Origin of the sequence: Pseudomonas macauensis, assembly GCF_047902425.1 — a bacterium.
Taxonomy (GTDB): Bacteria; Pseudomonadota; Gammaproteobacteria; order Pseudomonadales; family Pseudomonadaceae; genus Pseudomonas.
Genome location: NZ_CP138377.1, coordinates 507281 through 564951 on the forward strand (window position 1 = coordinate 507281; position 57671 = coordinate 564951).

General features: G+C 65.7%; 48 protein-coding genes and 1 tRNA gene (1 of these 49 cut by a window edge). 27 read left to right on the plus strand and 22 right to left on the minus strand.

From position 1 onward, the window contains the following. Window positions 1–338: 338 nt before the first annotated feature. Entirely contained in the window at window positions 339–2516 is a 2178-nt protein-coding gene (locus tag SD196_RS02335; RefSeq protein WP_416311021.1) for a malate synthase G, read from the minus strand. A gap of 294 nt (window positions 2517–2810) precedes the next feature. Here SD196_RS02335 and SD196_RS02340 point away from each other — a divergent pair, with 294 nt between their 5' ends. Together SD196_RS02340 and SD196_RS02345 are read left to right on the plus strand one after the other, a co-directional pair. Continuing rightward, a complete protein-coding gene (locus SD196_RS02340) occupies window positions 2811–3260 on the plus strand; it encodes an N-acetyltransferase (RefSeq protein WP_343578158.1) in 450 nt (149 codons plus the stop codon). A 13-nt stretch (window positions 3261–3273) separates the two neighbouring features. Then, window positions 3274–3792 (plus strand): glycine cleavage system protein R, encoded by a 519-nt coding sequence (locus SD196_RS02345; protein WP_275609873.1) that lies wholly within the window; start codon window positions 3274–3276, stop codon window positions 3790–3792. Window positions 3793–4450: 658 nt separating this feature from the next. Here the strand turns inward: SD196_RS02345 and rarD are convergent. The 7 genes from rarD to SD196_RS02380 all read right to left on the minus strand — a co-directional run bounded on the left by rarD (window position 4451) and on the right by SD196_RS02380 (window position 10046). After that, window positions 4451–5338, minus strand: coding sequence for an EamA family transporter RarD (gene rarD, locus SD196_RS02350; RefSeq protein WP_343578159.1), 888 nt, complete (start codon window positions 5336–5338; stop codon window positions 4451–4453). Between the two features lie 264 nt (window positions 5339–5602). After that, window positions 5603–6577: a serine/threonine protein kinase gene (locus SD196_RS02355; protein ID WP_416311022.1), complete on the minus strand. Its 975-nt coding sequence runs from the start codon at window positions 6575–6577 to the stop codon at window positions 5603–5605. A 56-nt stretch (window positions 6578–6633) separates the two neighbouring features. Further along, window positions 6634–7044 carry a substrate-binding domain-containing protein gene (locus SD196_RS02360; protein ID WP_416311023.1) on the minus strand — a complete coding sequence of 137 codons (411 nt, stop codon included), beginning with the start codon at window positions 7042–7044 and terminating at the stop codon, window positions 6634–6636. A gap of 111 nt (window positions 7045–7155) precedes the next feature. After that, on the minus strand, window positions 7156–7920 hold the full coding sequence (locus tag SD196_RS02365; protein WP_275609877.1) for a TOBE domain-containing protein: 765 nt from the start codon (window positions 7918–7920) through the stop codon (window positions 7156–7158). Between the two features lie 93 nt (window positions 7921–8013). Beyond that, complete coding sequence (locus tag SD196_RS02370) at window positions 8014–8670, minus strand: ComF family protein (RefSeq protein WP_416311024.1); 657 nt, start codon at window positions 8668–8670, stop codon at window positions 8014–8016. Between the two features lie 109 nt (window positions 8671–8779). Next, window positions 8780–9073 (minus strand): hypothetical protein, encoded by a 294-nt coding sequence (locus SD196_RS02375; protein WP_275609879.1) that lies wholly within the window; start codon window positions 9071–9073, stop codon window positions 8780–8782. Between the two features lie 55 nt (window positions 9074–9128). Continuing rightward, window positions 9129–10046 (minus strand): LysR family transcriptional regulator, encoded by a 918-nt coding sequence (locus SD196_RS02380; protein WP_343578161.1) that lies wholly within the window; start codon window positions 10044–10046, stop codon window positions 9129–9131. 129 nt (window positions 10047–10175) lie between these two features. Between SD196_RS02380 and SD196_RS02385 the strand changes: the two genes are divergently transcribed. The 16 genes from SD196_RS02385 to SD196_RS02460 all read left to right on the plus strand — a co-directional run bounded on the left by SD196_RS02385 (window position 10176) and on the right by SD196_RS02460 (window position 28516). Beyond that, a complete protein-coding gene (locus SD196_RS02385) occupies window positions 10176–10934 on the plus strand; it encodes a 5-oxoprolinase subunit PxpA (RefSeq protein ID WP_416311025.1) in 759 nt (252 codons plus the stop codon). 72 nt (window positions 10935–11006) lie between these two features. Beyond that, window positions 11007–11255 (plus strand): acetyl-CoA carboxylase, encoded by a 249-nt coding sequence (locus tag SD196_RS02390; RefSeq protein ID WP_331315800.1) that lies wholly within the window; start codon window positions 11007–11009, stop codon window positions 11253–11255. Between the two features lie 10 nt (window positions 11256–11265). Continuing rightward, window positions 11266–12630 (plus strand): acetyl-CoA carboxylase biotin carboxylase subunit, encoded by a 1365-nt coding sequence (locus tag SD196_RS02395; RefSeq protein WP_416311026.1) that lies wholly within the window; start codon window positions 11266–11268, stop codon window positions 12628–12630. A 1-nt stretch (window position 12631) separates the two neighbouring features. Beyond that, a complete protein-coding gene (locus SD196_RS02400; protein ID WP_416311027.1) occupies window positions 12632–13510 on the plus strand; it encodes a 5-oxoprolinase subunit B family protein in 879 nt (292 codons plus the stop codon). After that, window positions 13500–14477 carry a biotin-dependent carboxyltransferase family protein gene (locus SD196_RS02405; RefSeq protein ID WP_343578165.1) on the plus strand — a complete coding sequence of 326 codons (978 nt, stop codon included), beginning with the start codon at window positions 13500–13502 and terminating at the stop codon, window positions 14475–14477. The genes SD196_RS02400 and SD196_RS02405 overlap by 11 nt, the downstream gene beginning before the upstream one ends. Window positions 14478–14583: 106 nt before the next feature. Then, entirely contained in the window at window positions 14584–15900 is a 1317-nt protein-coding gene (locus SD196_RS02410; RefSeq protein WP_343578167.1) for an allantoin permease, read from the plus strand. Window positions 15901–16050: 150 nt separating this feature from the next. Then, a complete protein-coding gene (bioB, locus tag SD196_RS02415) occupies window positions 16051–17109 on the plus strand; it encodes a biotin synthase BioB (protein ID WP_207888149.1) in 1059 nt (352 codons plus the stop codon). Window positions 17110–17255: 146 nt separating this feature from the next. Next, window positions 17256–18461: an 8-amino-7-oxononanoate synthase gene (bioF, locus tag SD196_RS02420; protein ID WP_343578168.1), complete on the plus strand. Its 1206-nt coding sequence runs from the start codon at window positions 17256–17258 to the stop codon at window positions 18459–18461. Next, on the plus strand, window positions 18454–19179 hold the full coding sequence (locus tag SD196_RS02425) for an alpha/beta fold hydrolase (protein WP_275609881.1): 726 nt from the start codon (window positions 18454–18456) through the stop codon (window positions 19177–19179). Before bioF ends, SD196_RS02425 begins: the two co-directional genes overlap by 8 nt. Continuing rightward, a complete protein-coding gene (bioC, locus tag SD196_RS02430; protein WP_343578169.1) occupies window positions 19172–19975 on the plus strand; it encodes a malonyl-ACP O-methyltransferase BioC in 804 nt (267 codons plus the stop codon). Before SD196_RS02425 ends, bioC begins: the two co-directional genes overlap by 8 nt. Before the next feature lie 87 nt (window positions 19976–20062). Further along, a complete protein-coding gene (bioD, locus tag SD196_RS02435) occupies window positions 20063–20746 on the plus strand; it encodes a dethiobiotin synthase (RefSeq protein WP_275609883.1) in 684 nt (227 codons plus the stop codon). Between the two features lie 74 nt (window positions 20747–20820). Continuing rightward, window positions 20821–21051, plus strand: coding sequence for a hypothetical protein (locus SD196_RS02440; protein WP_343578170.1), 231 nt, complete (start codon window positions 20821–20823; stop codon window positions 21049–21051). Between the two features lie 308 nt (window positions 21052–21359). Beyond that, a complete protein-coding gene (locus SD196_RS02445; protein WP_343578172.1) occupies window positions 21360–23165 on the plus strand; it encodes a phenylacyl-CoA dehydrogenase in 1806 nt (601 codons plus the stop codon). Between the two features lie 171 nt (window positions 23166–23336). Next, window positions 23337–24617, plus strand: coding sequence for a sensor domain-containing diguanylate cyclase (locus SD196_RS02450; protein ID WP_275609886.1), 1281 nt, complete (start codon window positions 23337–23339; stop codon window positions 24615–24617). A gap of 116 nt (window positions 24618–24733) precedes the next feature. Continuing rightward, window positions 24734–26530 carry an acyl-CoA dehydrogenase C-terminal domain-containing protein gene (locus SD196_RS02455; protein ID WP_416311028.1) on the plus strand — a complete coding sequence of 599 codons (1797 nt, stop codon included), beginning with the start codon at window positions 24734–24736 and terminating at the stop codon, window positions 26528–26530. 207 nt (window positions 26531–26737) lie between these two features. Then, window positions 26738–28516, plus strand: a complete 1779-nt coding sequence (locus tag SD196_RS02460; RefSeq protein WP_416311029.1) for an acyl-CoA dehydrogenase C-terminal domain-containing protein — start codon at window positions 26738–26740, stop codon at window positions 28514–28516. 491 nt (window positions 28517–29007) lie between these two features. On the opposite strand, the gene SD196_RS02465 is transcribed toward SD196_RS02460, so the two are convergent. Next, on the minus strand, window positions 29008–29886 hold the full coding sequence (locus SD196_RS02465; protein ID WP_331319912.1) for a LysR family transcriptional regulator: 879 nt from the start codon (window positions 29884–29886) through the stop codon (window positions 29008–29010). A 100-nt stretch (window positions 29887–29986) separates the two neighbouring features. Between SD196_RS02465 and SD196_RS02470 the strand changes: the two genes are divergently transcribed. Beyond that, window positions 29987–30694, plus strand: coding sequence for an MOSC domain-containing protein (locus tag SD196_RS02470; protein WP_343578175.1), 708 nt, complete (start codon window positions 29987–29989; stop codon window positions 30692–30694). Between the two features lie 205 nt (window positions 30695–30899). After that, window positions 30900–32873 (plus strand): PhoX family phosphatase, encoded by a 1974-nt coding sequence (locus SD196_RS02475; protein WP_343578176.1) that lies wholly within the window; start codon window positions 30900–30902, stop codon window positions 32871–32873. 204 nt (window positions 32874–33077) lie between these two features. On the opposite strand, the gene fnr is transcribed toward SD196_RS02475, so the two are convergent. After that, window positions 33078–33788: a fumarate/nitrate reduction transcriptional regulator Fnr gene (gene fnr, locus SD196_RS02480; RefSeq protein ID WP_275609892.1), complete on the minus strand. Its 711-nt coding sequence runs from the start codon at window positions 33786–33788 to the stop codon at window positions 33078–33080. Window positions 33789–34076: 288 nt separating this feature from the next. Between fnr and SD196_RS02485 the strand changes: the two genes are divergently transcribed. The 4 genes from SD196_RS02485 (at window position 34077) to SD196_RS02500 (ending at window position 38220) form a co-directional block, all read left to right on the plus strand. Next, the gene (locus SD196_RS02485; protein WP_275609893.1) at window positions 34077–34835 is read left to right on the plus strand and encodes a hypothetical protein; all 759 of its coding nucleotides are present in this window, start codon (window positions 34077–34079) and stop codon (window positions 34833–34835) included. Between the two features lie 106 nt (window positions 34836–34941). Then, complete coding sequence (locus SD196_RS02490; RefSeq protein WP_416311030.1) at window positions 34942–36231, plus strand: NAD(P)/FAD-dependent oxidoreductase; 1290 nt, start codon at window positions 34942–34944, stop codon at window positions 36229–36231. A 13-nt stretch (window positions 36232–36244) separates the two neighbouring features. Then, the gene (locus SD196_RS02495) at window positions 36245–36796 is read left to right on the plus strand and encodes a helix-turn-helix domain-containing protein (protein ID WP_275609895.1); all 552 of its coding nucleotides are present in this window, start codon (window positions 36245–36247) and stop codon (window positions 36794–36796) included. A gap of 74 nt (window positions 36797–36870) precedes the next feature. Continuing rightward, on the plus strand, window positions 36871–38220 hold the full coding sequence (locus tag SD196_RS02500) for a glutamine synthetase family protein (protein WP_343578178.1): 1350 nt from the start codon (window positions 36871–36873) through the stop codon (window positions 38218–38220). Window positions 38221–38360: 140 nt separating this feature from the next. On the opposite strand, the gene SD196_RS02505 is transcribed toward SD196_RS02500, so the two are convergent. The 8 genes from SD196_RS02505 to rpsU all read right to left on the minus strand — a co-directional run bounded on the left by SD196_RS02505 (window position 38361) and on the right by rpsU (window position 51514). Continuing rightward, on the minus strand, window positions 38361–39929 hold the full coding sequence (locus tag SD196_RS02505; RefSeq protein WP_343578179.1) for a methyl-accepting chemotaxis protein: 1569 nt from the start codon (window positions 39927–39929) through the stop codon (window positions 38361–38363). Next, the gene (locus tag SD196_RS02510) at window positions 39926–42106 is read right to left on the minus strand and encodes a putative bifunctional diguanylate cyclase/phosphodiesterase (RefSeq protein WP_343578180.1); all 2181 of its coding nucleotides are present in this window, start codon (window positions 42104–42106) and stop codon (window positions 39926–39928) included. Before SD196_RS02510 ends, SD196_RS02505 begins: the two co-directional genes overlap by 4 nt. A 161-nt stretch (window positions 42107–42267) precedes the next feature. Beyond that, the gene (locus tag SD196_RS02515; RefSeq protein ID WP_343578181.1) at window positions 42268–42591 is read right to left on the minus strand and encodes a hypothetical protein; all 324 of its coding nucleotides are present in this window, start codon (window positions 42589–42591) and stop codon (window positions 42268–42270) included. 634 nt (window positions 42592–43225) lie between these two features. Continuing rightward, window positions 43226–43302, minus strand: a tRNA-Ile gene (locus SD196_RS02520). Window positions 43303–43318: 16 nt separating this feature from the next. Beyond that, window positions 43319–47053 carry a bifunctional diguanylate cyclase/phosphodiesterase gene (locus SD196_RS02525; RefSeq protein ID WP_416311031.1) on the minus strand — a complete coding sequence of 1245 codons (3735 nt, stop codon included), beginning with the start codon at window positions 47051–47053 and terminating at the stop codon, window positions 43319–43321. Between the two features lie 106 nt (window positions 47054–47159). Next, complete coding sequence (gene rpoD, locus SD196_RS02530) at window positions 47160–49016, minus strand: RNA polymerase sigma factor RpoD (protein ID WP_275609914.1); 1857 nt, start codon at window positions 49014–49016, stop codon at window positions 47160–47162. Between the two features lie 79 nt (window positions 49017–49095). Then, on the minus strand, window positions 49096–51102 hold the full coding sequence (gene dnaG, locus SD196_RS02535) for a DNA primase (RefSeq protein ID WP_416311032.1): 2007 nt from the start codon (window positions 51100–51102) through the stop codon (window positions 49096–49098). A 196-nt stretch (window positions 51103–51298) separates the two neighbouring features. Then, window positions 51299–51514, minus strand: coding sequence for a 30S ribosomal protein S21 (gene rpsU, locus SD196_RS02540; RefSeq protein ID WP_003085057.1), 216 nt, complete (start codon window positions 51512–51514; stop codon window positions 51299–51301). Window positions 51515–51715: 201 nt separating this feature from the next. On the opposite strand from rpsU, the gene tsaD reads away from it, so the two are divergent. Beyond that, complete coding sequence (gene tsaD, locus SD196_RS02545) at window positions 51716–52741, plus strand: tRNA (adenosine(37)-N6)-threonylcarbamoyltransferase complex transferase subunit TsaD (protein WP_416311033.1); 1026 nt, start codon at window positions 51716–51718, stop codon at window positions 52739–52741. 93 nt (window positions 52742–52834) lie between these two features. Here the strand turns inward: tsaD and plsY are convergent, their stop codons facing one another. Beyond that, a complete protein-coding gene (gene plsY / locus SD196_RS02550) occupies window positions 52835–53404 on the minus strand; it encodes a glycerol-3-phosphate 1-O-acyltransferase PlsY (protein WP_416311034.1) in 570 nt (189 codons plus the stop codon). 80 nt (window positions 53405–53484) lie between these two features. On the opposite strand from plsY, the gene folB reads away from it, so the two are divergent. Beyond that, window positions 53485–53838, plus strand: coding sequence for a dihydroneopterin aldolase (folB, locus tag SD196_RS02555; protein ID WP_331319920.1), 354 nt, complete (start codon window positions 53485–53487; stop codon window positions 53836–53838). Next, window positions 53829–54365, plus strand: coding sequence for a 2-amino-4-hydroxy-6-hydroxymethyldihydropteridine diphosphokinase (gene folK, locus SD196_RS02560; RefSeq protein WP_275609918.1), 537 nt, complete (start codon window positions 53829–53831; stop codon window positions 54363–54365). Before folB ends, folK begins: the two co-directional genes overlap by 10 nt. Window positions 54366–54474: 109 nt before the next feature. On the opposite strand, the gene SD196_RS02565 is transcribed toward folK, so the two are convergent. The 3 genes from SD196_RS02565 to SD196_RS02575 all read right to left on the minus strand — a co-directional run. Continuing rightward, window positions 54475–55704: a multifunctional CCA addition/repair protein gene (locus SD196_RS02565; protein WP_343578198.1), complete on the minus strand. Its 1230-nt coding sequence runs from the start codon at window positions 55702–55704 to the stop codon at window positions 54475–54477. A gap of 167 nt (window positions 55705–55871) precedes the next feature. Then, window positions 55872–56381 (minus strand): DUF4136 domain-containing protein, encoded by a 510-nt coding sequence (locus SD196_RS02570; protein WP_416311710.1) that lies wholly within the window; start codon window positions 56379–56381, stop codon window positions 55872–55874. A gap of 59 nt (window positions 56382–56440) precedes the next feature. Then, a protein-coding gene (locus SD196_RS02575; protein WP_275609920.1) for a SpoVR family protein crosses the window boundary here: on the minus strand, window positions 56441–57671 show its 3' portion. 323 nt of this gene lie beyond the right edge of the window; only the last 1231 of its 1554 coding nucleotides appear in the window; its start codon lies off the right edge, out of view — the gene reads right to left on this strand; it ends in the stop codon at window positions 56441–56443.

Below are 57671 nucleotides of genomic sequence, written 5' to 3' on the forward strand. Positions count from 1 at the left end.
GAAGCCCCTTGCTCTTGTAGGAGCAACTGTCTTCCTCTGAGATATTTGTGCCAACGCTTGCCCTCACCCCAGCTCTCTCCCAAAGGGAGAGGGGGCAGATCGTGCCGGTTGAAGTCGTGGTTTCATCCTGCACCGAACGGTCCCCTCTCCCGCTTGCGGGAGAGGGTTAGGGTGAGGGGCCCTTGATCTCGTAGGAGCGGAGCTTCTCCGCGAAATCGGTGCACGCTGAAGGATTCGCGGACAAGGTCCGCGATGATTCCCGCCGCCCCTCGATCACCTTTCAGAAACCATAAAAAAACCGCCCCGAAGGGCGGTTCTTTCATCGCAGCGCGAAGTTCTTACAGACCGTTCCTGGCCTTGAACTCGCGGCGGCGGCGGTGCAGGACCGGCTCGGTGTAGCCGTTGGGCTGCTTGGTGCCCTCGATGACCAGTTCCAGCGCGGCCTGGAAGGCTACGTTGTCATCGAAGTTCGGCGCCATCGGGCGGTACAGCGGGTCGTTGGCGTTCTGACGGTCCACCACCGAAGCCATGCGCTTGAGGCTTTCCAGCACCTGCTCCTGGGTGACCACGCCGTGGCGCAGCCAGTTGGCCAGCAGCTGGCTGGAGATACGCAGGGTGGCGCGGTCTTCCATCAGGCCCACGTCGTTGATGTCCGGCACCTTGGAGCAGCCGACGCCCTGGTCGATCCAGCGGACCACGTAGCCGAGGATGCCCTGGGCGTTGTTGTCCAGCTCGTTCTTGATCTCTTCCGCGCTCCAGTTGGTGTTCTGAGCCAGCGGAATGGTCAGGATGTCGTCCACCGAGGCCGGTGCACGCTTGGCCAGTTCGGCCTGGCGGGCGTACACGTCGACCTTGTGGTAGTGCAGCGCGTGCAGGGTGGCGGCGGTCGGCGACGGAACCCAGGCGGTGTTGGCGCCAGCCAGCGGGTGAGCGATCTTCTGCTCGAGCATGGCGGCCATCAGGTCCGGCATGGCCCACATGCCCTTGCCGATCTGCGCCTTGCCCTGCAGGCCGGTGGCCAGACCGATGTCCACGTTATTGTTCTCGTAGGCGCCGATCCACTTCTCGTTCTTCATGGCGCCCTTGCGCACCACGGCGCCGGCTTCCATGGAGGTGTGGATCTCGTCACCGGTGCGGTCGAGGAAGCCGGTGTTGATGAACACCACGCGCTCGGCGGCCGCCTTGATGCAGGACTTCAGGTTGATGGTAGTGCGGCGCTCCTCGTCCATGATGCCAACCTTCATGGTGTTGCGCGGCATGCCCAGCACGTCTTCGACGCGGCTGAAGATTTCGGCGGCGAATGCCACTTCTTCCGGGCCGTGCATCTTCGGCTTCACCACGTACATCGAGCCGGTGCGGCTGTTCTTGCGGGTGGTGTTGCCCTTGAGGTTGTGCAGCGCGATCAGGCCGGTGAACAGGCCGTCCTGGATGCCTTCGGGCACTTCGTTGCCCTGGGCGTCAAGGATCGCCGGGTTGGTCATCAGGTGGCCGACGTTACGCACGAACAGCAGGGAGCGGCCGTGCAGAGTCAGCTCGGAGCCGTCGGCCTTGGTGTAGACGCGGTCCGGGTTCATGGTACGGGTGAAGGTGCTGCCGCCCTTGGTCACGGACTCGGCCAGGTCGCCTTTCATCAGGCCCAGCCAGTTGCGGTAGACCACGACCTTGTCGTCGGCGTCGACGGCAGCGACCGAGTCTTCGCAGTCCATGATGGTGGTCAGCGCGGACTCCATCAGCACATCTTTCACGCCAGCGGCATCGGTCTGGCCGATCGGGCTGGTGGGGTCGATCTGGATTTCGAAGTGCAGGCCGTTGTGCTTGAGCAGCACGGCTTGCGGCTTGGCGGCGTCGCCCTGGAAGCCGAGGAACTGGGCGGCGTTCTTCAGGCCGGTGTCGCTGCCGTTCTTCAGGGTCACGACCAGCGCGCCGTTCTTCACGGTGTAGGCGGTGGCGTCGACGTGGGAGCCGGATTCCAACGGTGCGGCTTCATCGAGGAAGGCGCGGGCGAAGGCGATGACCTTGTCGCCACGGACCTTGTTGTAGCCCTTGCCCTTCTCGGCGCCGTTCTCTTCGCTGATCGCGTCGGTGCCGTACAGTGCGTCGTACAGCGAGCCCCAGCGGGCATTCGAGGCGTTCAGGGCGAAGCGCGCGTTCATCACCGGCACCACCAGCTGCGGGCCGGCCATGCGGGCGATTTCTTCGTCGACATTCTGGGTACTGGCCTGGAAGTCAGCCGCTTCCGGCAGCAGGTATCCGATTTCCTGCAGGAAGGCCTTGTAGGCGACCGCATCGTGCGCTTGACCGGCGCGGGCCTGGTGCCAGCCGTCGATCTTCGCCTGGAGGTCGTCGCGCTTGGCGAGCAGGGCTTTGTTCTTGGGGGCCAGATCGTTGATTACGGTTTCCACACCTGCCCAGAACTTGCCGGCGTCGACGCCGGTGCCGGGAATGGCTTCGTTGTTTACGAAGTCGAACAGGACTTTGGCGACCTGCAGGCCACCGACTTGAACGCGTTCAGTCATTGCTTGCCTCACTCTGCTCAGGACCAGCTCAGGACACAGGCAAATCGCCTTGTAGTCCGAGCCGCGAAATACTACATGATGCCATGGGAAAAATCAGTGGGCTTGCGTCGCGGTTAGACCAAAGTACGCATCTCAGTCACGTAGCGCTTAATATGTTCGCAAAGTTTTTATGGGTTGTTCCAGATAAATCTTCAAACTGTATACGAATGACTTGATCCGGTACCTGTGGCACCCCGTCGCAGCCAGCGTCGCATGCCCTGCCTATACTGCTTTCTCCGCCCTGGAGAATCCCGCATGTCCGTGACACTTGCCACCCCCGCCGATCTCGACGACCTGGTGCCGCTGTTCTCCGGCTACCTCGACTTCTACGAAGTGCCCGCGCCCCATGCGGCGATCCGTGGCTTTCTCCAGGCGCGCATCGAGCAGGGCCAGTCCACCGTGTTCATCGCCCGCAGCATCGACGGACTGGCCGTGGGCTTCGTCCAGCTCTACCCGTTCTTCGCCTCATTGACGCTGCAGCCGGCCTGGCTGGTCAGCGATCTCTACGTGATGCCAGCCGCGCGTCGCGACGGTTATGGCGAGGCGCTGATGAACGCCGGCCGCGCCCATGCCGAGGCCACTGGTGCCTGCGGCCTGATGCTGGAAACCGCCAAGACCAACCGTGCCGGCCAGTCGCTCTACGAACGCCTTGGTTATCGGCGCGACGAGAAGTTCTACACCTACTGGCTGGATCTTTCCGCCTGACGGAGGCTGCACCATGGATCACCTCGTTCTCACGGTCATCGCCCCGGACCAGCCCGGCCTGGTGGAGCGCATCGCCCAGTGCATCGCCGCCCATGGCGGCAACTGGCTGGAAAGCCGCATGTCACGCATGGCTGGGCAATTCGCCGGCATCCTGCGGGTGGCGGTTCCCGCCGAGGGCTATGACGAACTGGTCGAGGGCCTGCAGGGGCTGTCGGCCTACGGCATCCGCGTGCTGCTGGCGGAAAGCGGCATCGAGCCGGCATGCAACTGGAAGCCGATCCACCTGGACCTGGTGGGCAACGATCGTCCCGGCATCGTCCGCGATATCACGCGTTTGCTCACCGAACATGGCGTCAACCTGGAGCGCCTGACCACCGAAGTCCTGCCGGCGCCGATGAGCAGCGAACCGCTGTTCCACGCTGAAGCGTTGCTGGCGGTGCCACTGACCTTGCCGCTGGAAACCCTGCAGACGCGTCTGGAGGAGCTGGCGGACGACCTGATGGTGGAAATGAATTTCCACAGTGGGGATTGATCCGCTGACCTTCCATCGCTGCCCTGTGCATAAGTCTGTGGGCTCTCTGTGATTGGATTCATGGAGAGCCCATTTTCATTGGGTCTCGTCCATCAGCGCTTATCCACTATCGGTTTCGCCGCTGTGCACAGATCGCGTGGATCGCTCCGTGAGCTTTCTGTTGATAACCAGCTGTACGCCACTGGTGACGAGGCTTTGGTAGCGTTGCTCGTTTTCTGAGCGGTTCTTCCGTTCCCGCCATGGGAGCAGGTGCGCAGGACGCGCCGCCCCGCCGCTGTGCACAAAACCTCTGGATGAGTCTGTGGAAAGGCCGTGGGCTGATGGCTGCAGGCCTTTATCTGCGCGGCTTGTGAAGAGTTGTCCACGATCCGGTCAGCACTCCCCGGAAGATTCACAGTGCACGGGGATTAGCCTGTGGAAAAACACTGGGAATTCCGCCGAATCGCAGAAGGGACGTGGCTTTGCGAAGATTGAATGAAAAATGATCGAAGGGTGTACCCGCGAGTCGAGGGATCAGCGTTGAGGCATCGGAGTTGGGGATAAGGGCCCGTGCCAGGCGCTTATCCCCGTTTGTGCGGGATGGTGCTGTGGATAGTCTGGTGGTGGCTTGCTGAAAGCCCCGAAAATCGGGACTTTCAGTAGGGTGGTCAAGGATTGATCAGTTGCCGCGGGATAGGCGATACCAGATGTCCACGCTGTACACCACCAGCGCCAGCCAGATGCAGCCGAAGGAGACCAGACGGGTACTGTCCAGGTGCTCGCCGAACAGGAAGATGGCCTGCAGCAGCACCAAAGTCGGCGCCAGGTATTGCAGGAAGCCCAGGGTGGCGTAGGGCAGGTGGCGGGCGGCGGCATTGAAGCAGACCAGCGGCACCAGGGTGATCGGGCCGGCAGCGGCGAGCCAGATGGCGTCCTTGGTAGTCCAGAAGTCCGCGTGCACGCTCGGTCCGTTGGCAAACAGCGCGAGGTAACCGATTGCCAGCGGCAGCAGGATCCAGGTTTCCACCACCAGCCCCGGCAGCGCGGCCACCGGCGCCTGTTTACGGATCAGTCCGTAGAAGCCGAAGGTCAGCGCCAAGGCCAGCGATACCCAGGGCACGCTGCCCAGCTGCCACAACTGCTGCGCCACGCCCAATGCGGCGAGGCCCACGGCGACCCACTGCAGCGGGCGCAGGCGTTCGCGCAGGATCACCAGGCCCAGGAGGACGTTGATCAGCGGGTTGATGTAGTAACCCAGGCTGGCCTCGATCATGTGGCCGTTGTTCACCGCCCAGACGTAGACCAGCCAGTTGCTGGCGATCAGCAGGCCGCTGGCGGTGAGCACGGCGATGCGCTTGGGATTCTCGCGCAGTTCCCGCCACCAGCCGGGGTGCTTCCACACCAGCAGGAGCAGGGCGCCGAACACCGCGGACCAGATGGCGCGATGGGTGATGATTTCCAGCGCGGGGATACGTTCGAGCAGTTTGAAGTAGATCGGGAAGAGCCCCCAGATGACATAGGCAGTCAGGCCCAGGGCATAGCCCCGGCGGGGATTGGCGGTAGCCATGGAACATCCTTGGTTAGGCAGCTAATGAGTGGCTGGCTAATTCTAGGGTGCGCGCGGGAGCTTGTCTGTGCCGGGGAAGGGGCCGATGACTGGGGAGCAGTGAATGTGCGTAACGTTGGCTTTACGGGGCGAGCTCTTCGTAGGAGCGAGCTTGCTCGCCTACAGGGGCTGGGGAGCCGCGAACGGTCGTACGCCCACTGCGGTGCAGGAGCGGACTCCGTCCGCGATCCGGCCAGCAGGCCGGTAATGAACGCCGGTGTAGGCTCAGAACAACCGCAACGGCTCCTCATCCAGCGCCGCCAGTTGCTCGCGCAGCACCAGCACCTGGTCGCCCCAGTAACGCTCGCTACCGAACCAGGGGAAGCTCGGCGGGAACGCCGGGTCGTCCCAGCGGCGCGCCAGCCAGGCGCTGTAGTGCATCAGGCGCAGGGCGCGCAGGCCTTCGATCAGCGGCAGCTCGCGCGGATCGAAGTCGTGGAATTCCTGGTAGCCGTCGACCAGTTCCGAGAGTTGTCCGAGGCGCTCCTGGCGTTCGCCGGCGAGCATCATCCACAGGTCCTGTACGGCGGGGCCCATGCGGCAGTCGTCGAGGTCCACGACGTGGAAGGTCTCGTCGCGGCACAGCAGGTTGCCGGGGTGGCAGTCGCCGTGCATGCGGATGGGTGTGTAGCTCACGCGCGCGTACAGCTCGTCGATCTTCTTCAGCAGGTCGCGGGCCACGGACTCGTAGGCCGGCAGCAGGCTCCTGGGGATGAAGTTGCCTTCCAGCAGGGTCGCCAGGGACTGGTGGCCGAAGTTATCCACCGTCAGCGCCTCGCGGTGCTTGAAGGGGCGGTTGGCGCCCACGGCGTGCAGGCGGCCCAGTAGTTGGCCGAGACGGTAGAGCTGGTCGAGGTTGCCCGGCTCCGGCGCGCGGCCGCCACGGCGGGGGAACAGGGTGAAGCGAAAACCAGCGTGCTCGAACAGGGTCTTGCCCTCGTGGACCAGCGGCGCTACCAGCGGCACTTCACATTCGGCCAGTTCCGCGGCATAGGCGTGTTCTTCGAGGATCGCTTCATTGGTCCAGCGCCCCGGACGGTAGAACTTGGCGATCAGCGGCTCGCTGTCTTCGATGCCCACCTGGTAGACGCGGTTCTCGTAACTGTTGAGCGCCAGCACGCGGGCGTCACTGAGGAAACCGATGCTTTCCACCGCATCCAGAACCAGGTCGGGCGTGAGGTCGGAGAAGGGATGGGACATGGCAACGATCCAGGCAGTGTGCAGGCCGCCTAGTGTAACCCCGTGAGCGATTTGCCTCAGTGTTCGTTGCAGTGGTGCTGTTTCAGGTAGTCGAGGAAATGTGTGGCCAGTTCGTGCCGATCGCCTCGCACCAGCGTCAGCTCCTGCATGGGCTGTGCCTTGCAGCCGACGGGGAGGGGCTTCTCGCCGTGGCCCTGGTGGTGCAGCTGGGTCAGCGGCGCGGGTTGCGCGCTGAGCAGCAGGTCATAGGGCGTTCCCTGGCGCACCTGTTCACCGAGTTCCTCGTTGGCTCCGCCGATCAGCAGCACCTTGTTGTGGGTGTCGAGCTGGTAGCGGTCCACCAGCGGCTCCAGCGTTGGCATCAGCGCCTGGCTGGCGCCTATGCGCAGCACGTCGGGGCCGGCGTGGCCAGCCAGGGGCAGGGACAGCAGCAGGGGCAGGGCGAACAGGCTGAGCAGGCGGCGCATGGTGGGGCTCCAGTGTGGCTGAACCGCAAGGCCCGCCCGGGAGGGGCGGGAGTCTCTGGCGGTCATTGGAGCGCGGCGCGCTGGCGCGGGGCTTGATGTATGGCAGGGAAACTACAGCGGCGTGCCGAGGATCACCTGGGCTGGGGAGAACTGCGCGCGGACCTGGGCGCCGGGCTTCAGGCGCAGGATTTCGATGCGCTCCGGATCGGTCAGGGCGCAGAGCATCTGCCCGCTGGGCAACTGGATGCGCACTTCGCTGGGGCCGTCGTCGGCCTCGCGGATGTCGTCGATATGCCCTTCCAGTGCGTTCAGCCCATCCGGGCAGGGAATGTGCGGCAGGTCGACGTACAGCCAGCCGGCCTTCATCAGCGCCACCACCGGCTGGCCGTCGCGCAGCTCAAGCTTCTCGGTGCTTTCGCGGGTGACCCGCGCCTGGATGCGCGCGCCGCCGGGCAGCTCGATGCACACCAGGTCGTTGAGCCCGGCGGGCTCGATGGCGCAGATATGTCCGTGCAACTGGTTGCGAGCGCTGGTGCGCATCATCAGGCGGCCGATCAGCTCCAGGTCGGCCTGGTGCTCGACATGCTCGACGATGTGTTCGCGCAGGGCTTCCAGGCGCTGGTAGAGCGCCAGCAGGCGTTCGCCGTCGGCGGTCAGGCGTGCGCCGCCGCCGCCCTTGCCGCCGACGCTGCGTTCCACCAGCGGGCGGTCGGAGAGGTTGTTCAGTTCATCGATGGCGTCCCAGGCGGTCTTGTAGCTCATGCCGGCCGCCTTGGCGGCGTGGGTGATCGAGCCGAGCTGGGCGATCTGCGCGAGCAGGGCGATGCGTTGCGGGCGGCGGGTGACGTGCTGGGTCAGCAGGCTGAGGGTGGTCATGGTTTCGCGAGTGCTTATTGGTATGCGGCGAGGCTCCGTCGCCAGCCGACAAAACGCAAGGGAAAATTGCCGGGAATGTGGACGAGCGGTCGTCTATTCCGGGGCTGGCGTGCGCGCCAGGCAGTAGACGTCGACCCGTCGGGCACCGGCTTTGCGCAGCTCGCGGGCGATGAACTGGGCGGTGGCCCCGGTGGTCAGCACGTCGTCCACCAGCGCCAGGTGCAGGCCTTCTATCCGCGCGCCATCGGCCAGGGCGAAGGCGCGGCGCAGGTTGCGTTTGCGCGCGGCGGCGTCCAGGCCCTGCTGCGCGGGAGTGTCCTGGATGCGCCGCAGCAAGCGGTTATCCACAGGCAGGCCCAGGGGGGCGGCGAGCCAGGCGGCCAGCAGGGCGGCCTGGTTGAAGCCACGCTGGCGCTCGCGTTGGCGTGACAGCGGCACGGGTACGAGAAGATCCGGACGCGGCAGTCCTTCGTCAAAGGCATGTTTCAGGTGGCGCGACAGCAACTGCGCGAGCAGCCGGCCGAAGGGCGCGTTGGCCTGGTGTTTGAAGCGGGTAATCAGGGCGTCGACCGGAAAGCCGTAGCGCAGGGGCGTTTCGACGCGCTGGAAGGCGGGCGCGCGGCGCAGGCATTGCCCACAGGTAAGGCCGGCGACCGGTAGCGGCAGGGCGCAGATCGCGCAGTGCCCGGTGAGCCAGGGCAGGTCATCGTCGCAACCCGGACACAATGGCAGCTCGGCCTGTTCCGTCATCGCACCACACAACAGGCATCGTACGCGTGGGCGCCACCAGACGGGGCGCCATTGCCAGATGGGAGACCCCTGAGAGAACCGCATTCCGCCCCTCCATGGGCGGCGGCTGTCAGTGGATCAGCCAGCTCAGGACCAGCAGCCCCAGCACCGTCCAGATCAGCCCGCCGAAGATCGAGCGCCGCAGGAAGGCGCGGATGCCACTGTAGAGCAGCAGCAGGCCGAGGAAGAGCAGGACGAAGCTGAAGATCGAGACGTCGATTCCGACGGCGCGCGCCAGGCCGTGGAAGAAATCGTCCATGGCGCGCCACAGGCCGCCGAGCACGCCCGACAGCAGATCGACGATGAAACGGATGGCCTTGCCGACCATCTGGCCGAGGCTGTCGAAGAATCCTTCGGTTCCCATCTGGGGATGACTCCTGAATGTCCTGAGGGTTTGAGTGGTGGAGGGCCTGTCGGGTTCAGCGGCGAGTGCTGCTCAACTGCGGTGCCAGGAAGGACTGCCGGAAGTATTCGCGGAAGGCCTGCATGGCGGGCGTCAGCTCGCGTTCCCGGTGCCAGGCCAGGCCCACGCTCATCGAGGGGACCAAGTCGACCAGGCTCAGCGTCTCGATGCGTTTGCCTTCCAGCGACCAGGGGCGGTAGACCAGGTCCGACAGGATAGCGACGCCGGAGCCGTTGGCGACCATGCTGCGCACCGCTTCCACCGAGCTGGTGCGCAGGATCACCCGGGGCTCCTGCCCACTGGCCTGCCAGTAACGCATCGAGGACTCACCGGCTTCGTCGACCGTGAGCATGATGTAGGGCTGATCGGCGACATCGGCCAGGCTCACCGCCGGTTGCTCGGCGAGCGGATGGCGCGCCGGCAGCCAGAGCCGGCGGGTGGAGCTGAACAGGGTTTCCGAGGCAATTTGCGGCTCGGTCAGGTTGCCGGTCAGCACCACGGCCATGTCGTAGTGGCCGTCGAGCAGCCCCTGCTCGATATCCACCCGCTCCTGTTCGTGCAGGTGCATGCGCAGGTCTGGATACCACTGCGCCAGGCGTTGCAGGTGGTGCGGCAGGAAGTAGCCCATCACGGTGTAGCTGGCGGCGACGTTCAGGCTGCCATTGAACTGGGTGTCCGGCAGCGGGCTGTTCAGCGCGTCGTCGACGCTGCGCAGGATCGAATAGGCGTGGTTGAGGAAGTGCCGGCCGTTGTCGGTCAGCGTCATGCCCTGGGCCGTGCGGGTGAACAGCGCGGCACCGAGCAGGTTTTCCAGCTCCTGGATCGCGCTGGTCACCGCCGACTGCGAGATGTGCAGGTTCACCGCCGCCTGGGATATCTGTCCGACCTCGGCGGTGGCGACGAAGTAGCGCACCTGGCGCAAGGTGAAAGCCATGGGATTGCTCCGGCGGGTATCGATTTTTCAGAAACTAGTCTATCGGATAATAAATCTACCCAATACCGCCGCTGCGACTTAACGTCACCGCACTGACCTTACAAATTCAAATACAGAGGCCACGCGGCGATGAAAACAGTCGATCTCAATTCCGACATGGGTGAAGGTTTCGGCCCCTGGACCATCGGCGATGGCGTGGATGAGGCGATCATGCCGCTGATCAGCAGCGCCAACATCGCCACCGGTTTCCACGCCGGTGACCCGAACATCATGCGCCGCACCGTCGAGCTGGCCCTCGAACACGGCGTCGGCATCGGCGCCCACCCCGGCTTCCGCGACCTGGTCGGCTTCGGCCGCCGGCACATCAACGCGCCCGCCACCGAGCTGATCAACGACATGCTCTACCAGCTAGGCGCCCTGCGCGAGTTCGCTCGCCTGCACGGCGCCAAGCTGCAGCACATCAAGCCCCACGGCGCGCTGTACATGCACCTGGCGCGCGACGAGCAGGCCGCCCGCGAATTCGTCGAGACCCTGCAGCGCATCGACCCCGAACTACTGCTGTTCTGCATGCCCAACTCGGCCACCTGGCGCGCCGCCCAGGCGCTGGGCCAACCGACGGTGCGCGAGTTCTACGCCGACCGCGACTACGACAACAGCGGCTCCATCGTCTTCATCCGCCGGGTCAAGGCGCTCGACCCGTGGGAAGTTGCCGCCAAGGTGCTGCGGGCCTGCCAGGAAGGCCGTGTGCGCACGGTCGAGGGCGACGACATCGAGATCGCCTTCGATTCGGTCTGCATCCACAGCGACACCCCCGGTGCACTGGCTCTGGTCCAGGCCACCCGCGCGGCCCTGCTGGACGCGGGCATCGCCATCAAGGCGCCGCGCTGAGCGCCGTCCCGCACGACGGGAAACCCCTTACTGCATCTGCCATCCACACATTCGAACAATAGAGGAACAGTCATGGCCGAACATAACGTGCAGTCGCCCCTGCCGGGCACCTTCTACCGCAAGCCGACGCCGGATGCCCCCGTCTATGCCGAGGTCGGACAGCGGGTCGAGCCTGGCAGCGTGATCGGGCTGGTCGAGGTGATGAAGCAGTTCTCCGAAGTGCTCGCCGAACGTGCCGGCACCTTGCAGGCCTTCCTGGTGGAAGACGGCGAGCCGATCGAGCCGGGACAGGAACTGGCGACCATCAGCGTCGACGCGTGAGGGCCGGAACATGTTGAAGAAACTGCTGATCGCCAACCGTGGCGAGATCGCCGTGCGCATCATCCGCGCGGCGCGAGCCCTGGGGATTCCCACCGTTGCAGTGTGCAGCGAGGCGGATGCCGATTCGCTGGCCGCGCGCCAGGCCGACGAAGTACGGATCATCGGCCCGGCCCGCGCCGACCGCAGCTACCTGAATGCCGAAGCCCTGTTGCAGGCGGCGCGGGAAACCGGCGCGGACTCGATCCACCCCGGCTACGGTTTCCTCTCCGAGAACACGGCCTTCGCCCACGCGGTGGTCGATGCCGGGCTGGTCTTCGTCGGCCCTGATGCGCAGACCATCCGCCGCATGGGGGACAAGGCCGAGGCGCGGCGTACCGCGATGGCCGCCGGCGTGCCGGTAGTGCCGGGCTCGCCGGGTGAGCTGGAGGACATCGAAGCGGCGCTGCGCTGTGCGCAGGAGGTCGGCTATCCGTTGCTGATCAAGGCTTCCGCCGGTGGCGGCGGTCGCGGCATCCGCATCGCTCATGATGCCGACGAGCTGAGTCGCGAGTTCCCCGTCGCCCAGCGCGAGGCGCAGGCGGCGTTCGGCTCCGGGGCGGTGTACCTGGAACGCTTCATCCGCCAGGCGCGGCACATCGAAGTGCAGATCCTCGGCGACGGCGAGCGTGCCGTGCACCTGTTCGAGCGCGAGTGTTCGCTGCAGCGCCGCCGGCAGAAGGTCTTCGAGGAAGCACCCTCGGCCGCGCTGAATGAACGCCAGCGCGAAGCCCTGTGCGCAAGTGCGGTACGCCTGGCGCAGAGCCTGGGCTATCGCGGCGCCGGTACCCTGGAATACCTGTTCGATTCTCACAGCGGCGAGTTCTTCTTCATCGAGATGAACACCCGCATCCAGGTCGAGCACCCGGTCAGCGAGATGATCACCGGCATCGACCTGGTCCAGGCCATGCTGCGCATCGCCGGCGGCGAGCCACTGGCGCTGCGCCAGGAAGACATCCGCCTGCAGGGCGCGGCGCTGGAGATGCGCATCAACGCCGAGGACCCGGCGCGCAACTTCTTCCCCTGTCCGGGCGTGGTGGAAAGCCTGGGCTGGCCGCAGGGCGAGGGCGTGCGAGTGGATAGCCACCTGTATCCCGGCTACCGCGTGCCGCCTTACTACGACTCGCTGCTGGCGAAGATCATCGTCCACGGCAAGGACCGCGCGGAAGCGTTCGCCCGTGCCCGGCAAGCCTTGCAGAACACCGAGCTGACCGGCATGGCGACCACCCTGTCGCTGCACCGCTGGCTGCTGGCCGATGCGCGTGTGCAGGCGGCGCAGTTCGATACCGGTACCCTGGAAACCTGGCTGGCCGAGCGTTCGGCCACGGCGGAGGTGTGAGATGCACGAGCAGATCCGCTACAGCTTCGGCGGCGACGAGCACCTGTTCGCCGAGGTCGCCGAATCCATGTCGCTGGAGGCGTTCTTCCGTGGCATGGCCGTTACCCGCGCCATCGAGCAGCAGGGGATTCCCGGCGTGCTGGACGTCTGCCTGGCCAACGCCTCGTTCCAGGTGCGTTTCAATCCCGACCTGATTGCCCCGCAGGCGCTGCTCGACCGCGTGCGCGAGCTGGAATCGCTGGCCACCACCGAGCGTCGCATCCAGACGCGGATCATCGAGATCCCGGTGCTGTACAACGACCCCTGGACCCACGAGACGCTGATGCGCTTCCGCGACCGCCATCAGGACCCGGATTCCACCGACCTGGAATACGCCGCGCGGATCAACGGTTACCAGGACGCCCAGGCGTTCATCGAGGCGCACAGCGGCACGCCGTGGTTCGTCTCCATGGTCGGCTTCGTCGCCGGCCTGCCGTTCATGTACCAGATGGTCGAGCGCGAGCGGCAGTTGCAGGTGCCCAAGTACCTGCGGCCCCGCACCGACACGCCGAAACTGACCCTCGGCCACGGCGGCTGCTTCGGCTGCATCTACTCGGTACGGGGCGCCGGCGGTTACCAGATGTTCGGCGTCACCCCCGCGCCGATCTACGACCCGCAACAGAGCCTGGGCTACCTGAAGGACTCCATGGTGTTCTTCCGCGCCGGCGACATCGTGCAGTTCAAGCCCATCGGGCGCGCCGAGTACGACCAGGCGATCGCCGCTGTGGAGGCCGGTAGTTTCGATCTGCGCATCCACCCGGTGGAGTTCGATCTCGACGCTTTCCTCAACGATCCGCAAGGCTGCAAGCAGCGCCTGCAGGAGGTGCTCCATGTCGCTTAAGGTGCTCAAGCCCGGTCTCGCCACCTCGGTGCAGGATGCCGGCCGTGAAGGTTACTACCACCTGGGCATCCCGCCGTCCGGGGCGCTCGACCAGTATGCGTTGCGCGCGGCCAACCTGCTGGTGGGCAACCCGGCCACGGCGGCGGTGCTCGAATGCACTCTGCTCGGCCCGCAGCTGGAGTTCCAGCGCGATGCGCTGGTGGCCATCTGTGGCGCGGCCATGACGCCTCGCCTGGATGGGGCCGAGATGCCGCTGGACACCGCCTTCCGCGTGCGCGCCGGGCAGGTGCTGGGCTTCGACTTCATCAAGGCCGGTGCCCGCGGCTACATCGCCATTGATGGCGGCATTGCGGTCCCGGAAGTGCTCGACAGTCGCTCCACCTATGGCCTGGGCGCGATCGGCGGGTACAACGGTCGGCGCCTGCAGGCCGGCGACGAGCTGCTGCTGGGCGAGCCGTCCGGACGCGGGCAGGAAGGCCTGGCGTTGCCGCGCTCGCTGCAGATCGAGGTGGGTGGCGAGGTCAGTCTGCGGGTGGTGCCCGGCCTGTATCACCACCGCCTGACGGCGCAGGCCGCCGAGCAGTTCTTTGCCGACACCTGGACCGTCGGCTCCGAGGCGGATCGCACCGGCTACCGCTTCAAGGGCGGCACGCCGCTGGCATTCGAGCCGCGCGAACAGCCGTTCGGTGCCGGCTCCGATCCGTCGAACATCGTCGACGCCTGCTACCCGATCGGCTCGATCCAGGTTCCTGGCGGGCTGGAGCCGATCATCCTGCACCGCGATGCGGTCTCCGGCGGCGGCTACGCCACCATCGGCACGGTGATCAGCCCGGACCTCAATCGCATGGCCCAGATGCAACCCAACCAGAAGGCCCGTTTCGTCGCCGTCACCCTGGAGGAGGCCCTGGCGGTGCGCCGTCGCTATAACCAGCAACTCGAAAACCTGAACCGCTTCTTTCTTGCCTAGCCAATAACAACGCCGCGGCGGCGCGATACCCGGTGGCTCCCCCTGAGGGCGCCGCCGCGGCCTCCTGCTGCCGCTCGCCAAGCCCTCATCTTGCGGAGAAACCAAGATGGCAAGTCTGTCGCAGCATCCCGAGGTCGATTCTTCCGTTTCCAGTGTTCCCAGCCATGCCCGGATGGGACGGCTTTCCCTGAGCATGGCCTGGTGGGCCGTGTGCAGTGCCATGTTCTACATCGTCGTCGGCGCCTCGCTGGCGCTGGCCTACGGCGCCCGCAACGCCATCTTCGGCATGTTGCTGTCGGTGCTCTGCTACGGGCTGATCAACGCGGTGATCAGCCGCTACGCGATGCGCACCGGACTCTCCGTGGCGCTGTTCTCGCGAGTGCTGTTCGGCTCGCTGGGCGCCTCGCTGGCGACCCTGATCTTCTTCTCCACGGCCATCTACTACGCGGTGTTCGAGGGCTCGGTGATCGCCGTGGCGCTCAATCACCTGTATCCAGAGGTCTCCTACTCCCTGGCGGCGCTGCTGGTGGTGCTCTACAGCGTGCCGCTGATCTTCGGCGGCGTGCAGCATTGGCTGGATCGCTTCAACGGCGTGCTTTTGCCGTTCTACCTGTTCGGCCTGCTGGCGGCGGTGGCGTTGTCCATCGGCGAGTATGGCTACCAGCCGCAGTGGCTGGACTTCGGCCCGGCGCACCCGCCGGCCGGAGGCTGGTGGGACTGCTTCAGCGCCTACATGGGCGTCTGGGTGCTGATGATGTTCACCTTCGATTACGCCCGCTTCGGCAAGCCGGAAGACGCTGCCTGGCACGGGCGCTGGAACTTCGGCATGCCGTTCTACCTGGTGACCTTCCTGCTCAACGGCATGGCCGGCATCTACCTGGCCAGCAGCATTCCGCAGGACGGCGCGCTCAGCGAAGTCACCGTGGTGCTGGCGATTCTCAAGCTGATGGGTCTGTGGGGGCTGCTGTTCGTCTGGGTGACGCAGACGCGGATCAACACCGCCAACTACTACCTGGCGACGGTGAACATGCAGGCGTTCTTCGCCGAGGTGTTCCGCCTGCGCGCGTCCAGCCTGGTCTGGGCCGTGGTGGTCGGGGCGGCAGTCTATGCGCTGATGCTGGCCGACGTGTTCGCCTGGCTGCTCAAGGCGCTGGCCTGGCAGGGCGTGTTCGTGGTGGCCTGGGTGGGCGTGGCCATGGCGCACATCCTGGGCAAGGCACCGCTGCCGGCCGGCGAGCCGGCGCGGCTGAATGGCGTGGGGCTTGCCGCCTGGTTGTGCGGTGCGCTGCTGGGGTTCGCGCTGATGGAGGCGGGCGGCAGCCTGCAATCCTTCTCCGCGCCGCTGACCTTCCTGGTCTCTGCCGGCGTCTATGCCGGGTTGCGCCGCCGCCGTATTCCGCAACCGACTATTGCATCGAGTTGATCATTAATTGATCACTTGTCGACCTGTGTCGCGAGAGTGGTTGACAGCGTCACAGGTCCACATATGATGCCTTGAGCCTGATTCCCCCGGTGGCGCGCCGCCGGGGCACCTTAGACAAGAGGCGCCCCCAAGCGTCGAAGGACTTTGCCGATGAGTGCCACCGCAGCCCAAGTAACCCGCCACGACTGGACCCTTGCCGAAGTCCGTGCCCTGTTCGAACAGCCGTTCAACGACCTGCTGTTCCAGGCGCAGACCGTGCACCGCGCGCACTTCGACCCGAACCGCGTACAGGTTTCCACCCTGCTGTCGATCAAGACCGGCGCCTGCCCGGAAGACTGCAAATATTGCCCGCAGTCCGGCCACTACAACACCGGCCTGGACAAGGAAAAACTGATGGAAGTGCAGAAGGTGCTGGAAGCAGCAGCCGAAGCCAAGGCCATCGGTTCCACCCGCTTCTGCATGGGCGCGGCGTGGAAGCACCCATCGGCCAAGGACATGCCCTACGTGCTGGAAATGGTGAAGGGCGTGAAGAAGCTCGGCCTGGAAACCTGCATGACCCTGGGGCGCCTGGACCAGGAGCAGACCAAGGCACTGGCCGAAGCGGGCCTGGACTACTACAACCACAACCTCGATACCTCGCCGGAGTTCTACGGCAACATCATCACCACCCGCACCTACGGCGAGCGCCTGCAGACCCTGGCGTACGTGCGCGAGGCGGGGATGAAGATCTGCTCCGGCGGCATCCTGGGCATGGGCGAGTCGGTGGACGACCGCGCCGGCCTGCTGATCCAGCTGGCCAACCTGCCCGAGCACCCGGAATCGGTGCCGATCAACATGCTGGTCAAGGTGAAAGGCACTCCGCTGGCCGAGGAGAAGGACGTCGATCCGTTCGACTTCATCCGCACCCTGGCCGTCGCCCGCATCCTGATGCCGAAATCCCACGTGCGCCTGTCCGCCGGCCGCGAGCAGATGAACGAGCAGATGCAGGCCCTGGCCTTCATGGCCGGCGCCAACTCGATCTTCTACGGCGAGAAGCTGCTGACCACCAAGAACCCGCAGGCCGAGAAGGACATGCAGCTGTTCGCGCGCCTGGGCATCAAGCCCGAGGAACGCGAGGAGCATGCTGACGAAGTGCACCAGGCCGCCATCGAGCAGGCGCTGGTGGAACAACGCGACTCCCAGCTGTTCTACAACGCGGCTTCGGCCTGATCTGCTTTTCTATGTAGGAGCGAGGGGGACGCCCAGTCCTTGATCGCGAACCGCCCAGCAGCTGAGTGCCCTGGAAGCTTGTTCGCGAGCAAGCTCGCTCCTACAGGTCCTCTTCCCGGAGGACCGTCGCCGATTCGGGGTTGCGTATGTCTTTCGATCTCGCCGCCCGTCTGGCCCAGCGCCAGGCGGAGGACCTTTACCGCCGCCGCCCGCTGCTGGAATCCCCGCAGGGGCCGGATGTGCTCATCGATGGCCAGCCGATGCTGGCCTTCTGTTCCAATGATTACCTGGGCCTGGCCAATCACCCCGAGGTAATCGCCGCCCTGCGCGCCGGCGCCGAGCGCTGGGGCGTGGGCGGTGGCGCTTCGCACCTGGTCAACGGCCATTGCGGCCCGCACCACGAGCTGGAGCTGGCGCTCGCCGAGTTCACCGGCCGCCCGCGTGCGCTGCTGTTTTCTACCGGTTACATGGCCAACCTCGGCACCGTCACCGCCCTGGTGGGCAAGGGCGACAGCGTGCTGGAAGACCGCCTCAACCACGCCTCGCTGCTGGACGCCGGCCTGCTCTCCGGCGCGCGCTTCTCGCGCTACCTGCACAACGACGCTGCCAGTCTCGCCGCGCGCCTGGACAAGGCCGAAGGCAACACCCTGGTGGTGACCGATGGCGTGTTCAGCATGGACGGCGATCTGGCCGACCTCCCGGCGCTCTGTGCGCAGGCGCGGAAGAAGAATGCCTGGATGATGGTCGACGACGCCCACGGCTTCGGCCCGCTGGGCGCGACTGGCGGCGGCATCGTCGAACATTTCGGACTGGGCATGGACGATGTGCCGGTGCTGGTCGGCACCCTCGGCAAGGCCTTTGGCACCGCGGGCGCCTTCGTCGCCGGCAGCGAGGAACTGATCGAGACGCTGATCCAGTTCGCCCGCCCCTACATCTACACTACCAGCCAGCCGCCGGCCGTGGCCTGCGCCACGCTGAAGAGCCTGGAGCTGCTGCGCGCCGAAAGCTGGCGCCGCGTCCATCTCAATGCGCTGATCGCCCGCTTCCGCAGTGGCGCCGAGGCCATCGGCCTGCGCCTGATGGACAGCCCGACGCCGATCCAGCCGATCCTCATTGGCGGCAGCCGCCAGGCCATGGCCCTGTCGGCGGAGCTGCGCGAGCACGGCATCCTGGTCGGCGCCATCCGCCCGCCGACCGTGCCGGCCGGCACTGCGCGCCTGCGCGTGACGCTTTCCGCCTCGCACAGCGAGGCGCAGGTCGACCGCCTGCTCGTGGCGCTGGCGGAAAGCTGGCAGCGCGTGTCGTCTAGCCTTCTGGCAGAGATCGATGCCGAGGAGGGCGATGATGCGTGACCAACTGATCCTGCTGCCGGGCTGGGGCCTGGGCAGCGCGCCGCTGGAGCCGCTGCGCGATGCGCTGCTGGAGCAGGCGCCGCACCTGAACGTGCAGATCGAGCCGCTGCCGACCGATGCCGACCCCAGCGTCTGGCTCGACGAACTGGACGACAACGTCCCCCATGACGCCTGGATCGCCGGCTGGTCGCTGGGCGGCATGCTCGCCGCCGAGCTGGCGGCGCGGCGCGGCGAATCCTGCCGGGGGCTGGTCACCCTGGCCAGCAACCCCTGCTTCCGTCGTCGCGAAGATTGGCCCGAAGCCATGGCCAATGAGGTGTTCGAAGACTTCTTCGAGGCCTTCCTGCTGGAGCCGCAGCTGGTGCGCAAGCGCTTCACCCTGTTGGTCAGCCAGGGCGCGCGCGACGCCCGCACCCTGGCGCGGCAACTGCAGGTGGCGCTGCCGCAACTGGATGCCGCGGGCCTGACCGCCGGCCTGCAGTTGCTCGGCCAGCTCGATACCCGTGCCGCCCTGAGCCGCTATCCCGGCCCGCAGTTGCACCTGTTCGCCGGCAACGATGCCCTGGTGCCGGCCTCTGCCGCCGATGCCCTGCTGGAATGGCTGCCGGACGTCGAGGTCAGCCTGGTGCCCGACGCCAGCCACGGCCTGCCGCTGGAACAGCCGGACGAAACGGCCGCCGCCATCCTGAGATTCATCCACGAGGGCGACGATGCCTGAAAGCAGTCACAGCGTGCTGCCTGACAAGCGTCAGGTCGCCGCTTCCTTCTCCCGCGCCGCAGAGACCTACGATGCGGTGGCCGACCTGCAACGCGCGGTCGGCTCGCAGCTCCTGCAGCGGTTGCCGAACGAGCTGGCGCCGCAGCGCTGGGTCGACCTGGGCAGCGGCACCGGCTATTTCACCCGCGCCCTGGCGGAGCACTATCCACAGGCCCATGGCCTGGCCGTCGACATCGCCGAAGGCATGCTGCGCCATGCCCGCGATCTGGGTGGCGCTGAGCATTTCATCGGTGGCGACGCCGAGCATCTGCCGCTGCGCGACGGGGCGTGCGACCTGTTGTTCTCCAGCCTGGCGCTGCAATGGTGCGCGGACCTGCCCTCGGTGCTGAGCGAAGCACGGCGGGTGCTGCGTCCGAACGGCGTGCTGGCGTTCAGCAGCCTGTGCATCGGCACCCTGGGCGAGCTGCGCAGCGCCTGGCAGGCGGTGGATGGCTTCGTCCATGTGAACCGCTTCCGCGCGTTCGAGGACTACCAGCGGCATTGCGCCGCCAGCGGGCTGGAGGTGCTGGAGCTGCGCACCGAGGACTGCGTCCTGCATTTCCCCGATTTGCGCAGCCTCACCCATGAACTCAAGGCGCTCGGCGCGCACAACCTCAACCCCGGCCGGCCCGACGGGCTGACCGGGCGCGAGCGGGTGCGCGCGCTGATCACCGCTTATGAACAATTCCGCCAGCCCCAGGGACTGCCGGCCACCTACCGGGTGGTCTACGCCGTCCTGCGCAAAATCTATTCTTAGTAGGAGCGGACGCTGTCCGCGATGGCCATTGAGTCGATGGCTGATCCCGGACGCAGTCCGCACCTGCGGAAAAGCACCGAGGTACCTATGTCCCACGCCTACTTCATTACCGGCACCGACACCGAGATCGGCAAGACCACCCTCGCCGCCGGCCTGCTCCATGCAGCGCGGCTGGCCGGATTGTCCACGGCGGCAGCCAAGCCGGTGGCCTCCGGTTGCGAGCGGACGCCCGAGGGACTACGCAACGAGGACGCGCTGGCGCTGCTGGCCGAATGCAGCCTGCCGCTGGCCTACGACCAGGTGAACCCCTTCGCCTTCCAGCCCGCCATCGCGCCGCACCTCGCCGCACGGGAGAAGGGCGTGAAGCTGCAGGTCGAGTCGCTGGCGCCGGCCGTGCGTTCGGTGCTGCAACTAGGCGCCGACTTCACGGTGGTGGAAGGGGCGGGCGGTTGGCGGGTGCCGTTGTCGGGAGAGGAAAGCCTGTCGGACCTGGCGATCGCCCTTGGCCTGCCGGTGATCCTGGTGGTTGGCGTGCGCCTGGGCTGCATCAACCATGCGGTGCTCAGTGCCGAGGCGATCCAGCGGGACGGCCTGCAACTGGCCGGCTGGGTGGCGAACATAGTCGACCCGAGCACGTCGCGCCTGGAGGAGAACCTGGCGACCCTGGCCGAGCGGCTGCCGGCGCCCTGCATCGGCCGGGTTCCCCGTCTGTCGCCGGCGACGCCCTCCGCAGTCGCCGCTCACCTGGACCTGAGCATTCTCGATCTGTAACAACGCCTGGCCGGGCGAGCGGAAGTCTGCTTGAATGGTGGCCATTGGCTGCTTTTGTCCAGGGAGACGCACCGATGGAAATCTCCGGTAATGCATTTGCCGCGGGCCTGAGCTCGGTCCAGAGCGGACAGCAGCGCGTCGACCAGGCCGGCGCCGGGATCGCCAGCGCCCGCAGCGGCGCAAGCGACGCCCTGGCGGATCACCTGGTGGACCTGCGCCGCGGCCAGCACGAGGTCGAGGCCGGCGCCAAAGTCATCCAGGCGGCCGACGAAACCCTCGGCACCCTCATCGATATCCGCGCCTGACGTTCGCTTTCCCTCCGTATTTTCTTCCCGCCCTGCCGGCTGTCCTTGCGACGCGCCGGCCGCTCTGCCATGGGCTTTAATCAATCTCAGGACGGCGGCACGAAGGCCCTCCGGCGGTAGCCCTGCGAGCGTGACCGGGTGGTCGGTCTGCATGCTTGACAAGGGTATGGCGTAAACGTATGTTTCAAACGCCTGTTTGACTGTCGGGATGCGTGCGCGCACCGACTGGGCGGCCGGGAACGATCCCGCACTGCGACCGCAACGACCGGTCGCCCATTAACCAGAACCCTTCGTAGAGGTTTACCGCTATGCCTGATTACAAGGCCCCCTTGCGTGATATCCGTTTCGTTCGCGACGAGCTGCTGGGCTACGAAGCGCACTACCAGAATCTGCCGGGCGCTCAAGACGCCACCCCGGATATGGTCAATGCCATCCTCGAAGAGGGTGCCAAGTTCTGCGAACAGGTAATCGCTCCGCTGAACCGCGTTGGCGACCTGGAAGGCTGCAAGTGGAGCCCGGAAGGTGTGAAGACCCCGACCGGCTTCAAGGAGGCCTACCAGCAGTTCGTCGAAGGCGGCTGGCCGAGCCTGGCCCATGACGTCGAGCACGGCGGTCAGGGTCTGCCCGAATCCCTCGGCATGGCCATCAGCGAGATGGTCGGCCAGGCCAACTGGTCCTGGGGCATGTACCCGGGCCTGTCCCATGGCGCCATGAACACCCTGCACGCCCACGGCACCCCGGAGCAGCAGCAGACCTACCTGACCAAGCTGGTTTCCGGCGAGTGGACCGGCACCATGTGCCTGACCGAGCCGCATTGCGGCACCGACCTGGGCATGCTGCGCACCAAGGCCGAGCCGCAGGCTGACGGCACCTACAAGGTTACCGGCACCAAGATCTTCATCTCCGCTGGCGAACACGACATGGCCGACAACATCGTCCACATCGTGCTGGCCCGCCTGCCCGACGCCCCGCAGGGCACCAAGGGCATCTCGCTGTTCATCGTGCCGAAGTTTCTGCCCAACGCCGAAGGCGGCGTAGGCGAGCGCAACGCCGTGTCCTGTGGCTCCATCGAGCACAAGATGGGCATCCACGGCAACGCCACCTGCGTGATGAACTTCGATGCCGCTACCGGCTTCCTGATCGGCCCGCCGAACAAGGGCCTGAACTGCATGTTCACCTTCATGAACACCGCTCGCCTGGGTACCGCGCTGCAAGGCCTGGCCCACGCCGAAATCGGTTTCCAGGGTGGCATTGCCTACGCCCGCGAGCGTCTGCAGATGCGTTCGCTGACCGGCCCGAAAGCCCCGGAAAAACCCGCCGACCCGATCATCGTGCATCCGGACGTGCGCCGCATGCTGCTGACCGCCAAGGCCTTCGCCGAAGGCAACCGCGCCATGCTGTACTTCGCCGCCAAGCAGGTGGACATCGTGCAGCGCAGCCAGGACGAAGAAGAGAAGAAAGCCGCTGACGCGATGCTGGCCTTCCTCACTCCGATCGCCAAGGCGTTCATGACCGAAGTGGGCTTCGAAGCCGCCAACCACGGCGTGCAGATCTATGGCGGCCACGGCTTCATCGCCGAGCACGGCATGGAGCAGAACGTCCGCGACAGCCGCATCTCCATGCTGTACGAAGGCACCACCGGCGTTCAGGCGCTGGACCTGCTGGGCCGCAAGATCCTGATGACCCAGGGCGAAGCGCTCAAGGGCTTCACCAAGATCGTGCACAAGTTCTGCCAGGCCAACGAAGCCAACGAAGCCGTGAAGGAATTCGTTGCACCGCTGGCCGCGCTGAACAAGGAGTGGGGCGAACTGACCATGAAGGTCGGCATGGCCGCCATGAAGGACCGCGAGGAAGTCGGTGCCGCTTCGGTGGACTACCTGATGTACTCCGGTTACGCCGCCCTGGCTTACTTCTGGGCCGACATGGCTCGCCTGGCTGCCGAGAAGCTGGCTGCCGGTACCAGCGAAGAGGCCTTCTACCAGGCCAAGCTGAAGACCGCGCGCTTCTACTTCCAGCGCATCCTGCCGCGCACCCGCGCGCACGTTGGCTCCATGCTGTCCGGCGCCAACAACCTGATGGACCTGGCCGAGGAAGATTTCGCCCTCGGTTACTGATCAGCGCCATGGACGGACGGTTCGCCGTCCGTCTGCTGAACAGGAAAAAGCCCGCCATCCGGCGGGCTTTTTCGTATCCGTGGACACGCAAATACCTCCGGAAGGTGCCATCATTACGCCACTTGCCGGTCCGCTGACCTCGAGTCCGGCGTCAATGCATCGGAACCCCTTGTGCGACCCACGGCCCCCTACCGGCTCAGCCACTTCCTTGCCCCCCTGCTGCTGATTCCGGCTGGCATCGTCGCCGGCTCCCTGGCCGAACTCTCCGAATTCTTCATCTCGCTGTTCAACGTCCTGCCGACCTTGTTGCTGTTGCTCGGGGGCGCGCTGTGCCTGGTCTATGGTCGTCAGCGCCAGTTGTTCATGCTGGGGGTGGTGTACATCGCCTACTTCCTGCTCGATACCCAGGTCGACTACTACCGCGCCCATCACACGACGCGGCCGGACGCGGCGCTGGTGTTCCACCTGTGCTGTGTGCTGCTGCCGCTGCTCTACGGGATGTACGGCATCTGGCAGGAGCGCATGCACCTGCTGCAGGACCTGCTGGCCCGTGGCGCCGCGCTGCTGGCCGTGGCGGCGACCGCGACGGCGCTGGCACAACGTTTCCCCCAGGGGCTGGCCGAACTGCTCAGCGATGTCTACTGGCCCGCCCTGCACGGGCGCTGGATGAGCCTGGCGCAACTGTCCTACTTCGGCTTCATCCTCGCCTTCATCGCCCTGCTCGCTGCCTACCTGCGCCAGCCACGGCCGCTGCACGCCGCGCAACTGGTGGGGCTGGCAGGTCTGCTGTGGATGCTGCCGAAGGTGTTCATCCTGCCCCACGCGCTCACGGTGATGACCAGCCTGGTGATGCTCAACCTGGCCGGCGCGGTGGCCCATGAGGCGTACCAGATGGCCTTCCGCGACGAGCTCACCGGGCTGCCCGGGCGCCGCGCCTTGAACGAGCGCTTCCAGCGCCTCGGCCAGCAGTACGTGCTGGCGATGATCGACGTGGACCACTTCAAGAAATTCAACGACAGCCACGGCCATGACGTCGGCGACCAGGTATTGCGCATGGTCGCCAGCCAGTTGCGGCGCACCGGCGGGGGCGGCAAGGCGTATCGCTACGGTGGCGAGGAATTCACCCTGGTGTTCTCCGGCAAGTCGGTGGAGGAGTGCCTGCCGCACCTGGACGCGGTGCGTCAGGCCATCGAGGGCTACGCGATGCAGTTGCGCGACCGTGGCAACCGGCCCAGGGACGATCGCCAGGGCCGCAGCAGGCGCAGCGGCAGGGAAGCGCAGACGGTCTCGGTAACCATCAGTGTCGGCGTCGCCGAGCGTGACGGCGAGCGGCGCAGTCCGGAAGAAGTGATCAAGGGCGCCGACCAGGCGCTGTATTCGGCCAAGAGCGGCGGCCGCAATCGGGTGGCAGTGCACGGGCAGGCGCACCGGGGCGCGGTACGCACGGGTTGATGGCTGCTTATGGCCGCGCATTCAGCGCGTGCAGCCTGATTGCCCGGGCGTCCGTGCGCCTTTAGGTTCGAGGTATCCGCGCCACTCTGGCGCCCTGAACCGAACGGAGATTCGCGATGCCCGAGTACAAGGCCCCCCTGCGCGACGTGCGCTTCCTCACCGACGAAGTCTTCGACTTCACCGGCCGTTACCAAGCCCTCGGCGCCACCGACGCCACCCCGGACATGTTCGCCGCCATCCTCGAGGAAGGCGCGAAGTTCTGCGAACAGGTCATCGCCCCGCTGAACCGCTCCGGCGACGAGGAAGGCTGCCATTTCGACAACGGCGTGGTGACCACGCCCAAGGGCTTCAAGGAAGCCTTCGCGCAGTACGTCGAGGCCGGCTGGAACGGCGTTTCCAGCGATCCGGAGTACGGTGGTCAGGGGCTGCCGCCGTCCCTCGGCCTGCTGGTCAGCGAGATGATCGGCGCCTCCAACTGCTCCTGGGGCATGTACCCCGGCCTGACCAAGGGCGCCATGGCCGCCATTCACGCCCACGGCAGCGAGGAGCAGAAGAACACCTACCTGCCGCGCATGACCAGCGCGGTGTGGACCGGCACCATGTGCCTCACCGAACCGCACTGCGGCACGGACCTGGGCATCATCAAGACCCGCGCCGTGCCCAACGCCGACGGCAGCTACGCGATCACCGGCACCAAGATATTCATCTCCGCCGGCGAACACGACATGAGCGAGAACATCATCCACCTGGTGCTGGCCAAGCTGCCGGATGCGCCGGCCGGCGCCAAGGGCATCTCGCTGTTCATCGTGCCCAAGTTCAACCTCGACGCGAACGGCGAGTCTGGCGAGCGCAACGCTGTGGCCTGCGGCTCCATCGAGCACAAGATGGGCATCAAGGCCTCCGCTACCTGCGTGATGAACTTCGACGGTGCCCGTGGTTTCCTAATCGGCGAGGCCAACAAAGGCCTGGCCTGCATGTTCACCATGATGAACCATGCGCGCCTGGGCACCGGCATGCAGGGACTCTGCCTCGGCGAGACCAGCTACCAGGGCGCCGTGCGCTACGCCCAGGACCGCCTGCAGATGCGCTCGCTGACCGGGCCGAAGGCGCCGGAGAAGCCCGCCGACCCGATCATCGTGCACCCGGACGTGCGCCGCATGCTGCTGACCATGAAGGCGTTCAACGAAGGCAACCGCGCGCTGGCCTACTTCACCGCGCAGCTGCTGGACATCGAGCACCTGTCCCGGGACGCCGAGGAACGCGAGCGCGCCGCCAACCTGCTGGCCTTCCTCACCCCCATCTGCAAGGCCTTCATGACCGAGACCGGCCTTGAGGTCACCAACATCGGCATGCAGGTGTTCGGCGGCCACGGCTTCATCCGCGAGTGGGGCATGGAGCAGCTGGTACGCGACTGCCGCATTGCGCCGATCTACGAGGGCACCAACGGCATTCAGGCGCTGGACCTGCTGGGGCGCAAGGTCCTCGGCAGCCAGGGCAAGCTGCTGATGGGCTTTACCAAGCTGATCCACCAGCTCTGCCAGCAGCAGGCCGAGCATCCGCAGTTGAAAGCGCAGGTCGCGCAACTGGCGGCGCTGAACAAGCAGTGGGGCGAGCTGACCCAGAAGGTCGGCATGGCCGCCATGAAGAACCCGGACGAAGTTGGTGCCGCCTCGGTGGATTACCTGATGTTCTCCGGCTACGTGACCCTGGGTTACTTCTGGCTGCGCATGGCGCTGGTCGCCCAGCAGAAGCTGGAGGAGGGTGCCGGCGAGGCGGCCTACTACCAGGCGAAGCTGGTGACCGCCGAGTTCTACTTCAGCCGCCTGCTGCCGCGCGCCGAGGCTCACGTGGCGGCGGCGGAGGCCGGTTCCGACGTACTGATGCGCCTGTCGGCCGAACAGTTCGCCCTGTAAATCGCGCGCCAGACGAGAAGGCCCGCCGTGTGCGGGCCTTTTCGTCGCAGCTACATTTCGTGACCAATATATTGTTGTGTGGTCACAACATGACGCTTAAAGTCTGAAAAGTTGTTGGAGTAAACTCCGGCGGCGTACCTTCGCGTACCTCCTATTCTGATACCGCTGGCTGGCTGATCAGCCGTCGTTTTCGTTCGAGGATTTATCATGGCTGACTACAAAGCTCCCCTGCGTGACATGCAATTCGTCCTCAATGAGGTCTTCGAGGTTGCCAAGCTCTGGGCAGAACTGCCGGCGCTGGCCGAGACCGTCGACGCCGAGACCGCCAGCGCGATCCTCGAAGAAGCCGGCAAGGTCACCGGCGGCGTGATCGCCCCGCTGAACCGCAGCGGCGACGAGGAAGGCTGCAGCTGGAGCGCCGAGGGCGTGAAGACCCCGGCTGGCTTCCCCGAGGCCTACCGCACCTACGCCGAAGGCGGCTGGGTGGGCGTGGGCGGCGCGCCGGAATTCGGCGGCATGGGCATGCCCAAGGTGATCGGCGCCCAGGTCGAGGAAATGGTCAACTCGGCCAACCTGTCCTTCGGCCTGTACCCGATGCTGACCGCCGGCGCCTGCCTGTCGCTGCTCAACCACGCCAGCGAAGAATTGAAAGCCAAGTACCTGCCGAACATGTACGCCGGCACCTGGGCGGGCTCCATGTGCCTGACCGAGCCGCACGCCGGCACCGACCTGGGCATGATCCGCACCAAGGCCGAACCGCAGGCTGACGGCAGCTTCAAGATTTCCGGCACCAAGATCTTCATCACCGGCGGCGAGCACGACCTCACCGAGAACATCATCCACCTGGTGCTGGCCAAGCTGCCCGACGCGCCGGCCGGCTCCAAGGGCATCTCGCTGTTCCTGGTGCCGAAGGTGATGGTCAACGAAGACGGCTCCCTGGCCGGGCGCAACGCCGTGTCCTGTGGCTCCATCGAGCACAAGATGGGCATCAAGGCCTCCGCCACCTGCGTGATGAACTTCGACGGCGCCACCGGTTGGATCGTCGACGCGCCGAACAAGGGCCTGGCCGCCATGTTCACCATGATGAACTACGAGCGTCTGGGCGTTGGCATCCAGGGCCTGGCCACTGGCGAGCGCTCCTACCAGAGCGCCGCGGAATACGCTCGCGAGCGTATCCAGAGCCGCGCGCCGACCGGTCCCGTCGCCAAGGACAAGGCTGCCGACCCGATCATCGTCCACCCGGACGTGCGCCGCATGCTGCTCACCATGAAGGCGTTGAACGAGGGCGGCCGCGCCTTCTCCAGCTACGTCGCGATGCAGCTGGACACCGCCAAGTACAGCGAAGAGCCGGCCACCCGTAAGCGTGCCGAGGAGCTGGTTGCCCTGCTGACCCCGGTGGCCAAGGCCTTCCTCACCGACATGGGCCTGGAAACCACCATTCATGGCCAGCAGATCTTCGGCGGCCACGGCTTCATCCGCGAGTGGGGCCAGGAGCAGCTGGTGCGCGACTGCCGCATCACCCAGATCTACGAAGGCACCAATGGCATCCAGGCGCTGGACCTGATGGGCCGCAAGATCGTTGGCAGCGGCGGCGCCTACGCCAAGCTGTTCACCGACGAGATTCGCGCCTTCACCGCTTCGGCGTCGGCTGAGCTTTCCGAGTTCACCGGCCCGCTGAACGCCGCCGTGCAGAACCTGGACGAGCTGACCGCCTGGGTGCTGGACCGCGCCAAGGGCAACCCGAACGAGATCGGCGCTGCCTCGGTCGAGTACCTGCACGCCTTCGGCTACACCGCCTATGCGTACATGTGGGCCCTGATGGCGCGCGCCGCGCTGGGCAAGGAAGGCCAGGACGAGTTCTACGCCAGCAAGCTGGGCACCGCGCGCTTCTACTTCGCCCGCCTGCTGCCGCGCATCCACTCCCTGACCGCCTCGGTGAAGGCCGGCAGCGAGTCGCTGTACCTGCTGGACGCCGCGCAGTTCTAAGCGCTACGCAAAAGCCCCGCTCCGGCGGGGCTTTTTTATTGCGGGTTATACGGTTTGGTAACCGGGGTATCACGATTACGTGTAAGCCTAGGCTTACAAACGCTGGTGGTGATCAGCGTCTGTCTGAAATGTCCTTACGCGGTTAACCTTTTCCTCAGTCAGGACATTGCGCAGGAAGCGCCAACGACAATACGGAAACAAGGGAATCCACCACGGATGGTGGCCAGCACGGACGTCAGGATATCGGTCTGCAAAACCCCGCTTCGAAAGAAGCGGGGTTTTTTCTTGCCTGCGGTTTTTGGTGGGCTATTCGTAGGGCGTACAACCGTTCGCGGTTGTACGCCGATACACCGTGCTTATCGTCGACGCGAGGGGTGAGCTCGAGGCAGCCTTGAAGCTGCGGCTTCGTGCCAGCCTTGGAGTGGTCTGGAGGGCGAGGTTAAACGGCGTATAACGTCGAACGTTATACGCCCTACACGCTGATCCCATCCTCAAACCGCCCCGTCGAGCAGTGACCGCAACAGCTCCACCGTCGGCTGCTGCCGCTGCGCGTCGCGATACACCAGCCCCACGCTCAGCGGAATGCGCGGCTCGCTCAACGGCTTCCACAGCAGGTTCGGATTGCCGTGCATCTGCCGTGCGCGGCCCGGCAGCACGGTGGCGAAGCGGCTCTGCGGCAGGCTATCGAGGATGCCGCTCATATGGTTCAGCTCCGCCTGCACCCGTGGTCGCCGGCCGATGGCCGCCAATTGCTCCTGCCAGATCTGCCGGGCGCGGAATTCCTCGCCCAGCAACAGCATCGGCAATTCCGCCGCCTGGGCCAGGGAGACTTTCTTGAAATCCTTCAGCGGATGATCCGCCGCGATCACCAGTTGCAGCTCGTCCGGGTACAGCTCCACGCCGTGCAGCGCCGGCTGGCGCGGCGGCAGGAAGCCGATGCCGATGTCCAGCTGACCGGCCAGCAGGCGCCGTTCGATCTCCACGCCCGAGAGTTCGTAGATGCGCACCTGCACGTGCGGCTGCGCGGTGTGCAGGCGCTCCACCAGGTGCGGCACCAGGTTGGCGTTGACCGTCTGCAACACGCCGATGCTCAGGCTCCGCGCGCTCTGCCCGCGATAAGCCCGCAGGGCCTCGCGGGCGCGCTCCAGGCCGTCCAGTAGCGGCACCGCGTGGTTGTACAGCGTGTGCGCGGCGGCGGTGGGCAGCAGGCGCTTGCCGCTGCGCTGGAACAGCGCCACGTCGAGGTTCTGCTCCAACTGGCGAATCTGTTGCGACAGCGCCGGCTGGGAAATCGCCAGGCGTTCGGCGGCGCGCCCGACGTGGCCTTCCTCGTAGAGCGCGACGAAATAGCGGAGCTGGCGAAAATCCATAAGTTCTGCTTATCAACGAAACTGGAAAATCGAAATGGATAGTCACCTATCCAGGGCTCTACTCTAGCGCTTGTCCGCTGTCTCAGATGGGTAGACAAAGGTGGAAAGCATCGTCATCCAGGGCGTTTTCATAGGCAAAGTCGAAGAGAGCTGGGGCGGTTTGCTCAGCGACATCGACAAGCTGGAAGCGCATCAGGAAGTCTGGCTCGGCGCCGAAGGGCTGCCGGGGGACGCACGGGCCGACCTGCGCCGTGATGGCGGCCTGGACCGCGCGCTGCACCACTACCCGGCCGAGCATTACCGCCACTGGCGCAAGCAGCATCCGCAGACGCGCTGGCGACAGCCGGCCTTCGGCGAGAACCTGTCGACCTTCGGCCTCAATGAACACGAGGTGTGCATCGGCGACCTGTTCCGCTGGGGCGAGGCGCTGATCGAAGTGAGCCAGCCGCGTTCGCCCAGCTATCGCCTGGCGCGGCGCTGGAACCTGCCCGAGCTGCCCTTCGAGGTGCAGGAGCAGGGGCGCTGCGGCTGGTTCTACCGGGTCCGCCGTGCCGGCATGGTCTCGCCCGACGCACCGCTGGAACTGGTGCAGCGACACTACCCGCAGCTCACCGTAGCGAGCCTGCTGGACTGGTACTTCGGCCATCCGCTGGAGCGTACCGGACTGCGCCTGATGATGGCCTGCGACGCGCTCTCCCTGCGCTGGCGCAAGACCGCCGCACAACGCCTCACCAGTGGCGTGCTGGAAGACTGGACGGCCCGCCTGGCGGGTCCCGAATGTTCGGAGCAGGGCGGCCTGCAAGCCTGAGCCGCGCTGTTTCGCAAATGCCCTCGCGCCCGCCTCCGGACGTCGTCTTGGTCCTGTGGGGCGGCTTTTCTTCCCGCCGCCGGCCCCTCGTTGGGGCCGGCGGCGCTGTCATCCCGTCGTAACACCGCGTTCCTAACCTTCCGCGCATATCTTTTATTGGCAACCCGAGCCGTCCCGCCGACGGCCGCGCGGAAGGAACTCCTCCATGAGCGAACGATTCCAGGACTTTCACGATCGACTGGCCGCCTTCGATGACCAGATGATCAACCCCTCCGGCAACGTGCCGATGAGCGAGCTGATTGACCCGGCCCGGCGCCGCCTGTTGAAGAACAGCCTGGTGCTCGGTGCGGTGGCCTTCCTTGGCGGCGGCCTCTATGCGCCGCGTCGCCTTTTCGCTGCCGAGGCCGCGGCGCCGTCCGCGCTGCTGGGCTTCAAGGGCGTGCCGGTGCAGCAGGACCCGAAGTTCGACCGGGTGATCGTCGCCGAAGGCTATACCGCCCGGCCGTTCTTCTCCTGGGGCGACCCGGTGGTCAGCGGCTCCCCGGCCTGGAAGGGCGACGCCAGCGAGGACTGGAAAGCCCAGGAACTGCAGGCCGGCGACAACCATGACGGCATGCACTACTTCCCCTTCCCGGATGCGCCGGACAGCCATGGCCTGCTGGTGATCAACCACGAGTACATCAACCCGACGCTGCACACCAAGGGCCAGACCTTCGAAGACCGCCCCGATGGCTCCCGTGGCCGCCCGGAAGGCGAGGTGCGCAAGGAAATCGCCGCCCACGGCCTGAGCGTGATCGAGGTGAAGAAGGACGCCAGCGGCCAGTGGCAGCGCGTCGAGGGTTCGAGCTACAACCGCCGGATCACCGGCAGCTCGCCGCTGGAACTGTCCGGCCCGCTGGCTGGCCATGACCTGTTGCGCACCGCCAGCGATCCGGACGCCAAACAGGTGCTCGGCACCCTGAACAACTGCTCCATGGGCGTCACGCCCTGGGGCACCTATCTCGCCTGCGAGGAGAACTGGCACCAGTACTTCGTCAACCGCGACAAGGACGACTATGCCAAGCGCGTTTCGCACAAGCGCTACGGCCTGTCCAACGGCCAGTTCAGCAACTACTACGCCTGGGAGGCGGTGGACGCGCGCTTCGACGCCACCCCCAGGGCCGACCAGCCACACGGCGGCCACGTCAACGAACCGAACCGCTTCGGCTGGGTGGTGGAGATCGACCCGTTCGATCCCAAGTCCACGCCGAAGAAGCGCACTGCCGTCGGCCGCTTCTGCCGCGAGTGCTCGACCCTGTCGCTGGGCGCGGACAACCGCATGGCCTTCTACTATGGCGACGACACCAAGGGCGAGTACATCTACAAGTTCGTCCCGGCCGGCAAGTACGACCCGGATAACCGTGCGGCCAATCGCGACCTGTTGGACGAAGGCACCCTCTATGTCGCCCGCTTCAACGCCGATGGCAGCGGCCAATGGCTGCCGCTGGTGCATGGCCGGAACGGCCTGAGCGCCGAGAACGGTTTCGCCAGCCAGGCCGAGGTGCTGGTCAATGCCCGCGCCGCCGCCGACAAGCTCGGCGCGACCCCGATGGATCGCCCCGAGTGGGTCGCCGTGCAGCAGACCACCCGCGAGGTCTACGTCAGCCTCACCAACAACGACGGCCGCGGCAAGAAGCAGCCGGTGGACGCGGCCAACCCGCGCAAGGAAAACCTGCACGGGCAGATCCTGCGCTGGAACGAGGCCGGCGGTGATCCGACCGCGACCCGCTTCCAGTGGGAAGTCTTCCTGCTGGCCGGCGAGCAGAAGGGCTCCGGCGCGCCGGAGAACCTGGTCGGCACCATCAACGGCGACATCTTCTCCTCGCCGGACGGCCTCTACTTCGACACCGCCGGCCGCCTGTGGATCGAGACCGACTACGACGACGCCGAGAAACCCATGCACGCCATGGGCTGCAACCAGCTGCTCTGCGCCGACCCGCACAGCCGCGAGGTGCGGCGCTTCCTGGTCGGCCCGCGCGGCTGCGAGCTGACCGGCATCACCCAGAGCCCGGATGGCAGGACGATGTGGGTGAACATCCAGCATCCGGGTATCAGCTTCCCGGCCAGCGACGGCAAGAGCATCCCGCGCTCCACGACGCTGGTGATCACCAAGGATGATGGGGGTGTGATCGGGACTTGATGGGTATTGAGGGGAAGGTTTGGCGCCGGTTGTTTTTTACCGCTGGCACCCCGGGAAGGTCCCGTGTTGGGTGTTGCCCTCACCCCAGCCCTCTCCCAAGGGGAGAGGGGGCCGATTGTGCCGGATGACGCCTGGGTTTCATCCTGCTGCGGACAGTTCCCTCTCCCTCCGGGAGAGGGTTAGGGTGAGGGGGGCGCCGAACACTCAAAGCTCGACCTCACCCCCGGCTAGTGCGCACAGCTCGGTGAAATCGAGAATCTCCGTCTCCCGCCCATCCACCCGCACCAACCCATGCTTCTGCAGGCGGGTGAAGCTGCGCGACACGGTTTCCACTGCCAGCCCCAGGTAGTCGCCGATCTCGTTGCGCGACATGCTCAGGCGGAAGCGCGTGGCCGAGAAACCCCGGTCGCGGAAGTGCGCGGAAATGTTCAGCAGGAAGGCGGCAATGCGCGAGTCCGAGTTCAGCCTCGACAGCAGTAGCTTCATCTGCTGATCCTCACGGATCTTGCGGCTCATCATCAGCATGATCTGGTGCGACAGGCCGGGAATCTGGTTCGACAGCGCTTCCAGCTGGCTGAAGGGAATCTCGCTGCACAGCGTGCTTTCCAGCGCTTGCGCCGATACCGGGTAGCTGCCTTCGCCCATGCCGGAGAAGCCGAAGATCTCGGTGGCGAAATAGAATCCGGTGATCTTCTCCAGGCCCTGCTCGTTGGTGGTGAAGGTCTTGATCGAGCCGGAGCGGACCAGGTACACGTTGTGGAACGGGTCGCCCTGGCGGAACACGAAGTCGCCTTTGTTGAGCAGGTGGCCCGGCTTGATGATCGCCTCCAGCTCCTGGATCTTGTCATCGCTCAAGGTCGGCGGCGCCAGCCGGCAGTTCTTGCAGTACGGTTGCGCTTTGATCATCTGATTCATCCCTATCCCCATGCGCCGGCCCATACGCGTAGCACAGCATTCTCGGGCGTATCGCCCCCCTCAAACCATAGCAACAGACGGCCATCTGTCACTTGCCGGGGGCCAGGAAAAGCCTGCATCGAATGGATTTTTCATTCCGGCTTGACCCTTTCTTGACTGCACGGACCTCAGTCTTCACCACCGTGCACCATGGGGTCGTTGGGGGGAGCCCACAGTTACTCCGGGTGCCGGTGACGCGGCCGGCGGGAAGGGCGCGCGTCCATTCCGCCCACTTCCGGAGTCTTGCTCGTGAACAAACTGCCACAGATCACCCTGGCCTTCTGGGTGATGAAAATCTGCGCCACCACCCTGGGGGAAACCGCCGGCGACCTGCTGTCGATGACCCTGAACGTCGGCTACGCGATCAGCTCGCTGATCCTCATCAGCGTCTTCCTCGTCACCCTGGTCGGCCAGCTCGCCAGCAAGCGCCATGTGCCCTGGCTGTACTGGCTGGTGATCCTCTCCACCAGCACCGCCGGCACCACCATGTCGGACTTCATGGACCGCACCCTGGAGCTGGGCTACGCCAGCGGCTCGGCGATCCTGGTGAGCATCCTGGTGGCGATCTTCGCGGCCTGGCGCTTCAGCGGCACCTCGCTGTCGGTGGACAACATCCGCAGCTTCAAGGGCGAGATGTTCTACTGGGTGGCGATCCTCTTCTCCAACACCCTGGGCACCGCGCTGGGCGACTTCCTCGCCGACGATTCCGGCCTGGGCTTCGCCGGCGGCGCGCTGCTGATCGGCAGCCTGATCGCGGTCGTGGTCCTGCTGCACTACTTCACCAGATTGTCCTCGGTGCTGCTGTTCTGGGTTGCCTTCGTCCTCACCCGTCCGTTCGGCGCGACCCTGGGCGACTTCCTCACCAAGTCCCATGAAAAGGGCGGGCTGGACTTCGGCACCATCGGCTCCTCGGCGATCCTCGCCGGCATCCTGGTGGCGCTGGTGATCGTGGTCAGCATGCGGCAGAAGCGTGAAGAGGAATCCAGCACCGCGGTGCTGGCGTCCTGATACTCGACGCCGCTTTCCGTCGATAAGGGATGCGGTGGGCTAGCCTTGTGAAATTTGTTCTGTTATTTTTCATGAAAAATAAACAAAACAATTTCACGAGGTGGCCATGTTCCTGCGTTCGACCGAGCCGGTCGGTACTTACTATGCCGGCGCCAACCCTGAGCTGATCCAGCCGCGCGAGGTCCTGCGCGAACCGCTGGAATGCGAAGTGCTGGTGATCGGCGCCGGTTTCAGTGGCCTGCACACGGCCCTGCAACTCGCCGAAGGCGGACGCCAGGTCTGCATGATCGAAGCCAGCCGCATCGCCTGGGCCGCCTCCGGGCGCAACGGCGGCCAGGCCCTGCCGGGCTGGTCCAGCGACCTGGGGCCGATCGAAGCCGACCTCGGCCATGAAGGCGCGCTGCGCCTCTGGCAAGGCATGCTCTGGGCCGCCCACGAACTGCGCGACCTGCCGCAACGCCATGGTTTCGACTGCGACTACCGCGTCGGCCACCTGTGGACCGCCGTGCTCAAGCGCCGTGTCGGCTCGCTCTACGACTGGCAGGCCGAGGCCAATCGCCGCTGGGGCTACGAAGGCCTGCGTTTCGTACCGCGCGAGGAGCTGCCGGAGTGGATCGCCAGCGATCGCTACCAGGCCGGCCTCTATGATCCCCATTCCGCCCACCTGAACCCGCTCAAGCTGGCCTACGGCCTGGCCGGAGCCTTCGAACGCGCCGGCGGGCGCATCTTCGAGCAGACCCGCGCGCTGAGCTTCCGCGAGAACGGCAGCGGCTATGAGGTGACTACGGAGCATGGCAGCGTGCGCTGTGCCTCCCTGGTGCTGGCCTGCAACGCCTACATCGACGGGCTGGACCGCGACGTCTCCGAACGCATCCTGCCGGTGGGCACCTACCAGGTCGCCACTGCACCCCTGGGCGAAGAGCTGGCACGCTCGCTGCTGCCGAAGAACTGCTGCGTCACCGACAACCAGTTCGTCCTCGACTACTTCCGCCTGACCCCCGACCATCGCCTGCTGTTCGGCGGCGGCTGCACCTACCTGGGCGGCATGCCCAGCGATATCCGCGCCGCCACGCGCCCCTACATCGAGCGGGTATTCCCGCAGCTCAAGGGCGTGGAGCTGGAGTACGCCTGGGGCGGCCACATCGACTGCACCCTGCGCCGTACCCCGGACATCGGCCGGCGCGGCGAGCTGTACTGGCTGCAGGGCTATTCCGGCCACGGCGTGCTGCCAAGCCTGGCCGCTGCCCGCGCGGTGAGCGAGGCGATGCTGGGACGCGGCGACGAGCTTGACCTCTATCAACGCATCCGCAATCCCGGGCTCCCCGGTGGTCAGCGATTCGCTGCGCCACTGGAAGCCGTCGGCAAGGCCTGGTATCGATTGCGCGACTTTTTCTGAATCGGATTTCGCCATGACCCAGACGGTCACCAACGAACACCTTGCCACGCTGATCCGCGACCTGCGCAAGCACAAGAACCTCACCCTGGGCGCGCTGGCCGAACAGATCGGCCGCTCGGTGGGCTTCCTCTCCCAGGTCGAGCGCGGCCTGTCGCAGCCCACCGTGGCCGACCTCACCGCCATCAGCGAAGCCCTCGGGGTGCCAACCACCTACTTCTATGCCGGCGACACCCGCCGCGAGCTCGACTGGGTCACCCGCCCGGCCGATCGCCGCACCCTGTACTACGCCGGCGGCGTCACCGACATCCTCGCTTCGCCGAACATGTCCGGTGGCTTCTCCATGCTCGACAGCATCCTCGCCCCTGGCGCCACCAGCGGCGAGGGGCACCTGAACGACAGCTCGGAGCAGGGCGGTTTCGTCCTCGAAGGCGAGCTGACCATCTGGTACGAGGGCGACACCGTCACCCTGCAGGCCAACGACAGTTTCCAGTTGCCGCCGCACAGCCAGTTCCGCTACGGCAACCTCACCGACAAACCAACAAGGGTGCTCTGGATCTTCACCTGATTTCCCAAGCCAGCCCGCCAGGGTTGGTTTAGGAAAACGATCCGGCCGCGCCCGCTAAACAGGCCCTAAGCACAATGAACCGCCCAACCTATCCCGACCTGCTCAGTGAAGTCCGCGCCTTCCGTCAGCAGTACCCGGACATCCGCTATGTCGACCTGATCTGCCTGGACATCCCCGGCCACTTCTACGGCAAGCGCTACCCCGTCGACATGCTGGAGAAAGTCGCCGCCGGCAGCCCGCTGAAGCTGCCGCAGAACTGCGTCCTGCTGGGCGCGCAGGGCGGCCTGCACCCGATCGGCGATTACTGCTTCAACGACGGCGACCCGGATGCGCCGCGCCGCCTGATCCCCGGTTCGCTCAAGCCGGTGCGCTGGGAGAACCAGCCGCTGGGCCAGATGCTGATCAGTTCCGACGGCACCCACGCGCCCATCGAATTCGAACCACGCGAAGTGCTCGCCCGCGTCATGCAGCGCCTGGAATCCAAGGGCATCCGCCCGGTGGTGGCCTTCGAGCTGGAGTTCTACCTGTTCGACAAGAAGCTCGACGCCGGGCTGCCGCAGTACCCGCGCGACCCGCTGTGCGATGACGAGGACGACCAGCCGAACATGCACATCGAGCGCCTGTCGCGCTTCTCCGACGTGCTCCATGAGATCGTCGAGGCCTCCCGCGAGCAGGGCGTGGATGCCAACGTGATCACCGCCGAGATCGGCCCGGGCCAGTTCGAGATCAACTTCGCCCACTGCGACGACGGCCTGCATGCCGCCGACCAGGCCGCGCTGTTCGCCCGCGCCACCCGTGGCGTGGCGCTCAAGCACGGCTACCGCGCCAGCTTCATGAGCAAGCCCTACCTGCACGCGCCGGGCAGCGGCATGCACGTGCACGTCAGCCTGTACGACCGCGACGGCAACAACCTGCTCGAGGGCAACAATCAGCAGGCCCTGCGCCACGCCGTGGCCGGCTGCCTGGAACTGCTGCCGCACTGCATGCCGATCTTCGCCGCCAACCACAACGCCTACCGCCGCTACGGTTCGCGGGTGAACGCGGCGAGCAAGGCCAGCTGGGGCTTCGAGGACCGCGATGCGTGCATCCGCATTCCGGAGTCCGACGGCAAGAACCTGCGCATCGAACACCGCCTGGCCGGTGCCGACGCCAACCCCTACCTGGTGCTGGCGGCCATCCTCACCGGCATGGAGCACGGCCTGGAAGCCCAGCGCGAACCCATTGCCCCGCTCAACGAAGATCGCACCAGCGGCATCGACTTCCCCCGCGACATGCTCGGCGCCGTCGCCGCCATGGAAGACCATCCGGTGGTGAAGGATGGCCTGGGCAGCGAGTTCGTCTTCGTCTACTGCGAGAACAAGCGCCACGACCACCTGGACTTCATGAACGAAGTCAGCGCGCGGGAGTACCGCTGGTTCCTCTGAGCCCTCTGCTCCGAGGGTGTGCTTGACCTGTAGGACCGAGGGGGGCGCCTAGTCCTTGCTCGCGAACAAACCCCGCAGCGGGGCCCGGTTCGCGAGCAAGCTCGCTCCTACAAAAAGCTCCTTCGTCGCCCCGCCAAGCCTTAGACGCTCCGACTCCCCTCCCAGAAATGCTCCGCCAGCAGACGTAACTCCCCAGCCAACTCCGCCATGCGCGTCGCACTGCGCTGGCAGGTGCCGGCATTGGCCGCGTTGCTGTCGGCCGATCCACGGATCGCCTGCAGGCTGAGCTGCACCTCCTCGCTGGCCGCGCCCTGCTGCTCGATGGCGGTGGCGATCTCCAGGCTCATGCGCTGGATCGACGACACCTGCTCGCTGATCCGCTCCAGCGTGCCGGTGGCCTGGCCGGCCTGCTCCAGGCTGGCCAGCGCCTGCTCGCAGCAGTGCCACAGGGCGCGCACCGAGTCCTCGGCGCCGCGTTGCAGATTGCCGATCAGCCCCTGGATGTCCCGCGCGGACTCCTCGGTCCGCGAGGCGAGGGCGCGTACCTCATCGGCGACCACCGCGAAGCCGCGCCCGCTGTCGCCCGCCCGCGCCGCCTCGATGGCGGCGTTGAGCGCCAGCAGGTTGGTCTGCCCGGCGACGTCGCGGATCACTTCCAGCATCCGCGAGATCGCCTCGCTGTGCGTCTGCTGCTGCTCGACGGCGGCGCAGGCCTGGCGCACGCCGGCTTCCAGTTCCGCTAGCTGGCCACGGGTGCTGCGGACGTCGTCATGGCCGGACTGGGTGATGCGCTCGCTGCACTGAGCAGCCACGGCGCTGTGCTGCGCGTGACGTGCCACCTCCTGCACGCTCTGCGCGAGCTCGTGCATGGCGTTGGCCACCTGCTCGGTCTCGCGCTGCTGCAACTGCGTGGCCGCGCTGCCGCCGGCCATGGCGTCGGCCAGCGCCGTGGCGTGTTCGGCCAGTTGCTGCGAAGCGTCGGCCATGCGCCCGACCACCGCGGCAGTTTCCGCCTCCAGCATGCGCAGGGCGAAATCCAGCTCGCCGAACTCGTCGTCTCGCCCCGAGTACAGGCGTTGGCTCAGCGGGTTGTCGGCGATGCTCCGGGCGCGTTTGATCAACGCATCGAGCGGGCGCAGACGCAGCCACACCCAGCCGCCGGCGAGCCCCAGCGAAAGCAGGAAACCCGGTAGCACGAAGGAAGGCGAGAAGATCCCCAGCAAGGCCCCGGCCCCTTGAGCAACGCCCAATCCGACCAGCAACTGCGTCATCAGCGGCAAGCGCGGCCGGGACACTCCCGCGCCTTCCCGCAGCCCGGCGTACAGCCGCTCGGCAGCCTCTACCTGCGCGGCGCTGGGCCGCGTGCGCACCGACTGGTATTCCGCCACCCGACCGTTGCGGCGGATCGGCGTGACGAAGGCGCTGACCCAGTAGTGATCGCCATTCTTGCAGCGATTCTTCACCAGTCCCATCCAGCTGCGCCCGGCCTGCAGGGTCTGCCACAGGTGGGCGAAGGCGGCCGGCGGCATGTCCGGGTGGCGGACGCGGTTGTGGTTGAACCCCAGCAGCTCCTCGGCGCTGAAGCCGCTGATGGCGAGAAAGTCCGGGTTGACGTGGCTCACCGCGCCCTTGAGGTCGGTGGTGGAGAGAATATTGGCGTGTTCCGGGACCTCGACCTGGCGCCCGGTGACCGGCAGGTTCAGCTTCATCGCGGCAGCTCCGGGCTGTTCTCGAACAGTGCTTCCGGCGCCTGCGGCCGGCCGAACAGGAAGCCCTGGGCATAGCGGCAACCTTCCTGGTGCAGGAACTCCAGGTGCGTCTGGCGCTCGACGCCTTCGGCCACCACCTCCAGTCCCAGGCTATGGCCGAGGCCGATGATCGCCCGGCAGATGGCGCTCAGCTCCGGGTCGTCGGGCACGCGGGTGATGAAGCTGCGGTCCACCTTCAGGATGTGCAGCGGGTAGCGCTTGAGATAGCCCAGCGAGGAATAGCCGGTGCCGAAATCATCCAGCGCCAGGCGCACGCCCTGGGCGGCCAGTTCGCGCAGGCAGGCGAGGGTTTCCGCGCCGTCCTGCATCAGCAGGCTCTCGGTGATTTCCAGCACCAGGCTGCACGGCGACAGCCCGCTTTCCGCGAGGATCTGCCGGACGCGCGCGGCGAATCCCGGCTGCTGCAACTGGCGGCTCGACAGGTTCACTGAGCAGTACAGGTCCTTGCGCCCCTCGCGCTGCCAGAGCGCTGTCTGCCGGCAGGCCTGGCGCAGCACCCAGTCGCCGACCCGGACGATCTCCCCGGACTCCTCCAGCACCGGAATGAACTGCAGCGGCGACACCGCCTCGCCATTTCGACTCCAGCGTAGCAGCACCTCCACCGCCACCCAGCGGGCCTCGTCGCCGTCCAGGCGCACGATGGGTTGGTAGTTCAGGCTGAACTCCTCGTTGCGCAGCGCCTGAGCCAGCGCGCTTTCCAGTTCGAGCCGGCGCTGCGCCTCGGCCTGCAGTTCCTGGCTGAAACGCGCGTACTGCGCCTTGCCGGCCTCCTTGGCGCGGTACAGCGCCAGGTCCGCGGCCTGCAGCGTGTCGATGGCCTGGCCGTCGGTGATCAGGCCGGTGATGCCGATGCTGGCGCTGACCACCAGCGTCCGGCCGTCCACATTGAGCGGCAGGTGCAGGTAATCGAGCATGCGCTGGGCGACCTGCTCGGCGTCATTCAGGCTGGCCAGGTCATCGAGCAGCACCACGAACTCATCGCCACCGAAGCGCGCCAGGTGATCGCCCAGGCGCAGGCAGCGCAGCAGGCGCTGGGCGACCTCCACCAGCACCCGGTCGCCCACCGCGTGGCCGAGGCTGTCGTTGATCAGCTTGAAGCGGTCCAGGTCGATGAACAGCAGCGCGGACTCGCGCGCACCGGGGCGGCGCTGGCGCATCAGCGCCTGCTGCAGCAGCTCGTCCAGGCGCAGGCGGTTGGCCAGGCCGGTCAGCGGGTCGTGGCGCGCCGCGTGGCTGAGCTGGTGCTCGCTGGCCTTGCGCTGGCTGATGTCGGTCTGCGATCCGGCCATGCGCCCGTCGGTGATCACCCCACGCGCCTGCACCCAGAGATAGCCGCCGTCGCGCTGGCGGATGCGGTACTCGTGATTGAGCAGCGGGCTGCTGCCGCGCAGGTGCGCATCAATGGCCTGGCGCAGGCCCGGCAGGTCGTCCGGGTGTACGCGGGCGAACCAGCTGGTGCTGCTTTCGCCCAGGTTGTCGCGGGAGAGGCCGAGCATGCGCGCCCAGCGTTCGGAGACGTAGAGGCGGTCGTTGCCCAGGTCCCAGTCCCAGATGCCGTCATTGGCCCCGCGCAGCGCCCGGGCGAAGCGCGCCTCGCTGTCCTCCAGCGCCTGGCGCTGGGCCGCACCGTAGGTATCGATGGCCAGCGACATGTCGAAGAACACCCGCTTGAGCAGGCTGGAAAAGCTCGCCGCTTCCGGCGCATCGCCCAGCAACTCGTCGAGCATGTGCTCCAGGTACAGCCGATAGGCTCCCAGGTACCACTTCAGTTCCACGCCTACCTGCTGGTGCACCAGTCCGATGCGCAGGCGATCCCGCACATAGTCGGCGCTCTGCGGGGCGTCCCAGAGCTGGCGGTAATACTCGAACTGGCTGCGCTTGAGGCGCTCCAGCGTCGCCGGGTCGGCGAGGATCGCCGCCAGGTGGGGGAAATGGTCGAGATGGTCGTAGAGTCGATCGATGAATTGCCGGTGGCACAGATCGAGTTCACTGGCGCGTCCGTTCAACTGACGGGCATCGTCCTCGCCCCAGTTCAGGTACTCCAGGCGCTGTTCGATTTCCGTCATCGACAGGCCGATGCGCTCGAGCACGCTGTCGAGCTTCGGTCCCAGGCCCATGCTTGGCTCCTTGCGGGTGGCTGGTTTTTGTTCGGGCATGAAAAAAGCGCCGGCTCGTCAGCCGAATGAACGGCGACAAACACGGCGCTTTGTCTTGCAGGCCCACAAGTCCTGCCCGGCAAAGCCAGCTTCCGCAGCAGCGGAACGCGGGTCGGAGAGTTTTACACCAGTGCGCGCGGCCCCGACAACTCCTCCAGCGCGGTGCTGAGCCGGCGCCGCAACTCCCCCAACTCGCGCGAGCGGAAGGCATGGCGGCTGCGCTCCAGCACGCCGATGGCATCGGCCAGCAGCGCATGCAGCTGCGCCGCATCGCTCAAGGGTGCGTCCTTGAACCAGCGACACAGCGGCGCCTGCTTGCAGTCCCCGGGGCCTTCGAGCACCGCACAGGGGAGACCGTAGGCAGCCAGCAACGCACGAACCTGACGGGCCTGCGCCGGGTCCTGGGAGGTGACCAGCAGCTGCACCGGGAACCGGTGGAGAGTCATGACAAAACTCATTGGTGGCAAAAGGACATCAATTTAATGAGCTGTGCGTATTGAGCATTGATCCCCGTCATGCGCAGGTGGGTCCCGACGATGGTCGGTGTGATGCGGCTCGCATTGTGGGAGGAGAGGGGAAGCCTGGTGGGCTCGCAGCGAGGTGCGGATTTACAGGGAACGCCCCTCTTCGATGAGAGGGGCGCTAGCGGAAATTGAAGGATGAGACCGTGGTAGCCGTTGGCGCGATCTGCCCCCTCTCCCTCGGGAGAGGGCTGGGGTGAGGGGCTGGCTTCACGTCAGACTTCCATGCCGCACCCGTCATCCCCGCGAACGCGGGACGCGGCTTCATCGCGAACAACGCTTGCGCTGGCCCAGCCAGAGGATCAGCGCAGAGAGCGCAGATCCTCCTCCATCAACCGCACCGCATCGCTCCAGCGAATCCAGAGCTTGCCCCGTCAGTCCATCACGCTCATCAGCTGCCCCTCCACCTGCTCCATCTGCCTCAGCAACGCGTAGGGCGATTCGTCAGTTGCTGAGATGAGCATTCGGCCATCTCGTGAGCCGAATAGCGCACTCAATCGGCTCACTGACGTGTGGAAACGAAAAAGCCGCGCATCCGCGCGGCTTTTTGCTGAAAGGGTGGTGGGCCCACACGGACTTGAACCGTGGACCAAAGGATTATGAGTCCTCTGCTCTAACCAACTGAGCTATAGGCCCCCAGAAGGCCGGCGGATTATACCGATGCGTTTTCCGGAGCGCCAACCGAGTTCAGTGGAGTGAGGAATCGATTGGCAAAGGCGTCGGCTGGCAGCGGTGGGCTCAAGGCGTAGCCCTGGATCTGGTCGCAGCCTTCGGCTTCGAGGAAGTGTTCCTGGGCCTGGTGTTCCACGCCTTCGGCGATCACGGTGAGGTTCATGCTGCGGCCCAGGGCGATGATGGCGCGGGCGATGGCGGCGTCGTGCGGGTCGTCGGGCAGGCCGTGGACGAAGGAGCGGTCGATCTTGAGGATGTCCAGCGGTAGCTGCTTGAGGTAGCTCAGGGACGAATAGCCCGTGCCGAAGTCGTCGATGGCCAGTTGCACACCGAGGCCTTTCAGGCCGTGGAGGATGTCGAGGGCTTCTTCGGTCTGGTGCATGAGGAAGCTTTCGGTGATTTCCAGCTGCAGGCGCGAGGGCTGCAGGTGGTAGCGGGCGAGCAGGTCGCGGATGCGTTCGATGAGATGGGGCTGGCGCAGTTGCGCGCCGGCGAGGTTGACCGAGAGGGGGCCGAAGGCGGCGTGGCTGTCCTGCCAGCGGCTCATCTGCCGGCAGGCTTCGCGCAGGACCCAGTCGCCCAGCGGCAGGATCAGGCCGTTTTCCTCAGCCAGCGGGATGAAGCGGTCCGGGGATATCGCGCCGAATTGCGGATGTTTCCAGCGGATCAGGGCTTCGGCGCCGACCAGCAGGCCGCTGCCCAGCGCCAGTTTGGGTTGGTAGTAGAGCTGCAGTTGGTCGCTTTCCAGCGCGCGGCGCAGTTCGTGTTCCAGGGCCATGCGTTCGGTGGCCTGGAAAGTGAGTTCGCGGGTGTAGAACTCGACCCGATTGCGGCCCTGGGCTTTGGCGCGGTACATGGCGGCGTCGGCGTTCTTGACCAGGGTGGCGACGTCGCTGCCGTCGCCGGGGTAGAGGCAGATGCCGATGCTGGCGCTGACGAAGAATTCCTGTTCGCCGGCGATGAACGCGCTTTCGAAGCAGTGCAGCAGCTTTTTCGCGACGTGTTCGGCGTCCACCGCCTGGTGCAGGCCGGGCAGCAGGATGATGAATTCGTCGCCGCCCTGTCGGGCCACGGTGTCGATGTCACGGAGCTGATCCCGCAGGCGATGGGCGATGGATTGCAGCAGCAGGTCGCCGACCGGGTGCCCGAGGCTGTCGTTGATGTGCTTGAAGCGGTCGAGGTCAAGGAAGAGCACGGCGCCCTGGTGGTGGTCTTCCTGGGCTTCCTTGAGCGCGGTGGTCAGGCGGCTTTCGAACAGCAGGCGGTTGGGCAGGCCGGTGAGCGGGTCGTGGTGGGCCTGGTAGTCGAGCTTCGCCTGGGCGTACTTGAGCGTGGAGATGTCGGCGAACACGCCGACGTAGTGCGACAGTTCGCCGTCGGTGTTGTGCACGGCGCTGATGGTCAGCCACTCCGGGTACAGCTCGTGGTTCTTGCGGCGGTTCCAGATTTCGCCCTGCCAGTGGCCTTCAGCATTGAGCTGGTGCCAGAGGGCTATGTAGAAGCTGCTGTCGTGCTGGCCTGAGGAGAGCAGGCGCGGCGAGTGGCCGAGCGCTTCGGCTTCGCTGTAGCCGGTGATTTCGCTGAAGGCGCGGTTGACGGCGATGATGCGTTGGCTGGCGTCAGTGATCATCACGCCTTCTGCGGTGCTTTCGAAGACGGTGGCGGCCAGTTGCAGCTTTTCCTGCATCTGTTGGCGTTCGGTGATGTCGCGGGCGATGGTCAGCAGGCAGTCGTCGCTGCCGATGGTGATGCGGTGGGCGGACAGTTCGCACAGGCGCAGGCTGCTGTCGCGGGTGCGGATCTGTACGGTGAAGTCCTGCACGCGTGAATCCTGGTCGATGAAGCTGAGCAGGCGCTCGCGGTCGGCCGGGTTGGCCCAGAGCCCGAGGCTCAAGGTGGAGCTCTGGGCCACTTCGGCGCGGTCGTACCCGGTGATGCGGGTGAAGCCTTCGTTGACCTCCACCAGCCGCCCGTCGCTGATGCGGGTGATGAGCATGCCGTCGGGGGAGGCGTGGAAGGCCTTGGCGAATTTTTCCTCGGAGACGCGCAGCTGTTCCTGGGTTTGCTTGACCTGGGTGATGTTGCGCACCACCACGACCAGGGCGGGAGTGGCGTCGAGGACGATGTGCTGGGCCGAGAGCAGCCCGGTGAAGCGTTTGCCATCCCGGCGATTGAGGGGGATCTCGATGTTGTCGAGGTTCTGCCCCTGCAGGCGGGCGAGCATCGTCGGCCCCATGCCGGGTTCGCCCCAGATGCCCAGTTCGGTGGAGGTCTTGCCCAGTGCCTCGCTGGCGGCAATGCCGATCTGCTGTTCGAAGGTGCGGTTCACGGCCAGCAACCTTCCGTCGTCGCGGCGGGCGAGGACGATGATGTCCGGGCAGTGGTGGAACACCGAGGCGAACTTCTGCTCGGACAGGCGCAGTGCCTGTTCGGTCTGCTTGGCTTCAGTGATGTCGATCATCAGGCCGCGCAGGATCTGATCGTTGCCGTGCTGAATCAGTGTCACGATGTCGCGAATCCACACTACGCGACCATCGGCGGCGAGCATGCGGTAGTCGAAGCTGTGGTTGCGGCCCGCCTGGCTTTCGCTCATGCAGTAGGTAACAGCCTGCTCGGCGTCGTCCGGGTACAGGGTGCGCTGCCAGAAGCCGGGCTCCAGCCAGTCCTTGATTGGGTAGCCGAGCAGGCGTTGGGCGTGGGGGGAGACGTAGGTGAAGCGGTTTTCCGACAGGCGCATTTCCCAGGCGATGGCGGTCAGGCTCTCGACCAGGCCGCGATAGTGCTGCTCGCTGTCGCGCAGGGCCAGTTCGAGCTTTTCCCGCCGTTGCATTTCGCTGCGCAGGCGGCGGTTCATGGTGATCAGCACCAGGACGGTGAAGGCGATCAGCAGGAACACGGGGAGGGCGATGCCGAGCATTTCCCGCCAGATCGGCCGTTTATCGAGCAGGCCGCCCACCCAGGGCTCCTGCAGGGCTTCGATGTCTTCGGGTGTGAGCTCGGCGATAGCCTTGTCGATGATGCCGGCGAGGATGGCCTGGTCTTTCGGAACGGCCATCGCCAACTGGTAACGGTAAGGCGTTTCGCCACTGATCTGCACCCCTTCGAGCTTGAGCTGGCGCAGGTTCCAGATGCTGGAAGCGAGATCGCCGACGAAGGCATCAACCTGTCCCGTGGCCAGGGCCTGCAGGCCGGCGGCGATGCTGGGCAGCGGTTGCAGGCTGATATCAGGGTGGTTGTTGACCAGCAGCTCATAGGGTGCGTAATGGGCGACCACACCGACCTTCAGCCCATAGAGGTCAGTGAGGTTGCGGGGTGTGGGCCCGTCGTCGCGCGCGAGGATGATGATCGGGAAGTCGAGGTAGGGGCGGGTGAACGTCAGGTAGCTCACGCGCTCCGGCGTAGCCATGACGCCGGGGAGGATATTGATCTTCTCGTCGCGGGCCCATTGCAGGAGTTCGCCCCAGTTGGCCGGCTCCACCGGTTCCAGCTGGACGTTCAGGCGTTGGGCGATGAGGTTGGCGTAGCTGGCGGCGAGGCCCTGGTAGTGGCCGTCGCTGTCGCGGAATTCGAAGGGCGGCCAGGAGGTGTCGACGCCCAGGCGCAGGCTCGGGTGTTCCTGCAGCCAGCGCTGTTCCTCGGGTGTGAGGCTCAGGGCGAGCGCCTGCCCGGCCCAGAATGCGAGGCACCACAGTAGAACTGCCTGCAGACGCGGCATGGAGGGCCTCATTCCAGGGGGGGATTACGCCGAAGTGTAGACGTGGCACTTTGCCCAGTGGAAGGCCCCAAAGAAAAACCCCCGGTTTTCGGCCGGGGGTTCTTCATTACTCGTCGAGGAAGGAGCGTAGATGCTCGCTTCGCGACGGGTGGCGCAGCTTGCGCAGCGCCTTGGCTTCGATCTGGCGGATACGCTCACGGGTTACATCGAACTGCTTGCCGACTTCCTCGAGGGTGTGGTCGGTATTCATGTCGATGCCGAAGCGCATGCGCAGGACCTTGGCTTCGCGAGCGGTGAGGCCGGCGAGGACTTCGCGGGTGGCTTCCTTGAGGCTCTCGCTGGTCGCCACTTCGATCGGCGACTGCATGGTGGAGTCCTCGATGAAGTCGCCCAGGTGCGAATCTTCGTCGTCACCGATCGGCGTTTCCATGGAGATCGGTTCCTTGGCGATCTTCAGGACCTTGCGGATCTTGTCTTCCGGCATGTCCATGCGTTCGCCCAGCTCTTCCGGGGTCGGTTCACGGCCCATTTCCTGCAGCATCTGGCGGGAGATACGGTTGAGCTTGTTGATGGTCTCGATCATGTGCACCGGGATACGGATGGTGCGGGCCTGGTCGGCGATCGAACGGGTGATCGCCTGGCGAATCCACCAGGTGGCGTAGGTCGAGAACTTGTAGCCGCGACGGTATTCGAACTTGTCCACCGCCTTCATCAGGCCGATGTTGCCTTCCTGGATCAGGTCGAGGAATTGCAGGCCGCGGTTGGTGTACTTCTTGGCGATGGAGATCACCAGACGCAGGTTCGCCTCGACCATTTCCTTCTTGGCGCGGCGGGCTTTGGCCTCGCCGATGGACATGGCACGGTTGACGTCCTTGATCTCGGCAACGGTCAGCTGCGAGCTGGCCTCCAGGTCGACCAGCTTCTGCTGGTTGCGCAGGATGTCGTCTTTCAGACGCTCGATGGCCTCGGCGTACTTGGGCTTGCCCTTGAGTACGGTGTCGACCCAGGCGGTGTCGGTTTCGTGGCCGGGGAACTGGCGCAGGAAATCGGCACGCGGCATGCGGGCATCACGCACGCACAGCTGCATGATGGCGCGTTCCTGACGACGGACGCTGTCCAGCGAATCACGGACCTTGGCGACCAGTACGTCGAACTGCTTGGGCACCAGCTTGATCGGCATGAACAGTTCGGCCAGGGCGAGCAGTTCCTCGCTGGCCTGCTTGCTGCCGCGGCCGTGCTTCTTCAGAGCCTTCTTGGCCTTGTCCAGCTGCTCGGAGACTGCACCGAAACGACGGGCGGCTTCTTCCGGGTCCGGACCGCCATCGCCTTCGTCGTCGTCGGAGCTTTCGCCGTCGCCTTCTTCGTCTTCTTCGTCGTCCTTGGCCTTTGCATCGGCGCTGTCGTCTTTCAGGTCGACAGGCTCGACTTCCTCGGCCGGCAGGCTGCCGTCATCGGGGTCGATGTAGCCGCTCAGGACGTCGGACAGGCGACCGCCTTCGGTGACCACGCGGTTGTATTCTTCGAGGATGCCGTCCACCGCGCCCGGGAACTGGGCGATGGCGCTCATCACTTCGCGGATGCCTTCCTCGATGCGCTTGGCGATTTCGATCTCGCCTTCGCGGGTCAGCAGTTCCACGGTACCCATTTCGCGCATGTACATGCGCACCGGGTCGGTCGTGCGGCCGACGTCGCTCTCCACCGCGGCCAGGGCGGCTGCGGCTTCTTCGGCGGCGGCTTCGTCGGTATCGGTCTCCGCCAGCAACAGGGCATCCGCATCCGGGGCTGTCTCGAATACGTTGATCCCCATGTCGTTGATCATGCGGATGATGTCTTCCACCTGTTCCGGATCGGAAATATCCTCCGGCAGGTGGTCGTTGACCTCTGCGTAAGTCAGGTAGCCCTGCTCACGACCACGGGTGATCAACTCTTTGAGACGAGATTGCTGTTGCGCTTTTCCGGACATAACACCCTATCCACTGAAGGTCTTGGCGGGCTGAAATTAAGCCGAGGATTATACCAGATTCGAGGCTTCAGGCGCCAGTTCAGCTCTGGGCGCCTGATGAAGAGGCGGTGCTGTAGTGCTCCCGCAATAACGCTTTCTCTTCGTCGGTCAGTTCACTGGGACTCTTTCGCAGCACGCTTTGCAGGCGGGCTTCGCGGCTGCTGAGCAGTTGGTTGTGTGCAAGTGTAGTAATGGTGTCGCGGAACTGCTTTTCAAGATTGTCCTGACCGATCAGCCATTCTTTCCCCGCCAGCACCTGTAGCAGGCGCCCTTGGGGCGTTCCGTGCCAGCGCGCGATGAGGTGCATCGAGCCCTGTTTCGGATTCTTCTGCAGTGCTTCGACCAGTGCTGCGAGCAACTGCGAGTAAGTCTGTCCTTCGTTGGCGAAGTGGCTGGCATCCTCGACCTTCTGCGCCAGCTGCGGATGGTGCAGCAGGGTCCGCAGGGCGGTCAGGGTCGGCGATTCGACGCTGATCTCGGTGCGCGGTTGGCGCGGCGTGAAGTCGCCTTTGCGGCCTTTGCCGTCCCACTTGCGATCGCCTTTCCAGGGCTTCTTGCCCGGCTTGCCGCCGCCATTGCCAGCGGGAAAATCCTTCGGCGCCTCGAAGTAGTTCGAAGCATCCTGGTAGTGGTTGTCGCCGTGGTCGGCGAACTGGCCCATGTCGTAGTCGGCGTACTCGTGGGCGTGCTGCTCCGGGCCGTGCGAGGGGGCGGTGGCGCCATGGCTGGCCTGGCCGGAACGTGGCGCGCTGATCTGGTTGAGCGCGTCGCTCGATAGTCCGGTGATCTCGCCCAGGCGCTGGCGCATCAGCAGGCGCAGGGTGTTGCCGGGGATCTTCTCCAGCAGCGGCCCGGCCAGGGTTGCCAGGTGCGCCTTGCCTTCCAGCGTGCTGGGATCAGCTTCCTGGGTCAGCTGCTGGAAGAAGTAGTCGGCCAGCGGCTGGGCCTGGTGGGCGAGGCGGGCACGGAAGGCGTCGGGGCCTTCCGCGCGCACCAGGCTGTCCGGGTCTTCACCTTCGGGCAGGAACAGGAAGCGCACCTTGCGCCCGTCCTGCAGGTTGCTCAGCGCCGATTCCAGTGCGCGCCAGGCAGCGTTGCGGCCGGCCTGGTCTCCGTCGAAGCAGAACAGGATGTTCGGCACGATGCGGAACAGGCGCTTGATGTGTTCTTCGCTGGTGGCCGTGCCCAGGGTCGCCACCGCGTTGCGGATACCCTGCTGCGCCAGGGCGATGACGTCCATGTAGCCTTCGACCACCATGATCTCGTCGAGATCCCGGTTGTTCTTCCGTGCTTCGAACAGGCCGTAGAGTTCCTGGCCCTTGTGGAAGACCGGGGTTTCCGGCGAGTTCAGGTATTTGGGTTTGTCGTCGCCCAGCACCCGGCCGCCAAAGGCGATCACCCGGCCACGGCTGTCGCGGATGGGGAAGATCACCCGGTCGCGGAAGCGGTCGTAGCGCTTACCGCTGTCGGGGTTTTCCACCAGCAGACCTGCGTCGAGCATGGCCTTGAGCTGCAGACTGTCGCCGCCCAGGTTCTTCAGCAGGTTGTCCCAGCCCGGCGGGGCGAAGCCCAGGCCGAAGTCGCGGGCGATCTCGCCGGTCAGGCCGCGGCCCTTGAGGTATTCCACGGCGGCCTTGCGTGCCGGGTGGCTTTTCAGTGCCTGCCGATAGAAGTCTGCGGCGGCGCTGAGCAGCGGGTAGAGCGGCGAATCGACCGGTTGGCGGGGCTTGTTGCCGCGTCGGCCTTCCTCGCGGGGCACGTCCATGCCGGCGCGCTTGGCCAGGTCCTCGACCGCCTGGACGAAGTCCAGCTGGTCGTGGTCCATGATGAAGCCGAGCGCGTTGCCGCCGGCGCCGCAGCCGAAGCAGTAGTAGAACTGCTTGTCGGGGCTGACGGTGAAGGAGGGGGTCTTCTCCTTGTGGAACGGGCAGCAGGCGCTGTAGTTCTTGCCGGTCTTCTTCAGCTGGATGCGCGAGCTCACCACATCGAGAATGTCGGTGCGGTTGAGCAGGTCATCGATGAAGGATTGTGGAATCAGGCCGGCCATAGACTCATCGGAACGCAGGGTGGACCCAAGCATAGCCGTGAGCGGCTAGTCGTGGGCTTGCAAAATAAGCATGGGCTGGAAAAGCAAAAAACTCCGAAGTTCGCGAAAGCGAATCGGAGTGATCGTGCCTTGTTTCAGGCACTCGCCCGGCGAGTGGGCCGGGCGATGCGGAAAGCGTGCGACGTAGCGCTGTAACTCAGTACAGGCGCTCGCGGCGGCGCTGCTCGCGCTGCACTTTCTTGGCGTGACGCTTAACAGCGGCAGCGGCCTTGCGCTTACGCTCGGCGGTCGGCTTTTCGTAGAACTCGCGGCTACGGACTTCGGCCAGTACGCCTGCTTTTTCGCAGGAGCGCTTGAAACGACGCAGGGCTACGTCGAAGGGTTCGTTCTCTTTAACTTTGACGGCGGGCATCCAGGTCGTACCTTCAATGATTACCGGGGGTTTATCGCGCTCCTGACAGTTGGTTCGGGAGTCGGCGGTTTTCAAGGGTTGCGGATATTAAACGTTCGGGCGAAGGAATGCAAAGCCTCCGATCGAAAAGCGCTGGTCCGAAGCCAAGCCGGCGATTATGATGCGCGGCTTCAATTTTGCCCAGAGTAAAGGCTCAAACCCATGCGAGTGCTGGGGTTGGAAACCTCCTGCGACGAAACCGGCGTCGCACTTTACGACAGCGAAAAAGGCCTGCTGGCCGACGCGCTGTTCAGCCAGATCGACCTGCACCGCGTGTACGGCGGCGTGGTCCCCGAGCTGGCTTCCCGTGACCACGTCAAGCGCATGCTGCCGTTGATCCGCCAGGTGCTGGACGAGTCCGGCTGCACGGCGGAAGACATCGACGCCATCGCCTACACCGCCGGTCCCGGCCTGGTCGGGGCGCTGCTGGTCGGCGCTTCCTGCGCCCAGGCCATGGCATTTGCCTGGGGCGTGCCGGCCGTCGGCGTGCACCATATGGAAGGCCATCTGCTGGCGCCGATGCTGGAAGAGCAGCCACCGAAGTTTCCGTTCGTCGCCTTGTTGGTCTCCGGCGGTCATACCCAGCTGGTTCGGGTCGATGGCATCGGTCGCTACCAGCTGCTTGGCGAGTCGGTGGACGACGCCGCCGGTGAAGCCTTCGACAAGACTGCGAAGCTGCTCGGCCTGGGTTATCCCGGTGGTCCGGAGATCGCTCGCCTGGCCGAGCGTGGCACCGCTGGTCGCTTCGTCTTCCCGCGGCCGATGACGGATCGCCCCGGCCTGGATTTCAGCTTCAGCGGCCTGAAGACCTTCGCCCTGAACACCTGGCAGCGTTGTGTGGCCGAAGGTGACGACAACGAGCAGACCCGCTGCGATATCGCCCTGGCGTTCCAGACCGCCGTGGTGGAAACCCTGACCATCAAGTGCCGCCGCGCGCTCAAGCAGACGCACCTCAAGAGCCTGGTGATCGCCGGTGGCGTGAGCGCCAACCAGGCGCTGCGCCAGCATCTGGAGAAGATGCTCGGCGAGATGAAAGGCCAGGTGTTCTACGCCCGCCCGCGCTTCTGCACCGATAACGGCGCGATGATCGCCTATGCTGGCTGCCAGCGGCTGTTGGCCGGTCAGAAAGATGGTCCCTCGATCGGCGTGCAGGCGCGCTGGCCAATGGAGTCGCTGCCGGCTGTCTGAATAATGAAGCTGCAAACGACGCGGCACATGCTCTGAGCGGCATGGGCCGTTTTTTCGCTTGCAGCGCGGTTTGCCGGACAGGAAGCTGGCAGATCAGAAGTGACGTTCGCGTCCGGCGATGAGATCGCGCAGGTTGCTGCGGTGACGCCAGACGATCAGGCCGGTGAGTACGGTCATCGGCAGTAGCGCTGAAGGTTCCTGCCAGGCCAGCAGCGGCAGGGTCAGTGGCGTGGCCACCAGGGATGCGAGCGAGCTGGTGCGCGAGAGCTTGAAGGTGAGCAGCCAGGTGGCTGCCGCGAGCAGCGCAGCCGGCGGGTAGAGCGCCAGCAGCATGCCGGCGGCGGTGGCGACGCCCTTGCCGCCACGGAAGTTGAAGTACAGCGGATAGAGGTGGCCGATCACGGCGGCCAGTCCGATCCAGGCCTGTTCCACATCGGTCAGGCCGATCAGTCGGGCGATGAGTACGGGGAGCAGCCCCTTGGCGAGGTCGCCGAGCAGGGTGAGGATGGCGATCTTCTTGCCGGCCAGGCGCAGCATGTTGGTGGCGCCGGGGTTGCCCGAGCCGCTGGCGCGCGGGTCGGCGGTGCCGAACAGGCGACTGAGGAGTACCGCGAAGGACAGTGATCCGAGCAGGTAGGCGAGGATCGCCAAGAACCAGAACATGGTTTCCACCGGAGACGAGGTCGTTTCCGATTCTAACGGGGCGCCGGCCGATTGTCGTGTCGCCTTGGAGCATGCAGTCAGTGGACAGAGTTTTCATCGAGGGGCTGGAAGTGGACACCGTGATTGGCGTCTACGACTGGGAACGGGGTATCCGGCAGTGCTTGCGCCTGGACCTGACGCTGGGCTGGGATAACCGCCCGGCGGCGGCCGACGACGACATCGCCAAGGCCCTGGACTACGCCGTGCTCTCCGAACGGGTCATGGCGTTCGCCCGTGATGCGCATTTCCAGCTGGTGGAAACCTTTGCCGAGCGCCTGGCTGCGTTGCTGATGGCGGAATTCGGCATCCACTGGCTGCGCCTGAAAGTCACCAAGCCCGGCGCCGTCGCGGCGGCCATCGGCGTGGGTGTGGAGATCGAACGCGGATGCCGCTGACGACGGTATACCTGGGCCTGGGCAGCAATTTCGAGCGCGAGCGCCATCTGCTCGCGGGGCTCGAGGCGCTGGATGGCTTCCTTGAGGATATCCGTTGCTCGCCAGTGTTCGAGAGCGAGCCGGTGGGTATTCGCAGCGGTCCCTTCTACAACTTCGTGATCGTGGCGCGCACCGAGCTGCCGCTGGCGGAGCTGAGCCTGCGCCTGAAGCATATCGAGGCGGACAACGGCCGCTATGCACCGGAGCGCAAGGGCCTGCCGCTGGATATCGATGTGCTGCTGTATGGCGACCTGCATGGCGAGTTCGACGGTCTGACGCTGCCGCGCGCCGAGGTGCTGAAGAATGCCTTCGTACTCTGGCCGCTGGCGTTGCTGGCGCCGCAGTTGAAGCATCCGGGCGTGCAGCGTTCGTTTGCCGAGCTGTGGGCTGAGGCGCGGATCGACCAGCGGCTCTGGCCTGTGCCGTTCCAGTGGCGCGGTGCGGAGCTGACCCCGGCGGCGCTGCTTGAGGCGCATCCGGCGGCTTGAACTGCCTGGCTCTTCGTAGGAGCGAGCTTGCTCGCGAACCGCATATCACCGGGCTTATCGGTGAGATTGTTCGCGAGCAGGCTCGCTCCTGCAGGGTTTCTCCGCTGATTCAGTTTGCGTAGTTTTCCTTATAGGCCTTCAGGGCATTCAGACGCTCGCGCTTGAGCGCTTCGCCCAGTTCGGCACCCTTGTATCCCTTTTCCAGCAATGGCTGCACCGCGACCGCACGGGCGGCCTGTGCCGCACCGCGCAGGTAGTCCGCCTGCGGATATTCACGCTGTTCCAGCCCGTGGCGGCCACGGGCATCCATCTCGCTGGCCTGGAGGAATTCGTCGAAGCGCTGTGGGCGGCGGTAGACGTCGAACGCTTGCAGCAGCTCCAGGATCGTGTTCGGCCGCAGCTCCAGCGCGCGGTGGCAGTGGGTGTGGTACTCGCCGACCAGTCGCGCCAGTTCCTGGCATTCACGCGGCACCTTGAAGCGCGCGTTGATCGCATCGATCAGCGGCAGGCCGAGGTGTTCGTGGGCATGGTGTTTGGGCCAGTCCTCCTGGCGCGTCTCCCCCTTGCCGACGTCGTGTACCAGGCTGGCCCAGCGCACGCTGAGCGGCTGGTCGTGTTCGGCGCACTGGCGCAGGACGGCGAGTACGTGTTCCCCGGTATCCACTTCCGGGTGGTGTTCGGGGGGTTGCGGCACGCCGAACAGCGCATCGACTTCCGGCATCAGCACGGCGAGGGCCCCGCAGTCGCGCAGGACCTGGATGAATACGTCCGGGCGCGACTCCATCAAGGCGCGGGAAATTTCCTTCCAGCTGCGTTCGGCGGTCAGTGCTTCCAGTTCGCCGGATTCGGACAGCTCGCGCATCAGCGCCAGGGTTTCCGGCGCCACGCTGAAGCCCAGCGGCGCGTAGCGGGCGGCGAAGCGGGCGACGCGCAGCACGCGCAGCGGGTCTTCGGCGAAGGCGGGGGAGACGTGGCGCAGCAGCCGGGCCTGGAGGTCCTTTTGGCCGCCGTAGGGGTCGACCACGTTGCCCTGGTCGTCCTCGGCCATGGCGTTGATGGTCAGGTCGCGGCGGATCAGGTCTTCTTCCAGGGTGACGTCGGGGCTGGCGTAGAAGGTGAAGCCGCCGTAGCCGCGCCCGCTTTTGCGCTCGGTGCGGGCGAGGGCGTACTCCTCGCCGGTCTTCGGGTGGAGGAATACCGGGAAGTCGGCGCCCACCGGGCGGTAGCCCTGGGCGAGCATCTCGTCGGCGCTGGCGCCGACCACCACCCAGTCGGTATCGCTGAAGGGTTGGCCGAGCAGGCGGTCGCGTACGGCGCCGCCCACCTTGTAGATCTGCATGAAGCTGTCTCCTGTTCTGGGGGATAGCTTCGGGGTTTGCGGCGAGTGGGGCAAGCTCGGTGGCTTCTGGGGATAGAGGCGGTTCGCGAGCAAGCTCGCTCCTACAACAGCCGGGGTTTGCCCCGTTTGTAGGAGCGAGCTTGCTCGCGAACGGGTGCGACGCGCACCTAGGGCGTAGCGGCGGGCACCTGCTGGAGCAGCGCGCCGACGGCGTCCTGCAGCAGGGCGTCGCTGACGTGGGCAGGGCTGAGGCCGGTGCTGACGGTGCCTTCCCAGAGCGTCTGTTCCTGCGCATCGGTCAGGCGCAGGCGCAAGGTGCCGGTCTCATCGCGCAGGCGATGGATGGCGAGATAGGGCCCCAGCGGATTGGGCGGCGGGGTGTCGACCTTGAACTCCAGCGGCACGTCCTGCAGGGCCAGCCAGTAGTAGACGCGGATCTGCGGCGTGGCGCTTTCCCGGTAGCCGCGTTCGATCAGACCCTGGCGCACCTGGGCATTGATCAGCGGGTAGCGGTTGCGGTAGGGCAGGGCGTCGACGGCACTCTCCGGCGGCATCAGCTGGAAGTCGCGCAGGCTCGACAGGCGCGCGTCGGCCGGATGGGAGACCTGGGCCCGCGGCACCTGGTTGGTGCAGGTCGCGACGGCAAGGCAGAGCAGCAGGATGGCGAACAGGCGCATGGCGATCTCCACGGGGAGTCTCGCCATGCTGGAAGCGGCCCGATACACCGGTCAACCGATCAAATGGGTGGAATGATCAGGTCGAGCCGCGGGTATCCCTCCTCGCTGTCGCGTTCACCCTTTGGGGGCATGTGGAAGGTGTTGACCAGGTTGTCGCCCTGCAGGGTTTCCAGGTGGATGTCGAAGCCCCACAGGCGGTGCAGGTGCTTGAGCACGTCGTCGGTAGAGTCGCCCAGCGGTTTGCGGTCGTGCTGCTGGTGGCGCAGGGTCAGCGAGCGGTCGCCCCGGCGATCGACGTCCCAGATCTGGATGTTCGGCTCACGATTGCCGAGGTTGTACTGCGCGGCCAGGGTTTCGCGGATCTTGCGGTAGCCGTCGTCGTCGTGGATGGCATCGACCAGCAGGTCGTCCTTCTGGTCGTCGTCGAGGATGCTGAACAGCTTGAACTCGCGGATCACCTTGGGCGAGAGGAACTGCAGGACGAAGCTCTCGTCCTTGAAGCTCTTCATGGCGAACTTCAGGGTGGCCAGCCAGTCGCTGCCGGCGATGTCCGGGAACCAGCGCTTGTCCTCCTCGGTGGGGTTTTCGCAGATGCGGCGGATGTCGCGGTACATGGCGAAACCCAGGGCGTAGGGGTTGATGCCGCTGTAGTAGGGGCTGTCGAAACCGGGCTGGTAGACCACGCTGGTGTGGTACTGGAGGAACTCCATCATGAAACCGTCGCTGACCAGCCCCTCGTCGTAGAGGTCGTTGATCAGGGTGTAGTGCCAGAAGGTCGCCCAGCCTTCGTTCATCACCTGGGTCTGGCGCTGCGGGTAGAAGTACTGCGCGACCTTGCGCACGATGCGCACCACTTCGCGCTGCCAGGGCTCCAGCAGCGGTGCGTTCTTCTCGATGAAGTAGAGGATGTTCTCCTGCGGCTCGCTGGGGTAGCGGGCCAGGGATTGTTCCTTGTCCTTGCCGGTGGCCTTGGGAATAGTCCGCCAGAGGTCGTTGACCTGGCGCTGGATCTGCTCCTCGCGCTCCTTCTGGCGCTGCCGCTCTTCTTCGGCAGAGATCGGGTAGGGCCGCTTGTAGCGGTCCACGCCGTAGTTCATCAGGGCGTGGCAGGAGTCCAGCAGGTCTTCCACGGCATCGATGCCGTAACGTTCCTCGCACTTGTTGATGTAGGACTTGGCGAACACCAGGTAGTCGATGATCGACGTGGCGTCGGTCCAGGTGCGGAACAGGTAGTTGCCCTTGAAGAAGCTGTTGTGCCCGTAGCAGGCGTGGGCGATCACCAGCGCCTGC

Excerpts from the sequence above, each read along its gene's own strand:
- SD196_RS02335 (WP_416311021.1), bottom strand. The coding sequence starts at position 2,516 with ATGACTGAACGCGTTCAAGTCGGTGGCCTGCAGGTCGCCAAAGTCCTG.
- SD196_RS02340 (WP_343578158.1), top strand. The coding sequence starts at position 2,811 with ATGTCCGTGACACTTGCCACCCCCGCCGATCTCGACGACCTGGTGCCG.
- SD196_RS02345 (WP_275609873.1), top strand. The coding sequence starts at position 3,274 with ATGGATCACCTCGTTCTCACGGTCATCGCCCCGGACCAGCCCGGCCTG.
- rarD (WP_343578159.1), bottom strand. The coding sequence starts at position 5,338 with ATGGCTACCGCCAATCCCCGCCGGGGCTATGCCCTGGGCCTGACTGCC.
- SD196_RS02355 (WP_416311022.1), bottom strand. The coding sequence starts at position 6,577 with ATGTCCCATCCCTTCTCCGACCTCACGCCCGACCTGGTTCTGGATGCG.
- SD196_RS02360 (WP_416311023.1), bottom strand. The coding sequence starts at position 7,044 with ATGCGCCGCCTGCTCAGCCTGTTCGCCCTGCCCCTGCTGCTGTCCCTG.
- SD196_RS02365 (WP_275609877.1), bottom strand. The coding sequence starts at position 7,920 with ATGACCACCCTCAGCCTGCTGACCCAGCACGTCACCCGCCGCCCGCAA.
- SD196_RS02370 (WP_416311024.1), bottom strand. The coding sequence starts at position 8,670 with ATGACGGAACAGGCCGAGCTGCCATTGTGTCCGGGTTGCGACGATGAC.
- SD196_RS02375 (WP_275609879.1), bottom strand. The coding sequence starts at position 9,073 with ATGGGAACCGAAGGATTCTTCGACAGCCTCGGCCAGATGGTCGGCAAG.
- SD196_RS02380 (WP_343578161.1), bottom strand. The coding sequence starts at position 10,046 with ATGGCTTTCACCTTGCGCCAGGTGCGCTACTTCGTCGCCACCGCCGAG.
- SD196_RS02385 (WP_416311025.1), top strand. The coding sequence starts at position 10,176 with ATGAAAACAGTCGATCTCAATTCCGACATGGGTGAAGGTTTCGGCCCC.
- SD196_RS02390 (WP_331315800.1), top strand. The coding sequence starts at position 11,007 with ATGGCCGAACATAACGTGCAGTCGCCCCTGCCGGGCACCTTCTACCGC.
- SD196_RS02395 (WP_416311026.1), top strand. The coding sequence starts at position 11,266 with ATGTTGAAGAAACTGCTGATCGCCAACCGTGGCGAGATCGCCGTGCGC.
- SD196_RS02400 (WP_416311027.1), top strand. The coding sequence starts at position 12,632 with ATGCACGAGCAGATCCGCTACAGCTTCGGCGGCGACGAGCACCTGTTC.
- SD196_RS02405 (WP_343578165.1), top strand. The coding sequence starts at position 13,500 with ATGTCGCTTAAGGTGCTCAAGCCCGGTCTCGCCACCTCGGTGCAGGAT.
- SD196_RS02410 (WP_343578167.1), top strand. The coding sequence starts at position 14,584 with ATGGCAAGTCTGTCGCAGCATCCCGAGGTCGATTCTTCCGTTTCCAGT.
- bioB (WP_207888149.1), top strand. The coding sequence starts at position 16,051 with ATGAGTGCCACCGCAGCCCAAGTAACCCGCCACGACTGGACCCTTGCC.
- bioF (WP_343578168.1), top strand. The coding sequence starts at position 17,256 with ATGTCTTTCGATCTCGCCGCCCGTCTGGCCCAGCGCCAGGCGGAGGAC.
- SD196_RS02425 (WP_275609881.1), top strand. The coding sequence starts at position 18,454 with ATGCGTGACCAACTGATCCTGCTGCCGGGCTGGGGCCTGGGCAGCGCG.
- bioC (WP_343578169.1), top strand. The coding sequence starts at position 19,172 with ATGCCTGAAAGCAGTCACAGCGTGCTGCCTGACAAGCGTCAGGTCGCC.
- bioD (WP_275609883.1), top strand. The coding sequence starts at position 20,063 with ATGTCCCACGCCTACTTCATTACCGGCACCGACACCGAGATCGGCAAG.
- SD196_RS02440 (WP_343578170.1), top strand. The coding sequence starts at position 20,821 with ATGGAAATCTCCGGTAATGCATTTGCCGCGGGCCTGAGCTCGGTCCAG.
- SD196_RS02445 (WP_343578172.1), top strand. The coding sequence starts at position 21,360 with ATGCCTGATTACAAGGCCCCCTTGCGTGATATCCGTTTCGTTCGCGAC.
- SD196_RS02455 (WP_416311028.1), top strand. The coding sequence starts at position 24,734 with ATGCCCGAGTACAAGGCCCCCCTGCGCGACGTGCGCTTCCTCACCGAC.
- SD196_RS02460 (WP_416311029.1), top strand. The coding sequence starts at position 26,738 with ATGGCTGACTACAAAGCTCCCCTGCGTGACATGCAATTCGTCCTCAAT.
- SD196_RS02465 (WP_331319912.1), bottom strand. The coding sequence starts at position 29,886 with ATGGATTTTCGCCAGCTCCGCTATTTCGTCGCGCTCTACGAGGAAGGC.
- SD196_RS02475 (WP_343578176.1), top strand. The coding sequence starts at position 30,900 with ATGAGCGAACGATTCCAGGACTTTCACGATCGACTGGCCGCCTTCGAT.
- fnr (WP_275609892.1), bottom strand. The coding sequence starts at position 33,788 with ATGAATCAGATGATCAAAGCGCAACCGTACTGCAAGAACTGCCGGCTG.
- SD196_RS02490 (WP_416311030.1), top strand. The coding sequence starts at position 34,942 with ATGTTCCTGCGTTCGACCGAGCCGGTCGGTACTTACTATGCCGGCGCC.
- SD196_RS02495 (WP_275609895.1), top strand. The coding sequence starts at position 36,245 with ATGACCCAGACGGTCACCAACGAACACCTTGCCACGCTGATCCGCGAC.
- SD196_RS02500 (WP_343578178.1), top strand. The coding sequence starts at position 36,871 with ATGAACCGCCCAACCTATCCCGACCTGCTCAGTGAAGTCCGCGCCTTC.
- SD196_RS02505 (WP_343578179.1), bottom strand. The coding sequence starts at position 39,929 with ATGAAGCTGAACCTGCCGGTCACCGGGCGCCAGGTCGAGGTCCCGGAA.
- SD196_RS02510 (WP_343578180.1), bottom strand. The coding sequence starts at position 42,106 with ATGGGCCTGGGACCGAAGCTCGACAGCGTGCTCGAGCGCATCGGCCTG.
- SD196_RS02515 (WP_343578181.1), bottom strand. The coding sequence starts at position 42,591 with ATGACTCTCCACCGGTTCCCGGTGCAGCTGCTGGTCACCTCCCAGGAC.
- SD196_RS02525 (WP_416311031.1), bottom strand. The coding sequence starts at position 47,053 with ATGCCGCGTCTGCAGGCAGTTCTACTGTGGTGCCTCGCATTCTGGGCC.
- rpoD (WP_275609914.1), bottom strand. The coding sequence starts at position 49,016 with ATGTCCGGAAAAGCGCAACAGCAATCTCGTCTCAAAGAGTTGATCACC.
- dnaG (WP_416311032.1), bottom strand. The coding sequence starts at position 51,102 with ATGGCCGGCCTGATTCCACAATCCTTCATCGATGACCTGCTCAACCGC.
- rpsU (WP_003085057.1), bottom strand. The coding sequence starts at position 51,514 with ATGCCCGCCGTCAAAGTTAAAGAGAACGAACCCTTCGACGTAGCCCTG.
- tsaD (WP_416311033.1), top strand. The coding sequence starts at position 51,716 with ATGCGAGTGCTGGGGTTGGAAACCTCCTGCGACGAAACCGGCGTCGCA.
- plsY (WP_416311034.1), bottom strand. The coding sequence starts at position 53,404 with ATGTTCTGGTTCTTGGCGATCCTCGCCTACCTGCTCGGATCACTGTCC.
- folK (WP_275609918.1), top strand. The coding sequence starts at position 53,829 with ATGCCGCTGACGACGGTATACCTGGGCCTGGGCAGCAATTTCGAGCGC.
- SD196_RS02565 (WP_343578198.1), bottom strand. The coding sequence starts at position 55,704 with ATGCAGATCTACAAGGTGGGCGGCGCCGTACGCGACCGCCTGCTCGGC.
- SD196_RS02570 (WP_416311710.1), bottom strand. The coding sequence starts at position 56,381 with ATGCGCCTGTTCGCCATCCTGCTGCTCTGCCTTGCCGTCGCGACCTGC.